The sequence below is a fragment of the Pseudomonas sp. 313 genome, assembly GCF_000316965.1.
Lineage (GTDB): Bacteria > Pseudomonadota > Gammaproteobacteria > Pseudomonadales > Pseudomonadaceae > Chryseomonas > Chryseomonas benzopyrenica.
In genome coordinates this window covers 1-56,742 of record NZ_ANBZ01000039.1, presented here as the reverse complement: position 1 = coordinate 56,742, position 56,742 = coordinate 1, and the positions used below count along the sequence as shown (strand labels likewise).

At 66.1% G+C, this 56,742-nt stretch carries 48 protein-coding genes and 1 tRNA gene (1 of these 49 only partly in view); 19 read left to right on the top strand and 30 right to left on the bottom strand.

The genetic code is table 11. The features are described 5' to 3' along the window. The 7 genes from C722_RS0108565 to glnE all read right to left on the bottom strand — a co-directional run. Window positions 1-524, bottom strand: partial view of a lipopolysaccharide kinase InaA family protein gene (locus tag C722_RS0108565; protein ID WP_017640108.1) — the 5' portion only. It extends 232 nt beyond the left edge of the window; 524 of the gene's 756 nt are visible here — the first part of the coding sequence; its start codon is at window positions 522-524; its stop codon lies beyond the left edge, outside the window. Then, on the bottom strand, window positions 521-1,252 hold the full coding sequence (locus tag C722_RS0108560; RefSeq protein ID WP_017640107.1) for a lipopolysaccharide kinase InaA family protein: 732 nt from the start codon (window positions 1,250-1,252) through the stop codon (window positions 521-523). The genes C722_RS0108565 and C722_RS0108560 overlap by 4 nt, the downstream gene beginning before the upstream one ends. Further along, window positions 1,252-2,058, bottom strand: a complete 807-nt coding sequence (gene rfaP, locus C722_RS0108555; protein ID WP_017640106.1) for a lipopolysaccharide core heptose(I) kinase RfaP — start codon at window positions 2,056-2,058, stop codon at window positions 1,252-1,254. The genes C722_RS0108560 and rfaP overlap by 1 nt, the downstream gene beginning before the upstream one ends. Continuing rightward, window positions 2,055-3,173 carry a glycosyltransferase family 4 protein gene (locus tag C722_RS0108550; protein WP_017640105.1) on the bottom strand — a complete coding sequence of 373 codons (1,119 nt, stop codon included), beginning with the start codon at window positions 3,171-3,173 and terminating at the stop codon, window positions 2,055-2,057. Before C722_RS0108550 ends, rfaP begins: the two co-directional genes overlap by 4 nt. Continuing rightward, window positions 3,170-4,177, bottom strand: a complete 1,008-nt coding sequence (waaC, locus tag C722_RS0108545) for a lipopolysaccharide heptosyltransferase I (protein ID WP_017640104.1) — start codon at window positions 4,175-4,177, stop codon at window positions 3,170-3,172. The genes C722_RS0108550 and waaC overlap by 4 nt, the downstream gene beginning before the upstream one ends. After that, on the bottom strand, window positions 4,178-5,212 hold the full coding sequence (gene waaF / locus C722_RS0108540; RefSeq protein WP_017640103.1) for a lipopolysaccharide heptosyltransferase II: 1,035 nt from the start codon (window positions 5,210-5,212) through the stop codon (window positions 4,178-4,180). A gap of 113 nt (window positions 5,213-5,325) precedes the next feature. After that, window positions 5,326-8,286, bottom strand: coding sequence for a bifunctional [glutamate--ammonia ligase]-adenylyl-L-tyrosine phosphorylase/[glutamate--ammonia-ligase] adenylyltransferase (glnE, locus tag C722_RS0108535; protein ID WP_017640102.1), 2,961 nt, complete (start codon window positions 8,284-8,286; stop codon window positions 5,326-5,328). 329 nt (window positions 8,287-8,615) lie between these two features. Here glnE and aceE point away from each other — a divergent pair, with 329 nt between their 5' ends. The 4 genes from aceE to msrA all read left to right on the top strand — a co-directional run bounded on the left by aceE (window position 8,616) and on the right by msrA (window position 16,902). Next, window positions 8,616-11,258, top strand: coding sequence for a pyruvate dehydrogenase (acetyl-transferring), homodimeric type (aceE, locus tag C722_RS0108530; protein WP_017640101.1), 2,643 nt, complete (start codon window positions 8,616-8,618; stop codon window positions 11,256-11,258). Between the two features lie 28 nt (window positions 11,259-11,286). After that, on the top strand, window positions 11,287-13,275 hold the full coding sequence (aceF, locus tag C722_RS0108525) for a dihydrolipoyllysine-residue acetyltransferase (protein ID WP_017640100.1): 1,989 nt from the start codon (window positions 11,287-11,289) through the stop codon (window positions 13,273-13,275). Between the two features lie 279 nt (window positions 13,276-13,554). Then, window positions 13,555-16,161 carry a bifunctional diguanylate cyclase/phosphodiesterase gene (locus C722_RS0108520; protein WP_017640099.1) on the top strand — a complete coding sequence of 869 codons (2,607 nt, stop codon included), beginning with the start codon at window positions 13,555-13,557 and terminating at the stop codon, window positions 16,159-16,161. A gap of 81 nt (window positions 16,162-16,242) precedes the next feature. Then, on the top strand, window positions 16,243-16,902 hold the full coding sequence (gene msrA / locus C722_RS0108515) for a peptide-methionine (S)-S-oxide reductase MsrA (RefSeq protein WP_017640098.1): 660 nt from the start codon (window positions 16,243-16,245) through the stop codon (window positions 16,900-16,902). Between the two features lie 123 nt (window positions 16,903-17,025). Here msrA and C722_RS0108510 read toward each other — a convergent pair whose 3' ends face one another. Beyond that, window positions 17,026-17,862, bottom strand: a complete 837-nt coding sequence (locus tag C722_RS0108510) for a 23S rRNA (adenine(2030)-N(6))-methyltransferase RlmJ (RefSeq protein WP_017640097.1) — start codon at window positions 17,860-17,862, stop codon at window positions 17,026-17,028. Between the two features lie 129 nt (window positions 17,863-17,991). On the opposite strand from C722_RS0108510, the gene C722_RS0108505 reads away from it, so the two are divergent. The 3 genes from C722_RS0108505 to selO all read left to right on the top strand — a co-directional run bounded on the left by C722_RS0108505 (window position 17,992) and on the right by selO (window position 24,666). Next, complete coding sequence (locus tag C722_RS0108505) at window positions 17,992-19,731, top strand: potassium/proton antiporter (RefSeq protein WP_017640096.1); 1,740 nt, start codon at window positions 17,992-17,994, stop codon at window positions 19,729-19,731. A 98-nt stretch (window positions 19,732-19,829) separates the two neighbouring features. Further along, entirely contained in the window at window positions 19,830-23,174 is a 3,345-nt protein-coding gene (gene mscK / locus C722_RS0108500; RefSeq protein ID WP_017640095.1) for a mechanosensitive channel MscK, read from the top strand. 31 nt (window positions 23,175-23,205) lie between these two features. Then, window positions 23,206-24,666, top strand: a complete 1,461-nt coding sequence (selO, locus tag C722_RS0108495) for a protein adenylyltransferase SelO (protein ID WP_017640094.1) — start codon at window positions 23,206-23,208, stop codon at window positions 24,664-24,666. Window positions 24,667-24,693: 27 nt separating this feature from the next. Here the strand turns inward: selO and pncB are convergent, their stop codons facing one another. The 10 genes from pncB to C722_RS0108445 form a co-directional block, all read right to left on the bottom strand. Further along, complete coding sequence (gene pncB, locus C722_RS0108490) at window positions 24,694-25,896, bottom strand: nicotinate phosphoribosyltransferase (RefSeq protein WP_017640093.1); 1,203 nt, start codon at window positions 25,894-25,896, stop codon at window positions 24,694-24,696. A gap of 81 nt (window positions 25,897-25,977) precedes the next feature. After that, the gene (locus tag C722_RS0108485) at window positions 25,978-26,196 is read right to left on the bottom strand and encodes a hypothetical protein (RefSeq protein ID WP_173150096.1); all 219 of its coding nucleotides are present in this window, start codon (window positions 26,194-26,196) and stop codon (window positions 25,978-25,980) included. Next, window positions 26,193-26,891 (bottom strand): lipopolysaccharide kinase InaA family protein, encoded by a 699-nt coding sequence (locus C722_RS0108480; RefSeq protein WP_017640091.1) that lies wholly within the window; start codon window positions 26,889-26,891, stop codon window positions 26,193-26,195. Before C722_RS0108480 ends, C722_RS0108485 begins: the two co-directional genes overlap by 4 nt. 27 nt (window positions 26,892-26,918) lie before the next feature. After that, window positions 26,919-27,605 carry a class I SAM-dependent methyltransferase gene (locus tag C722_RS0108475; RefSeq protein ID WP_017640090.1) on the bottom strand — a complete coding sequence of 229 codons (687 nt, stop codon included), beginning with the start codon at window positions 27,603-27,605 and terminating at the stop codon, window positions 26,919-26,921. A gap of 91 nt (window positions 27,606-27,696) precedes the next feature. Continuing rightward, window positions 27,697-28,986: a HAMP domain-containing sensor histidine kinase gene (locus C722_RS0108470; RefSeq protein ID WP_017640089.1), complete on the bottom strand. Its 1,290-nt coding sequence runs from the start codon at window positions 28,984-28,986 to the stop codon at window positions 27,697-27,699. 2 nt (window positions 28,987-28,988) lie between these two features. Next, window positions 28,989-29,663, bottom strand: a complete 675-nt coding sequence (locus tag C722_RS0108465) for a response regulator transcription factor (RefSeq protein WP_017640088.1) — start codon at window positions 29,661-29,663, stop codon at window positions 28,989-28,991. Window positions 29,664-29,839: 176 nt separating this feature from the next. Further along, the gene (gene groL / locus C722_RS0108460) at window positions 29,840-31,480 is read right to left on the bottom strand and encodes a chaperonin GroEL (RefSeq protein ID WP_017640087.1); all 1,641 of its coding nucleotides are present in this window, start codon (window positions 31,478-31,480) and stop codon (window positions 29,840-29,842) included. A gap of 39 nt (window positions 31,481-31,519) precedes the next feature. Beyond that, window positions 31,520-31,813: a co-chaperone GroES gene (locus tag C722_RS0108455; protein ID WP_007161933.1), complete on the bottom strand. Its 294-nt coding sequence runs from the start codon at window positions 31,811-31,813 to the stop codon at window positions 31,520-31,522. A 189-nt stretch (window positions 31,814-32,002) separates the two neighbouring features. Beyond that, window positions 32,003-32,461 carry an FxsA family protein gene (locus C722_RS0108450; protein ID WP_017640085.1) on the bottom strand — a complete coding sequence of 153 codons (459 nt, stop codon included), beginning with the start codon at window positions 32,459-32,461 and terminating at the stop codon, window positions 32,003-32,005. Between the two features lie 151 nt (window positions 32,462-32,612). Beyond that, entirely contained in the window at window positions 32,613-33,620 is a 1,008-nt protein-coding gene (locus tag C722_RS0108445; RefSeq protein ID WP_017640084.1) for a DUF481 domain-containing protein, read from the bottom strand. Between the two features lie 236 nt (window positions 33,621-33,856). Between C722_RS0108445 and C722_RS0108440 the strand changes: the two genes are divergently transcribed. Together C722_RS0108440 and C722_RS0108435 are read left to right on the top strand one after the other, a co-directional pair. Beyond that, window positions 33,857-34,195 (top strand): MGMT family protein, encoded by a 339-nt coding sequence (locus C722_RS0108440; RefSeq protein ID WP_026083734.1) that lies wholly within the window; start codon window positions 33,857-33,859, stop codon window positions 34,193-34,195. A 28-nt stretch (window positions 34,196-34,223) separates the two neighbouring features. Continuing rightward, window positions 34,224-35,945, top strand: a complete 1,722-nt coding sequence (locus tag C722_RS0108435; protein WP_017640082.1) for an AmpG family muropeptide MFS transporter — start codon at window positions 34,224-34,226, stop codon at window positions 35,943-35,945. 27 nt (window positions 35,946-35,972) lie between these two features. Here C722_RS0108435 and C722_RS0108430 read toward each other — a convergent pair whose 3' ends face one another. Next, window positions 35,973-36,845, bottom strand: coding sequence for a mechanosensitive ion channel family protein (locus C722_RS0108430; protein ID WP_017640081.1), 873 nt, complete (start codon window positions 36,843-36,845; stop codon window positions 35,973-35,975). A gap of 97 nt (window positions 36,846-36,942) precedes the next feature. Next, the gene (locus C722_RS0108425; protein WP_017640080.1) at window positions 36,943-37,422 is read right to left on the bottom strand and encodes a YajQ family cyclic di-GMP-binding protein; all 480 of its coding nucleotides are present in this window, start codon (window positions 37,420-37,422) and stop codon (window positions 36,943-36,945) included. Between the two features lie 123 nt (window positions 37,423-37,545). Between C722_RS0108425 and C722_RS0108420 the strand changes: the two genes are divergently transcribed. The 4 genes from C722_RS0108420 to C722_RS0108405 are packed head-to-tail and all read left to right on the top strand — an operon-like array spanning window position 37,546 to window position 42,168. After that, on the top strand, window positions 37,546-38,460 hold the full coding sequence (locus C722_RS0108420; RefSeq protein ID WP_017640079.1) for a putative 2-dehydropantoate 2-reductase: 915 nt from the start codon (window positions 37,546-37,548) through the stop codon (window positions 38,458-38,460). Between the two features lie 43 nt (window positions 38,461-38,503). After that, window positions 38,504-40,525 (top strand): HAMP domain-containing sensor histidine kinase, encoded by a 2,022-nt coding sequence (locus C722_RS0108415; RefSeq protein WP_017640078.1) that lies wholly within the window; start codon window positions 38,504-38,506, stop codon window positions 40,523-40,525. A 21-nt stretch (window positions 40,526-40,546) separates the two neighbouring features. Next, window positions 40,547-41,107 carry a cob(I)yrinic acid a,c-diamide adenosyltransferase gene (locus C722_RS0108410; RefSeq protein WP_017640077.1) on the top strand — a complete coding sequence of 187 codons (561 nt, stop codon included), beginning with the start codon at window positions 40,547-40,549 and terminating at the stop codon, window positions 41,105-41,107. Beyond that, a complete protein-coding gene (locus tag C722_RS0108405) occupies window positions 41,104-42,168 on the top strand; it encodes a hypothetical protein (protein WP_017640076.1) in 1,065 nt (354 codons plus the stop codon). The genes C722_RS0108410 and C722_RS0108405 overlap by 4 nt, the downstream gene beginning before the upstream one ends. Here C722_RS0108405 and C722_RS0108400 read toward each other — a convergent pair. Beyond that, window positions 42,149-42,994 (bottom strand): hypothetical protein, encoded by an 846-nt coding sequence (locus tag C722_RS0108400; protein WP_017640075.1) that lies wholly within the window; start codon window positions 42,992-42,994, stop codon window positions 42,149-42,151. The two genes, C722_RS0108405 and C722_RS0108400, sit on opposite strands and share 20 nt — an antisense overlap. 251 nt (window positions 42,995-43,245) lie before the next feature. Here C722_RS0108400 and C722_RS0108395 point away from each other — a divergent pair, with 251 nt between their 5' ends. Next, entirely contained in the window at window positions 43,246-43,542 is a 297-nt protein-coding gene (locus tag C722_RS0108395; RefSeq protein ID WP_017640074.1) for a hypothetical protein, read from the top strand. Here C722_RS0108395 and C722_RS0108390 read toward each other — a convergent pair. Together C722_RS0108390 and C722_RS0108385 are read right to left on the bottom strand one after the other, a co-directional pair. Further along, the gene (locus C722_RS0108390; protein WP_017640073.1) at window positions 43,518-44,462 is read right to left on the bottom strand and encodes an NAD(P)-dependent oxidoreductase; all 945 of its coding nucleotides are present in this window, start codon (window positions 44,460-44,462) and stop codon (window positions 43,518-43,520) included. The genes C722_RS0108395 and C722_RS0108390 overlap by 25 nt on opposite strands. Window positions 44,463-44,543: 81 nt before the next feature. Next, window positions 44,544-45,431: a LysR family transcriptional regulator ArgP gene (locus C722_RS0108385; protein WP_017640072.1), complete on the bottom strand. Its 888-nt coding sequence runs from the start codon at window positions 45,429-45,431 to the stop codon at window positions 44,544-44,546. Window positions 45,432-45,530: 99 nt separating this feature from the next. Between C722_RS0108385 and C722_RS0108380 the strand changes: the two genes are divergently transcribed. Then, window positions 45,531-46,130 (top strand): LysE/ArgO family amino acid transporter, encoded by a 600-nt coding sequence (locus C722_RS0108380; protein ID WP_017640071.1) that lies wholly within the window; start codon window positions 45,531-45,533, stop codon window positions 46,128-46,130. Window positions 46,131-46,192: 62 nt separating this feature from the next. Further along, a complete protein-coding gene (locus tag C722_RS0108375) occupies window positions 46,193-47,158 on the top strand; it encodes a hypothetical protein (RefSeq protein WP_017640070.1) in 966 nt (321 codons plus the stop codon). A 9-nt stretch (window positions 47,159-47,167) separates the two neighbouring features. Here the strand turns inward: C722_RS0108375 and C722_RS0108370 are convergent, their stop codons facing one another. After that, window positions 47,168-47,782, bottom strand: coding sequence for a pseudouridine synthase (locus C722_RS0108370; RefSeq protein WP_017640069.1), 615 nt, complete (start codon window positions 47,780-47,782; stop codon window positions 47,168-47,170). A 57-nt stretch (window positions 47,783-47,839) separates the two neighbouring features. On the opposite strand from C722_RS0108370, the gene C722_RS0108365 reads away from it, so the two are divergent. After that, on the top strand, window positions 47,840-48,871 hold the full coding sequence (locus tag C722_RS0108365; protein WP_017640068.1) for an MBL fold metallo-hydrolase: 1,032 nt from the start codon (window positions 47,840-47,842) through the stop codon (window positions 48,869-48,871). Between the two features lie 2 nt (window positions 48,872-48,873). On the opposite strand, the gene C722_RS0108360 is transcribed toward C722_RS0108365, so the two are convergent. The 4 genes from C722_RS0108360 to C722_RS0108345 form a co-directional block, all read right to left on the bottom strand. Beyond that, window positions 48,874-49,335 carry a hypothetical protein gene (locus C722_RS0108360; protein WP_017640067.1) on the bottom strand — a complete coding sequence of 154 codons (462 nt, stop codon included), beginning with the start codon at window positions 49,333-49,335 and terminating at the stop codon, window positions 48,874-48,876. Then, the gene (locus C722_RS0108355) at window positions 49,332-49,961 is read right to left on the bottom strand and encodes a SatD family protein (RefSeq protein ID WP_017640066.1); all 630 of its coding nucleotides are present in this window, start codon (window positions 49,959-49,961) and stop codon (window positions 49,332-49,334) included. The genes C722_RS0108360 and C722_RS0108355 overlap by 4 nt, the downstream gene beginning before the upstream one ends. Window positions 49,962-50,170: 209 nt before the next feature. After that, window positions 50,171-50,506: a protealysin inhibitor emfourin gene (locus C722_RS0108350; RefSeq protein WP_017640065.1), complete on the bottom strand. Its 336-nt coding sequence runs from the start codon at window positions 50,504-50,506 to the stop codon at window positions 50,171-50,173. 12 nt (window positions 50,507-50,518) lie between these two features. Continuing rightward, window positions 50,519-51,580 carry a M4 family metallopeptidase gene (locus C722_RS0108345; protein WP_017640064.1) on the bottom strand — a complete coding sequence of 354 codons (1,062 nt, stop codon included), beginning with the start codon at window positions 51,578-51,580 and terminating at the stop codon, window positions 50,519-50,521. A gap of 134 nt (window positions 51,581-51,714) precedes the next feature. Here C722_RS0108345 and C722_RS0108340 point away from each other — a divergent pair. Beyond that, window positions 51,715-51,788, top strand: a tRNA-Gly gene (locus C722_RS0108340). Between the two features lie 101 nt (window positions 51,789-51,889). Here the strand turns inward: C722_RS0108340 and C722_RS0108335 are convergent. Beyond that, window positions 51,890-53,959, bottom strand: coding sequence for an ATP-binding protein (locus C722_RS0108335; protein WP_371099778.1), 2,070 nt, complete (start codon window positions 53,957-53,959; stop codon window positions 51,890-51,892). A 358-nt stretch (window positions 53,960-54,317) separates the two neighbouring features. Between C722_RS0108335 and cycA the strand changes: the two genes are divergently transcribed. Beyond that, entirely contained in the window at window positions 54,318-55,697 is a 1,380-nt protein-coding gene (gene cycA / locus C722_RS0108330) for a D-serine/D-alanine/glycine transporter (protein ID WP_017640063.1), read from the top strand. Between the two features lie 15 nt (window positions 55,698-55,712). On the opposite strand, the gene C722_RS0108325 is transcribed toward cycA, so the two are convergent. After that, the coding region (locus tag C722_RS0108325) for a Y-family DNA polymerase (protein WP_017640062.1) at window positions 55,713-56,742 on the bottom strand (1,030 nt) is incomplete at its 5' end.

Here is a 56,742-nt window from a genome sequence, read left to right as displayed (position 1 = left end):
TCGCCCTGACGCTGCAGGAACAGATGCTTGGGATAGAAGCAGCCGTGCACCTGGCCGGCACCGTGCAGCTGGCGCGCCAGTTCGCCGACGGCGACCAGCACCGCCTGGCGCTCCTCGGGGGCCAGGTGCGTCCAGACACGCAGCCAGCTGTCGAGGTCGCGCCAGTCATCCAGCGCCCGGGTCAGCAAGATGGCGCGCCAGCCCTGGTCATCGCGGCGCTCGCCGTAATAGGCCAGCTCCAGCGCTGGGATGCCGCGCTCGGCGTAGCGGCGGATATTGCGACTCTCGCGGGCGAAGGTCGGCTCGCCCAGCGGGCGGGCCAGGGTGCGGGTCAGGTAGTCGCGCTGGCGCTTGAGGTAGTAGCCATGACCGTTAACGTCAAGGCGAAACACCTGACTGAAACCGCCGCGTCCCTGGTTGGGTTCGTCCACCGCGGTCAGCTCCAGCGCCCACAGCGCCGCGAAGCTGTCCAGGCCCTGGCCGGCCAGCACGGCCCGATCATCGGCCGTCCATACCTCGTTCATTCCCGCCCCTTGAAATAGTCCAGCACCTCGCGGATGCGCCCCTTGTCGTTGTCGCTGAGGCGCGCGCGACCGCGGTATTGCAGATAGAACCGGAGGCGCTGGGTGCGTGACAGCTGGTACTTGGCCACCTTGTCCAGGCAGGCTAGGTCCTTGACGATGCGCCAGCGCAACCAGTGGCCGACCCAGAAGGCGCCGGCCGGGCAGTCGATGAGATAGAGCACGCCCTGGCCATCCACCAGCAGGTTGCGCCACTTGAGATCGTTGTGGACGAAATGGTGATCGTGCAGGGTACGGGTCGCCGCGGCCAGCTGACGACTGACCTTGTCCACCCACACCCGGTCGCGCAGCCGCGGATCCTCGCGCCTGGCCAGTTCGGCGAGATCCAGGGTATCGGGAATCTCGCGGGTGATCATGGCGCCACGGGTGAACCCCCGGGGCGAGCGCTCCATCCCCCAGGCCACCACCGGCGCGGTAGCGATGCCCCACTTGGCGAAACGCTTGAGATTCTGCCATTCGGCCTTGACCCGCGGCCGCCCGACATAGCGCCGCAGTCCCTTGCCGGCGCCGTGGTAGCGCTTGACGTAGTAGCGGATGCCGTCGCGCTCGATGCGCACCACTTCCGACAGCGGATCGCTGGTCAGGCGTTCGCCGGTCAGGGCGAACACCGCGTCCAGGGTCGCGAATTCGGGCAGGTGGGCGACGCTGGAATCGATGCGCCAGTCAGCCATCAGAGCCGGTCCCCGTAGCGTTCCTTGCGCTCCAGCAAGGCGGCGGCCTTGCGTTCCAGCCGCGCCAGCAGCGGCGCCTCGTCGCGCAGGATCTCGCGCAGCGGCCGCTGGAAGTAGCCCTGCAGGAAGCGCAGGAAGTCACGTCGCGTCAGGCCGATGCCCAGGGCGGAGAAATACAGCCCGGCCAGGTCCTTGTCGCGCCAGCGCCGGGGCACCTGGGCGCGGCACTGGGCGCGGTGCAGGTCGATCAGCCAGAGCTGCAGATTGGCCACGGTGACCGGCTGGGCGGTGTCGAGCAGGAAATGGCAGATGTAGCAGTCGCGATGGTTGACACCGGCCCGGTGCATGGCCCCGGTCATGCGCGCCACCTCGGCGATCAGCGCCCGCTTGAGCAGGGGCTCGGGGGGCTGGCGGATCCACTCGAGACTGAAGTCTTCGAGGCTGACGGTGGGCGCCAGCTCCTCGGTAATGATGAAGGAATGCTGGGTCGCCGGATTGGCGCCGCGCTCGCCAAAGGCCACCGCGGTCATGGTCGGCACGCCGACCTGGTGCAGGCGCTCGATGGCCTGCCATTCCTGGCGCGCACCCAGCACCGGCTGCTTGGCCTGCAGCAGATTCTTGGCGATCTCGCCCCAGCCGATGCCGCGGTGGATCTTGACGAAATAACCCCGCCCGGCCACCTCGGTGCGCAGGGTACGGCGCCCGTCCAGTTCGCGATAGACCTGGCCCTGCAGGGCCTCCACGGCGACGAAGGGATCCTGGCCGGCCCAGAGGCTGGCGAAGGGCTCACGCAATTCCAGGGTCATGCCACCCCCAGGATGACATCGGCGGCGCGCTCGGGCAGCGAATAGAGATCGGCGCTGTCGGCGAAGGCCAGGCCGTTGCGGCCCTGCACCGCGCGGCGCTCGGGATCAGCCAGCAGCTCGGCCAGCATCCGGTCCAGGGTCTCCTGGGCGAATGGCGACGGCACCACCGCGCCGGCGCGGGCCTCGTCGATGTAGTGGGCATAGCCGCAGACGTCGGTGACCAGCACCGGCAGCCCGGCGACCAGCGCCTCCAGCAGCACGGTACCGGTGTTCTCGTTATAGGCCGGATGGATCAAGAGATCGGCGCCGAGCAGGAAGCGCGGGATGTCGCTGCGGCCCTTGAGGATCTGGACGCGATCGCTCACGCCCAGGGCCTTGGCCTGCAGCAGGAAGGGCTTGGGATCGTCCTGGCCGATGGCGAAGAGTCGAGTGCGGCGGCGCAGTTCCTTGGGCAAGGACGCCAAGGCCCGCAGGCTGCGATCCAGGCCCTTGGTCTTGAAGCCGGAGCCGATCTGCACCAGCAGCAGCTCGCCCTCCTCCAGCCCGAATTCGCGACGGAAGTCGGCGCGGATCTCGGCGGCATTGGCCGGCGCACGGCGATCGGCGGCGATGCCCGGCGGCAAGAGGTGGAAGCGCGGTGCAGGCGTCCCATAGTGCTTGACGAACAACGGCTGCTGCACCTCGGAGATCATCAGGATCTCGGTCGACGACTCGGGGGCGAACACCGCGCGTTCGTATTCGGCGAAATGGCGATAGCGGCCCCACTGGCGATAGAGCGGATTGCGCAGGGTCTGGGCCTTGTCCTCGAAGCAGGGATCGGCGGCGTAATAGACGTCCAGCCCCGGCATCTTGTTGAAGCCGATCACCCGGTCCACCGGATCGCGGGCGAGATCGGCCTGCAGCCAGGCGTGGAATTTCTCGTTGCGGCGGTGATTGAACAGGGCGCTGATCCTGGCCACCCGCACGTCGAAGCCCTCCGGCACCGGGCCTTCCCAGATCAGGGTGTAGACGCGAATGGCATGGCCGCGGCGCTGGCACTCCTGGGCGATGCGCAGGAAGTCCCGCTGCAGGCCGCCAAAGGGAAAGTACTTGTAGAGCACGAAAGCCAGGGTCATGCGGGGAGGTCTTCCAACAGCAGGGTTTCCAGTTCCAGTTCGACCCGCTCCGGGGTCAGGGCGGCCAGACTGGCCGCGGGCTGATCGCGCGGCTCGTCGGTGCCATCCAGGCCCACGGCACTCAGGTGCACCTGGGCGCGGCCATAGGCACCGACCTTCTTCGGACTGGTCGGGCCATAGAGCGAGACGGTGGGCACGTCCAGGGCGGCCGCCAGATGACCCAGCCCGGTATCCACCGCCACGCAGGCGCGGGCGCCGGCCAGCACCTTGGCCACCCCGGCGAGATTCAGGCGCGGCAGCACCTGGACGCCGTCGAGGCCGTCGGCGATGCGCTCGGCACGGGCATGTTCCGCCTCGTTGCCCCACAGCAGTCGCACCGGCCAGTCCAGTTGGCTCATGCGCTCGGCCAATTCGCGCCAGTGCGCTTCGGGCCAGTGCTTGCTGACCCAGGTGGTGCCGTGCAGGAACACCACATAGGGCGTCTCGTTGGGGCCGGCCAGACGTTGCCGATCCAGGCCGTAATCACCCACGCCCGCCGGCAGCGGATAGTCCAGGGCCTGGGCGAACAGCTGGCGGATCCGCTCCAGGGCGTGCTGCCCCTTGGCGACGTGATAGCGCTCGTCATAGAAGCGGCTGGCCAGGGGCTCGCGCGCGGAATTGCGGTCGAGACCGGCGACCGGCGCCTCGGCGTAACGGGTCAGCCAGGCGCTCTTGAGCAGGCCCTGGGCATCGATCACCCGGTCATAGCGCTGCTCGCGCACGCGACTCTTGAATTCGCCCCACTCGCCACTGGCCCAGGCGGAAAAGGGCTGCTTGCGCCAGCGGCGCAGGGCCACCGGAATCACCTGACTCACGGCCGGGTGCCAGGCGGGAATCTCGGCGAAGCCCTCCTCCACCACCCAGTCGAAGCAGATGCCGGGGATGGCCCGGGCCGCATCGGTCAGCGCCGGCAGGGTATGGATGACATCGCCGAGGGAGGAGGTCTTGATAAGCAGCACGCGCATCTAGCCCACCTCGATCGGATCGGCGACCAGGCGGCCGAGCGCCTCCTGCACCAGGCTCGGCTGCAAGAGGCGCAGGCAATCGTAATGGCCGAAGCGGCAGGTTCGGTCGAAGCAGGGACTGCACTCCAGCCCCAGGCGCACCACCTCGACCTGGCTGGCCAGCGGCGGCGTGAAGCCCGGCGAGGTGGAGCCATAGACCGCCACCAGCGGGCGATCCAGGGCAGCGGCCACATGCATCAGGCCGGAATCGTTGCTGATCACTGCACTGGCGCAGGAGAGCAGGTCGATGGCCTCGGCCAGGGAGGTACGCCCGGCGAGGTTGTAGACATCCTCTTCGAAGCCGGGGGTGACCCATTCGCGGATTTCCTCGCCACCCGGAGCATCCTTCTGCGAACCGAACAGCCAGACCTGCCAGCCCTGGCGCAGCCGGGCATCGGCCACGGCGGCATAGTGCTCGGCCGGCCAGCGCTTGGCCTCGCCGAACTCGGCGCCCGGGCAGAGCGCCAGCACCGGCCGGTCCAGACTCAGCCCGAAGCGCTCCAGGGCCGTGTCGCGGCTGGCCGGATCGATGACCAGGCGCGGTTCGGGATAGGGCTTGGGCAACTCGGCGCCTGGTGGGTAAGCCAGCGCCATGAAGCGCTCGATCATCAGCGGATAGCGGGCCTTGTCCAGGGTGCGGATGTCGTTGAGCAGGCCGAATCTCATCTCGCCGCGCCAGCCGGTACGCTTGGGGATGCCGGCGAAATAGGGCACCAGCGCCGACTTCAGCGAGTTGGGCAAGAGGATCGCCTGGTCATAGCGACCGCGCAGCTGCTGGCCGATGCGCCGGCGGGTGGCCAGTTCGAAGGCGCCGTGGCCGAGGGGAAAGCTCAGGGCTTCGCGCACCTCGGGCATGCGCTCGAGCAGCGGGCGACTCCACTCGGGGGCGAGGACGTCGATCTGGCAGTCGGGGTGCTGGCGCTTGAGACAGACGAAGAGGGTCTGCGCCATCACCATGTCGCCGACCCAACTGGGTCCAATGATCAGAATATTCATGCTGGAAGGCGATCGGCACCTAGCGGGTGGCCGACTCCCACTCCCTCAGGCCCGGCCTGATCGAAAGCTCGCGCACGGACATCGACATCTTGCCTCTCCTTACTGATGGCGGCCTAAAAGGTGGCCGGATTGCCGGACGGCGTGTCCAGCCCCAGGCCGTGCCAGATACGGCGCACTTCGTCGCGCTCGGCGAGAAAGCCGTCGGCCGGTACCTTGCCCGGCTGCTTCTGCAGGACCAGGCGGTGCAGCGCGGCGCGGTAGGCCTTATAGGCTTCGCGCAGGGCAATGGCGTCCGTGGCCGGTACCAGACCAGCCGCTTCGAGGGATTCCAGGATGCGGATGTTGTCGGGAAAACGCAGCAATTCGGGATGCTGCCACGACCAGGCCAGAACGGCATATTGGACCATAAATTCGATATCGACGATACCGCCGGCATCCTGCTTGAGGTCGAACAGCTGCTCCGGCCGGCGCGCGTTCGGCCCCAGTCCGCCGGCGGTCACCGCGGTGCCGAGGTTGTCGAGCATCTTGTCGCGCATGCCGGCCACGTCGGCCTGCAGGGTCGCCAGCTCCCGCTGCCGACCGAGGATGCGCGCCCGCACCTCGTCGAAGCGTTCTCCTAGACGTGGACAACCCGCCACCACCCGCGCCCGCACCAGCGCCTGGTGCTCCCAGGTCCAGGCCTCGCTCTGCTGGTAGCGCTCGAAGGCCTCCAGCGAACTCACCAGCAGCCCCGCCGCGCCGGACGGCCGCAGGCGCATGTCCACCTCGTAGAGGGTGCCCACCGGGGTGGTGGTGGTGAGCAGATGGATGATGCGCTGGCCGAGGCGATTGAAGAACTGGGCGCCATCCATGGGCTTGGCGCCATCGGTCTCGGCCAGGGGATCGGCGTCGTGGATGAACACCAGGTCGAGGTCCGAGCCGTGGCCCAGCTCGATGCCGCCGACCTTGCCGTAGCCGACAACGATGAAGTCCGGCTGGCAGGGCGAGCCGTCGCGCCGCTGCGGCGTGCCATGGCGCTGCACCAGCTGGCGCCAGGCCAGGCCGAAGACCTCTTCGAGGATCACCTCGGCCAGCCAGGTCAGGTAGTCGCTGACCTTCATCAGCGGCAGGCTGCCGGCGATCTCCGCCGCCGCCACCCGCAGGCTGTGGGCGCGCTTGAAGTGGCGCAGCACGTCCATCTGCTGCTCCAGGTCCTCTTCGGGCAGGCGCATCAGACGTTCGCGCAATTCGGCAGCCAACTCCGGCTTCTGCGGCGGATGGTAGAGCCGACCCTCGTTGAGCAATTCGTCGAGCAACGCTGGATAGCGGGCGATCTGCTCGGCCACCCAGGCACTGGCGCCGCAGAGTTCCAGCAGCCGTGCCAGGGCCGGCGGATTCTCGCTGAGCAGGACCAGGTAGGCGGAGCGTCGCGCCACCGCCTCCACCAGCGGCAGCACCCGCTCCAGCGCCCGATCGGGTTGCTCGTCGGCGCTGACCGCATCCAGCAGCCGCGGCATGAAGGCATCCAGGCGTTCGCGACCGGCGCGCTGCATGGCGCGCACCTGGCCACTGGCACGCAGGTTGGCCAGCAGTTCCAGCGCCTGCTCCGGCGCTTGGAAGCCCGCCTCGCGCAGTCGCGCCAGGGACTCCTCGGGGTCGAGCAGGTCTTCCCACAGCGGCAGCCAGCTGTCTTCCAGCTCGGCGCTCTGGGTCTCCTCCTCGGGATCGGCGATGGTCTGCTGGAAATGCCAGTCGATGCGGCTGCGCCAGCCGTCGAGCGCCGCGCTGAATTCATCCCAGTCGGCATAGCCCATGAGGAAGGCCACCCGCGCCCGCCCCTGGGGATCCACCGGCAGGGTCTGGGTCTGCTGGTCGGCGATGGCCTGCAACCCATGCTCGACATAGCGCAGGAAGCAGTAGCCCTCGCGGAGCTCCGCTTCGGCCGCGGCCGGCAGATAGTCGCGCTCGCGCAGACTGGTCAGTACCCTGAGCAGCGGTCGCTGTTGCAGCGCCGGATCACGCCCGCCGTGGATCAGCTGGTAGGCCTGGGCGATGAACTCCACCTCACGGATACCGCCCGCACCCAGCTTGACGTTGTCGGTCATGCCGCGGCGGCGCACCTCCTGGCGAATCAGCTGCTTCATGCTGCGCAGGGCTTCGATGGCGGAAAAATCCAGATAGCGCCGATAGACGAAGGGTCGCAGCAGGGTCAGCAGCTCGGCGCCGCTGACCTGGTCGCCGCCGACCACCCGTGCCTTGATCATGGCGTAGCGTTCCCAGTCGCGGCCCTGGTCCTGGTAATAGAGTTCCATGGCGGCAAAGCTCAGCACCAGGGCGCCGGCGCTGCCATAGGGCCGCAGGCGCATGTCGACGCGGAAGACGAAGCCCTCCACCGTGGTGGCATCCAGCGCCTTGATCAGGCGCTGCCCGAGGCGGGTGAAGAATTCCTGGTTGTCCTGCTCGCGCCGTGCGCCGCGGGTCTCCCCGGCCTCGCCATAGGCGAAGATCAGGTCGATATCGGAGGACAGATTGAGCTCCCCCGCACCCAGCTTGCCCATGCCCAGCACCACCAGTTGCTGTGGCTGGCCACTGTGGCGCCCGGTCGGCACGCCGAACTGGGCGCACTGCTGGGCGTAGAGCCAGGCGCAGGCCTGGTCGATGCAGGCATCGGCCAGCTCGCTGAGGTCGCGGCAGGTCTCCACCAGATCGGCCCGGCGAGTCAGGTCGCGCCAGACGATGCGCACCTGCTGCAACATGCGGAACCGCCGCAGCCGGCGCCCCAGTTCGGCCTCGTCCGGGCAATCGACGAGCGCCTCGCGCAACCGCTGCGCCATCTCGCCCGGTGCCAGTGACAGCTCCAGATCGCCACTGTCGACCAATGCCAGGCAGGGCTCGGGCAGGCGGCAGAACTGCTCGACGACGAAGTCACTGAGAGCTGCCACCCGCCGCCAGTCGGCACGCTGCGCCGCGGACCAGTCTGCCTGGCGGGCGGCAGCCGCGGGCAGCGTGGCCAGGGCGTCGGCCAGGCGCCGGTCGGCGAGCTCGGCACATGCGACGAGAGTCGGAGGCAGATCGGGACGAAGGAGGGGTATCATGGGCAGTCCTGCGCAGGGACGGTCGAACCCCACCACCCTGCCGCGAACCCCATGCCAGGGACATTCCGACGGACCACCTGGTCCGAGCGGGAACCGTTTTCACGTCCGCGGTTCGGAGTTCGCGAGCCCATGAGCAGCGCGTTCGACAAACGTCGAATTGTTTTTTATCGCATTACAGCTCGGAGCTGAAACGGATTTGAATTTGTAGTAAAACTACACGCCGATCGGAACCGTCCGGTCATAAATCCAAGAATTTTCGCTGCCCCCAAGAGGCCGGCGGCGACCCTGAGGCGACCGATTTTGGAAGCCTTTCCGCCCTGGAGCAAGCCATGCAAGATCTCGATCCCGTCGAAACCCAGGAATGGCTGGACGCCCTGGAGTCCGTCCTCGACCACGAAGGCGAGGAGCGCGTTCATTATCTGATGACCCGCATGGGTGAACTGGCTACCCGCAGTGGTACCCAGCTGCCCTACTCCATCAATACCCCCTATCGCAACACCATTCCAGTGACCAAGGAAGCCCATATGCCGGGCGACCTGTTCATGGAGCGGCGCATCCGCTCGCTGGTCCGCTGGAACGCCCTGGCGATGGTCATGCGCGCCAACCTCAAGGATCCGGATCTGGGTGGCCACATCTCCACCTTCGCCTCCAGCGCCACCCTCTATGACATCGGCTTCAACTATTTCTGGAAGGCGCCCAACGAAGAGCACGGCGGCGACCTGATCTACTACCAGGGCCATGCCTCGCCCGGCGTCTACGCCCGTGCCTTCCTGGAAGGCCGCCTCTCCGAAGACCAGATGAACAACTTCCGTCAGGAAGTGGACGGCAAGGGGCTGTCGAGCTACCCGCACCCGCACCTGATGCCCGACTTCTGGCAGTTCCCGACCGTCTCCATGGGTCTGGGTCCGATCACCGCCATCTACCAGGCCCGCTTCATGAAGTACCTGGAGAACCGCGGCTACATCCCCGCCGGCAAGCAGAAGGTCTGGTGCTTCATCGGCGACGGCGAGTGCGACGAGCCGGAAACCCTGGGTGCCATCTCCCTGGCCGGCCGCGAGAACCTCGACAACCTGATCTTCGTCATCAACTGCAACCTGCAGCGCCTCGACGGCCCGGTCCGCGGCAACGGCAAGATCGTCCAGGAACTGGAAGGCATCTTCCGCGGCGCCGACTGGAACGTCACCAAGGTCCTCTGGGGCCGCATGTGGGATCCGCTGTTCGCCCGCGACACCGAAGGCCGCATGCAGCAGCGCATGGACGCCGTGGTCGATGGTGAATACCAGAACTACAAGGCGAAAGACGGTGCCTATGTGCGCAAGCACTTCTTCGGCGCCAACCCCGAGCTGCTCAAGATGGTCGAGGACCTGTCCGACGACGAGATCTGGAAACTCAACCGTGGCGGTCACGACCCCTACAAGGTCTATGCGGCCTACCACCAGGCGGTCAACCACAAGGGCCAGCCCACCGTCATCCTGGCCAAGACCATCAAGGGCTACGGCACCGGTGCGGGCGAAGCCAAGAACACCGCGCACAACACCAAGAAGGTCGATGTGGAGTCGCTGAAGAAATTCCGCGATCGCTTCGACATCCCGCTAAACGACTCCCAGCTCAGCGAGCTGCCCTTCTATCGTCCGGCAGACGACAGCGCCGAGATGAAGTACCTGATGGGCCGCCGCGAGTCCCTGGGTGGTCACCTGCCCCAGCGTCGCGCCCGCAGCATCAGCATCCCCACCCCGCCGCTGGACACCCTGAAGGCGGTGCTGGACGGCTCCGGTGATCGCGAGATCTCCACCACCATGGCCTTCGGCCGCATCCTGTCGCAACTGGTCAAGGACAAGGACCTGGGCAAGCGCATCGTGCCCATCCTCGCCGACGAGGCCCGTACCTTCGGCATGGAAGGCATGTTCCGCCAGTTGGGTATCTACTCGCCCCACGGCCAGCTCTATGAGCCGGTCGATCGCGACCAGGTGATGTACTACCGCGAAGAGAAGGACGGCCAGATTCTCCAGGAAGGCCTCAACGAGGCGGGCGCCATGTCCTCCTTCATCGCCGCCGGTACCGCCTACAGCAACTACAACCAGCCCATGCTGCCGGTCTACATCTTCTATTCGATGTTCGGCTTCCAGCGCATCGGCGACCTGGCCTGGGCGGCGGGCGATGCCCAGACCCGCGGCTTCCTGCTGGGCGGCACCTCCGGCCGTACCACCCTCAACGGCGAAGGACTGCAGCACGAGGACGGTCACAGCCACATCCTGGCCGGTACCATCCCCAACTGCCGCAGCTACGATCCCACCTATGCCTACGAGCTGGCGGTGATCATGCGCGAAGGCATCCATCAGATGATGGAACTGCAGCAGAGCGTCTTCTATTACATCACCGTGATGAACGAGAACTACCAGCAGCCGGCCATGCCCGAGGGTGTCGAGGAAGGCATCATCAAGGGTATGTACCTGCTGGAAGAAGAAAAGGGCGACTTCAAGCACCGCGTCCAGTTGCTGGGCTCGGGCACCATCCTCAACGAGGTCCGCGCTGCCGCGAGCCTGCTACGCGAGATGGGCGTCGGCGCCGATATCTGGAGCGTCACCAGCTTCAACGAACTGCGCCGCGAAGGCCTGGCCGTGGATCGCTGGAACCGCCTGCACCCGCTGGAAGAGCGCCGCCTGACCTACGTCGAGCAGTGCCTGGGCGAGCGCCAGGGTCCGGTCATCGCCTCCACCGACTACATGAAGCTGTTCGCCGATCAGATCCGCCAGTGGGTCCCCACCGAATTCCAGGTGCTGGGTACCGACGGCTTCGGTCGCAGCGACAGCCGCAAGAAGCTGCGTGATCACTTCGAGGTCGATCGTCGCTGGGTCGCCGTCGCCGCTCTGCAGGCGCTGGCCAACCAAGGCAAGCTGGAACGCAAGGTCGTGGCCGATGCCATCACCAAGTTCGGCATCGACACCGAGAAGCGCAATCCCCTGGATTGCTGATGCGGCACACGGATAAGAGGAAACAATTGTGAGCGAGACCATCCGCGTACCCGACATCGGCAGTGGCGACGGCGAAGTCATCGAGCTGCTGGTGAAGGTCGGCGATACCGTCGAGGCCGAACAGAGCCTGGTGGTGCTGGAGTCCGACAAGGCCAGCATGGAGATTCCGGCCCCCAAGGCCGGCAAGATCGCCGCCCTGCACATCAAGGTCGGCGACACCCTCAAGACCGGTGATCTGCTGATCGACCTGGAAGGCGAGGACGCCGCCACCGGCAGCGAACCCGCCGCCGAACCCAAGGCCGAGTCCAAGCAGACCCAGGTCGAGGAAAGCGAAACCCCGACGCCAGCCGGCGACGAGGACGCTTCGGCGTCCGCCGGCGAAGGCGAGTCCCAGGAAATTCACGTTCCGGACATCGGCTCCAGCGGCAAGGCCAGCATCATCGAGGTGGCGGTCATGCCCGGCGACACCATCGCCGCCGAGCAGACGCTGATCACCCTGGAATCCGACAAGGCCAGCATGGAAATCCCCTCCCCCGCCGCGGGCGTGGTGGAGAGCGTTTCCGTCAAGGTCGGCGACGAAGTGGGCACCGGCGATCTGATCCTGGTGCTCAAGGGCGCCGCCAATGCCAAGCCGAGCAAGAGCGTCGAATCCAAGGCCGGCGACAAGCCCGCCAAGGAAGCCGCCGAGCCCGAGCTGCACGAGGAAGCTGCCGCCGAGCCGGCCGGTGAGTCGGTCGAGGAGATCAAGGTCCCCGACATCGGCTCCACTGGTAGTGCCAACGTCATCGAGGTGCTGGTCAAGGCCGGTGAGCAGGTCAAGGCCGAGCAGTCGCTGATCGTGCTGGAGTCCGACAAGGCCAGCATGGAAATCCCGGCGCCCAAGGCGGGCGTGGTGGAAAGCGTCGCCATCAAGGTCAATGACCAGGCCAAGACCGGTGATCTGATCCTGACCCTGAAGGTGGCCGGTGCCGCGCCCAAGCAGGCGGCCAAGCCGGCTGCCGGCAGCACCGCCGCCAGCGCGCCGGCTGCCGAGAAGAAAGCCGAGGCTCCGGCCAAGGCTGCCGCCCCGGCCAGCGCACCCGCCGCCGGCAAGGGCAAGAAGGTCCATGCCGGCCCGGCCGTGCGCATGGTCGCCCGCGAGTTCGGCGTCGATCTGGGCGAGGTCACCCCGACCGGTCCCAAGGGCCGCATCCTCAAGGAAGACGTCCAGGCCTACGTCAAGGATCAGCTGCAGAAGAGCAAGGCGGCTCCGGCCGCGGCTGCAGGGGCCACCGGTGGCGCCGGCATTCCGCCGATCCCCACCGTGGACTTCAGCAAGTTCGGTGAGATCGAAGAGGTGCCGATGACGCGCCTCATGCAGGTCGGCGCCAACAACCTGCATCGCAGCTGGCTGAACGTGCCCCACGTGACCCAGTTCGACCAGTCCGACGTGACCGATCTGGAAGCCTTCCGGGTCGGCCAGAAAGCCGTCGCGGAAAAGGCCGGCGTCAAGTTGACCATCCTGCCGTTCCTGCTCAAGGCCTGTGCCCATGTGCTCAAGGAACTGCCGGACTTCAACGCCTCCCTGGCCCCCAGCGGCAAGGCGGTGATCCGCAAGAAGTACGTGCATATCGGCTTCGCCGTGGACACCCCGGACGGCCTGCTGGTCCCGGTCATCCGCAACGTCGACCAGAAGAGCCTCCTGCAACTCGCCGCCGAAGCCGCCCAGCTGGCGGAAAAGGCGCGGACCAAGAAGCTCAGCGGTGACGACATGCAGGGCGCCTGCTTCACCATTTCCAGCCTGGGTCACATCGGCGGTACCGGCTTCACGCCGATCGTCAATGCCCCGGAAGTGGCGATCCTCGGCGTGTCCAAGGCCAGCATGCAGCCGGTCTGGGACGGCAAGGCCTTCCAGCCGCGCCTGATGCTGCCGCTGTCGCTGTCCTACGATCACCGCGTGATCAACGGGGCAGCTGCCGCGCGCTTCACCAAGCGCCTGGGCGATCTGCTGACGGAAATCCGCAGCCTGCTGCTGTAAACGCCACAGGACGGTAATGGCTTCCCGCTACCGTCTTCTGGTGTAGCAAGAACCCCGCTCATGCGGGGTTTTTGCTGCCAGATCAACCGAAAGATCCAGGAAAAAGGTAGGATGAGCGCCCTGAGCGTCGCCCCTTGCATGCCCTGGGCCCTATCGGGCAACCTTGACAGCTATCCCAGAGCGCTGGCGAGACGGAGAGGAAGAAGGATTAATGATTTGTCTGTCCTTTCCGATAACCCTAGGACATTTTTCCGTCTTCACAAGGACGCGGACCCTCGCATGAGTATTCACTCCGATGCTGCCGATGCCGCGGTAGCCGATCAGGCGGGCGCGCTCAGCGCTCCTGCCCGATTGGGCTTGCTGCGCTTCGAGCGTCTGAATGAAGCCTCCTGGGCGATGCTCTATCTCGACTCCCGCTGTGAGGCCAGCCTCGGCCTGCCCGCCCAGGCGCTGTGTTCGCTCATCGATGCCCCCTATGCCAGCCTGATGGAGCCCAGCGTCCGTCATCGCCTGCACGAGGACATCCAGCTGCAACTCGCCGAGCATGGCAGCTATCAGGTGCGTTACCTGTTCCATTCCACCACGGCCCCCTGCCAGGTCGTCGAGGTGGGCGAGAGCCTGCAGCGTCATGGTCGCCCCCTGCTACGCGGCTATCTGCTGCGGGTGATGAACGACGATGCCCTGGCCGGCGAATGGGAAGCCCACAACCTGGCCCTGCGGTCGACCCTGGCGCTCCTGCAGGAAAGCCAGGACCACAGCCAGCAACGGCTGGGGATGGCCCAGGCGCGGCAGACCCTGCTGCTCGAATTGTCCCGGCTGGCCCTGAGACAAACGCCGGTCGACGACGAACTGGTGCAGCTGCTGCGTGCCCAGGGCCCGGCCGCCTTTGCCGTGGATGAGCTCAGCCTGTGGCGCTACGAAGGCAATGGCCTCGTCACCCTGTGCAAGGAAGAGCGCCTGCCCACGCTGTGCAGCGACCACCGCCGCCGGTTGCGTGAGCAGGGCGTGATCGAAGACGCCAGCCAGGTGCTGCACCCTTCCCATACCGGGGGCGGAACGGCCCTGGACGTGGCGCTGCTGCACGAGAATCAGCTGATCGGCCTGCTCTGCCTGAGACGGGACCGGCCAGCTACCTGGGAGGCCGAGGACGTCGTCTTCGCCCGCAGCCTGGCAGAATGTCTGGCTGCCCTGCTCCAGCAGCCGGAGCGCTTGCCGAAGGTCGCCCACCCCCTCACCCGGGTGATGGAAGCCAGCAACGATGCCTTCCTACTGCTGGATGCCGGCGGTCGCCTGGAGCACGCCACCGACAGCTTCGCCCGCATCACCGGCTATCCCATCGCCAAGCTGCAGGGCCTGCACGTCGAATCCCTGCCGGCCCTGGAGAACTGGAGCGAGCTGCTCTACGAAGCCTGGCAGCACCTGGCGCACCAGGACAGCTGGCAGGGCGAATTGCGGTGCTATCGCCGCGACGGCGAGACCTACTGGGGCCAGCTGTCACTGTCCAAGATCCAGCAGCCCAACGGCGACCTGCAGGGCTATTTGGGTATCTTCCAGGACACCAGCAAAACCCGCTTCGCCCAGCAGCACAACGACGAGATGGTGTTTCGCGACAGCCTTACCGGGCTGGCCAACCGCAGCCACTTCATCGCCCGCCTGGAAGAACGCCTGGAGCAGTCCAATCCGAGCAGCGAGCACTCGCTGCTGCTGGTGGACGTCGACAACTTCAAGAGGGTCAACGACAGCCTGGGTCATCGCATCGGCGACCAGCTGCTGGTGGGCCTGGCCCGGCGCCTGCGCAGCGCCCTGGGCAAGGGCGCGCTGATCGCGCGCATCGCCAGCAACGAATTCGCCGTGCTGCTCGACGGCATGGATGCGGTGTCCGCCACCAGCCTGGCTCGCGACACCCTGGTAGCCCTGGATCCGCCGCTCTACGTGGAAGGCCACCCGACCCTGATCAGCTGCTCCATCGGTCTGACCACCGCCAGGCCGCACGAGACCGATCCGCAGACCCTGATCAAGCACGCCGGCCTCGCCCTGCACAGGGCCAAGGCCACCGGCGGCCATCAGGTCCAGGTGTTCACCGAGGCGCTGATCGCCGAGGCCAGCAACAAGCTGTTCGTGCAGAACAACCTGCGCCGCGCCCTGGAGCAGAACGAATTGCTGGTGCATTACCAGCCCAAGGTCTGCCTGAAGCGCGCCAAGCTGCTTGGCCTGGAAGCCCTGATCCGCTGGCAGCATCCGGAAAAGGGCATGATCCGCCCGGACCAGTTCATCAGCATCGCCGAGGAAACCGGGCTCATCGTGCCCATCGGCAAGTGGATCATCCGCGAGGTCTGTCGCCAGCTGCACCGTCTCGACGCCGCCGGCTTCGACGACCTGCAGATCGCCATCAACCTGTCGCCCAAGCAGTTCACCGATCCCGACTTGGTGCAGTCCTTCGTCACCATCCTCGACGAGGAAGGCATCGCGCCCAAAAGGCTGGAGCTGGAACTGACCGAAAGCCTGCTGCTGGATGCCACCGACGCTACCCGCAACACCCTCGAAGCCCTCAAGCGGCTGGGCATGAGCCTGGCGATGGACGACTTCGGCACCGGTTATTCGTCGCTCAGCTACTTGAAAAAATTCCCCATCGACATCATCAAGATCGACAGGAGTTTCATCAAGGACATCCCGGACAACCAGGACGACATGGAAATCACCTCCGCGGTGATCGCCATGGCCCACAACCTGCGGCTGCAGGTGGTTGCCGAGGGCATCGAGACGACCGAACAGCTGGCTTTCCTGCGCCATCATCGTTGCGATATCGGCCAGGGCTATCTGTTCGACAAGCCCATCCCGGCCGACCAGCTCGACGCCGCCCTGGCGCGTTACCTGCCGACGCGCTGACCCGCCGAGCGGACTCGACCCCGCTGCAGCGATTTTGCGTACACTGAGCTTTTCGCCTGGCCCTTTCCCACGAGGTATCCCATGGTCCTGCGTTCCGAAATCCTGACCAAGAAGACCCACCTGCCCGCCGCCGAGCAGGCGCTGCCCGGCCGCGAGACGGCCATGGCCGTACCCGCCGCCCACTACGTCAACGGTAATCCGTTGCAAGGCCCCTTCCCCACCGGGCTGCAGAGTCTGGTGCTGGGCATGGGCTGCTTCTGGGGCGTCGAGCGGCGTTTCTGGCAACAACCGGGTGTCTGGACCACCGCCGCCGGTTACGCGGGCGGCCATACCCCCAACCCGACCTACGAAGAGGTGTGCTCCGGCCTGACCGGTCATACCGAGGTGGTGCTGGTGGTGTTCGATCCGGCCCAGACCTCACTGGAGGCGCTGCTGAAGATCTTCTGGGAAGCCCACGACCCGACCCAGGGCATGCGCCAGGGCAATGATGTCGGTACCCAGTATCGCTCGGCGTTGTATTACAGCGACGACAGCCAGCGCGAGGCCTTCGAAGCCAGCCAGGCCGCCTTCCAGGCTCAATTGGCCGAGGCTGGTTATGGCGAGATCACCACCGAGATCGCTCCTTTGCCGCCCTTCTACTACGCCGAGGCCTATCACCAGCAGTACCTGGCGAAGAATCCCAACGGCTATTGCGGTCTGGCCGGCACCGGCGTGTGCTTGCCGCCCAGTCTGGCGGTCTGATCGCACTTCGCTCGGCTTACCTGGGGATCGTTGGGCTTCGGCGATAGAGCTGCCTCAGCCCAACCTACGCCAAGCTGTTCGTAGGTTGGGTTGAGCGCAGCGAAGCCCAACGTTGCCCCTCCCTTATTCCGCGATCAGCCAGTCCAGCCGCCAGCTGCCTTCGCCCTGGGCCAGATGCTCGGCCAGCCAGGGCAGCAATTCGCGTAGTTCTTCCTCCAATCCCCACGGCGGATTGACGATGGCCAGTCCCGAGCCATTGAGCCGGGTGGGGTCGTCCGCCGCGCGGATCAGCAATTCGACGTTGAGCAGCTTGGGCGCGCTGCTGGCCTGCAGACCCGCATGGAAACGCCTGAGCTGGCGGCGATCCTTGATCGGATACCAGAGGGCGATCACCGTCTGGCGCATCCGGCCGATGGCCTCGGTGACCGCTTTGACGCAACGCTCCAGCTCATCGGCCTTCTCAAAGGGCGGATCGATCAGCAGCAGTGCTCGGCGCTCAGGCACCGGCAGCAGCGCCCGCGGCAGCAGCCAGCCGTCCTTCTGGTGCACCGCTACCCGGCGATCACCGGCCATATTTTCCTTGAGCAGGCGACCATCCTCGGGGTGCAATTCGTTCAGCAGCAGCCGATCCTGGGGCCTCAAGGCCTGGCGCATCAATTCGGGCGAGCCGGGATAGTAGCGCAGCGCGCCATCGGGATTGAGCGCCGCCACCGCTTCGCGATAGCCGACGAAGGCAGCCGGTGCGGCGTCCAGCGCCCACAGCCGACCGATCCCTTCGCGCCATTCGTCGGTACGACTGGCCTGGTCGCCGGCCAGGTCATAGCGACCCACCCCGGAATGGCTGTCCAGATAGGCGAAGGGTGCCTCCTTGCGCGCCAGCAGCGCGGCCAGGCGCAACAGGGTGGCGTGCTTGAAGACATCGGCGTGATTGCCGGCATGGAAGGCGTGTCGGTAATTCATGGGATACTCCAGCGTCAGCCCTACAGTGTACCGCCTTCCTCGAGCGCCAGCGGCGTCGCGCTTTGACACCCTGGCCGTGCAGCGGGTTAAATCCCCAGGTTCTTCATTTCTTTGCCCCAGGAGTCACGCTTGGACGCCGTCACCATCAACAGCTTGTTCTTGATCGGTGCGGTGCTGATCGGCCTGTCGATTCTGGTCAGTTCGATTTCCTCGCGGGTCGGCATCCCGATCCTGGTGATCTTCCTGGTGGTCGGCATGTTCGCCGGCGTCGACGGCCCCGGTCACATCGCCTTCGACAACTATCCGATGGCCTACCTGGTGGGCAACCTGGCGCTGGCGGTGATCCTGCTCGACGGCGGCATGCGCACCCGGGTGTCGAGTTTCCGCGTGGCGCTCTGGCCGGCGCTGTCCCTGGCCACCGTGGGGGTGATGATCACCACCGGCCTGACCGGCTTGGCTGCGGCCTGGCTGTTCGATCTCAGCCTGCTGCAGGGCCTGCTGATCGGTGCCATCGTCGGCTCCACCGATGCCGCGGCGGTGTTTTCCCTGCTCGGAGGGCGTGGCCTCAACGAACGGGTCACCGCCAGCCTGGAGATCGAATCCGGCAGCAACGACCCCATGGCGGTGTTTCTCACCGTGACCCTGATCGAGATGCTCGCCAGCGGCGAGAGCGGCTTCAGCTGGAGCCTACTCGGTCATTTCGTCAGCGAATTCGCCATCGGTGGGGTGATCGGCCTGGGCGGTGGCTGGCTGCTGCTGCAGCTGATCAACCGCATCCACCTCGCCGACGGCCTCTATCCGCTGCTGGCCATCAGCGGTGGTCTGCTGATCTTCGCCCTGACCAACGCCGCCCATGGCAGTGGCATCCTCGCGGTCTACCTCGCCGGTCTGCTGATGGGCAATCTGCCGATCCGCAGCCGCCATGGCATGCTGCACATGCTCGACGGCATGGCCTGGCTGGCGCAGATCGGCATGTTCCTGGTGCTGGGCCTGCTGGTGGAGCCGCACAACCTGCTGCCCATCGCCCTGCCCGCCCTGGGCCTGGCGCTGTGGATGATCCTGGTCGCCCGCCCGCTGTCGGTGGCCATCGGCCTCTTGCCCTTCCGCGCCTTCCATGACCGGGAAAAGGCCTTTATCGCCTGGGTCGGGCTGCGTGGCGCGGTCCCCATCATCCTCGCGGTGTTCCCGATGATGGCCGGACTGCCCCAGGCCCAGCTGTTCTTCAACGTGGCCTTCTTCATCGTGCTGGTGTCGCTGCTGGTGCAGGGCTCCAGCCTGCCGCTGGCTGCCAAGCTGCTCAAGGTGACGGTGCCACCGGAGCCGGCGCCCTTCTCCCGCGCCGGCCTGCAGGTCCATCCGACCAGCGAGTGGGAGTTGTTCATCTATCGCCTGGGCGCCGAGAAATGGTGCATCGGCGCCGCCCTGCGCGAACTGAAGATGCCCGAGGGCACCCGCATCGCCGCGCTGTTCCGCGGCGAGACCCTGCTGCACCCCTCCGGCAGTACCACCCTGGAAGCCGGTGACATCCTCTGCGTGGTCGGCCACGAGCACGATCTGCCCGCCCTGGGCCGCCTGTTCAGCCAGGCGCCGCAGCAGACCCAGAGATTCTTCGGCGACTTCGTTCTGGAAGCCGATGCCGAACTCAGCGCGGTGGCCGCGCTCTACGGCCTGCAACTGGGCGAAGTGGACGGTAACCAGCGTCTCGGCAGCTTCATCACTCACCAGATCGGCGGCGAACCCATCGTGGGCGACCTGGTGGAGTGGAACGGCCTGGTCTGGATCGTCGCGGCCATCGAGAACAAGCGCGTGCGCAAGGTCGGCGTGAAGTTTCCCGAAGGCAGCAGCAGCGGACCTGCGCTCTTTCTTTAACGGTGGATGAACGGGGTTCGCGGCTTGAGGGCCGCCGCCTTGCACCCCAGGCAGCCTGGCTTTAACCTCGCGCCTTTCCACTGCCCGACGCCTGCCGCATGCACCGCCTGTCCGCTCTGCTTCGCGCCGCCGCCCTCTGCGGCTGCCTGTTCACCCTTCCCGCCGTGGCTCAGGATTCCGGGCCGCCGGATGCCCAGCAGGTCCAGCAGAATCTGAGCGCCCTGGCCGATCGCAAGCTGCCCGCCGCCGAGCAGAGCGCCGCCCAGGAGAGCCTGCAGCAGACCCTCAAGCTGCTCGACCAGCGCGACCAGTACGTCAAGCAGCTGGCCGATCTGCGCCAGCAGCTGGCCCAGGCACCGCAGCAGACCAAGGACGCCCAGCGACAACTGGCCCGCCTGCGCGCCGAGCCGATCAAGCCGGCCGAACAGCGCTATGCCGGCGCGACTCCTCAGGCCCTGGAGCAGCGGCTGAGCGAGACCAGTCTGGCGCTGAACAGCGTGCAGGACGATCTGAACGCCGCCAACAGCCTGGTGATCAATGCCCAGACCCGCCCCGAGCGCGCCCAGGTGGACATCGCCAATTTGCAGACGCGCCTGCAGCAGATCGCCGATCTGCTCAAGAGTGGACGCGAGAACGCCAAGGCGTTGACCGCCGAGCGGCGCGGTCAACTGCTGGCGGAGCAGGCGGCGGCGGGCGCGCAGATCCAGCTGCTGCGCCAGGAGCTGGCGGGCAACAGCGTACTGCAGGATCTCGGCGCCATTCGCCGGGAGCTGTTCACCGAGCAGGTGAAGCGTTACGAGCAGGAGACCCTGGACCTGCAGACGCTGATCAGCGGCAAGCGACGCCAGCAGTCGGAAGAGACCCTGGCCGAAGCCTCGCGGGAGTCGGAGAAGACCGCTGGGGACGATGTGCTGTCCCAGGAGACCGGGCTCAATCTGCAATTGTCCGACTACCTTCTGCGCGCCACCGATCGACTCAACGATCTCAATCGCCGCAATCTGGAGTCCCGCCAGCAGCTGGATCAGCTCAAGCAGACCAGCGAGAACATGGAACAGCAGATCGGCGTGCTCAAGGGCAGCGTGCTGCTGTCCAAGCTGCTCTACCAGCAGCGTGCCGCGCTACCTTCGGTCAAGGTCAACAAGGATCTCACCGACGACATCGCCGATCTGCGCCTCTATCAGTTCGAGCTCAACCAGCAGCGCGCCCAGATCGCCAATCCGGATGCCTACGTCAGCAATCTGCTGGCCCAGCAGCCGCCGGAAAAGACCACGCCGCAGCTACGCCAGCAGTTGCTCGACCTGCTCAAGACCCGCAGCGAATTGCAGGAGCGTCTCAACACCGAGCTCAATGCCCTGCTCAGCGAGTCCATCGACCTGCAACTCAACCAGCGTCAGTTGCAGACCACCATCAGCAGCCTGCGCGGCACCCTCGACGAGCAGATGTTCTGGATTCCCAGCAACAAGCCGCTGGACTGGAACTGGGTCAAGACCGCACCCCGCAAGCTGATGCAGCAACTGCGCGACGTGCCCTGGGGCTCCAGCCTGCATGAACTCTATGTCGGCCTGGCCGAGCGCCCGCTGCTGCTACTGCCGCTGGTCCTGGCCTTCGCCACCCTGATCTGGCAGCGACCCCGCATCCATGCCCAGGTCAGCAAGCTCAACCAGGATATCGGTCACTACCAGCGCGACAGTCAACTGCACACGCCGCAGGCCGTACTGCTCACCATTCTCCTCGGCCTGCCGGCGAGTCTGGTGCTCTGGCTGGGCGGCGTGGCCCTCGAAGGGGACGAACGCGGCGTCAACGCCGCCATTGGTGCGGCGCTGCTGGAAATGGCCGCCGGCTGGCTGGTGTTCTACACGGTGTATCGCCTGCTGGCCTCCGGTGGCGTCGCCGAGACCCACTTCCGCTGGGCCCGGCCCCAGGCGCAGTCCCTGCGCCGGCTGGTCAGACGCGTGGGCCTGCTGGCCCTGGCACTGATGGCGGTGGTGGCCATCGCCGAACGTCAGCTGGCCGGTCTGGCCGACGATGTCCTGGGCATTCTCATCGTCCTGATCGCCTATGCCAGCCTGGCCTGGATGCTGGGTCGCTCCCTGCTCAATGCCACCGCCCGCGAGCGCCTGCCGTTCTTCCGCCTGTTGCTCGGCCTGATGATCACCGCCATTCCAGCCGTGCTGTTCTTCGCCGTGCTCTTTGGCTATTACTACACCGCGCTCAAGCTCACCGATCGCCTGGTGGACACCCTCTATGTGCTGATGGCCTGGATCATCCTCGAAGCCACCCTGGCCCGTGGCCTGAGCGTGGCCGCACGGCGCCTGGCCTACCAGCGCGCCATCCAGAAGCGCCAGGCGCAGCAGGAAGACGCCGAGGGCGTGGAGGTGGTGCAGGAGCCGACCCTGGACATGGAGCAGGTCAATCAGCAGTCCTCGCGACTGTTGCGCCTGACCCTGCTGCTGGCCTTCCTCGGTGTGCTCTATCTGGTCTGGGCCGACGTGGTAGCGGTGTTCTCCTACCTGGACAACGTCACCCTCTACCAATACACCAGCGGCACCGGCGCCGCCGCCACCCAGGTGCCCCTGACGCTGCGGGTGTTCATCATCGCCCTGGTGATCGCCGGTCTCACCGTCGCCCTGGCGCGCAACCTGCCCGGCCTGCTGGAAGTCCTGGTGCTGTCGCGCCTGAATCTGGCCCAGGGCAGCGCCTACGCCACCACCACCCTGCTCTCCTACGTCATCGTCGGCTTCGGCACCGTGACCACCCTGGCGACCCTCGGGGTGAGCTGGGACAAGCTGCAGTGGCTGGCCACCGCCCTCTCGGTCGGTCTGGGTTTCGGCTTGCAGGAGATCTTCGGTAACTTCATCTCCGGCCTGATCATCCTCTTCGAGCGCCCGGTGCGCGTCGGCGACCTGATCACCATCGGCAACGTGACCGGCACGGTGAACAAGATCCGCATCCGCGCCACCCACATCACCGATGCCGACCGCAAGTCGGTGGTGGTGCCGAACAAGACCTTCGTCACCAGCCAGCTGATCAACTGGACGCTGACCGACACCGTCACCCGTATCGTGCTGACCTTCGGCATCAATCGCGGCAGCGATCTGGCCGAGGCCCAGCGGTTGATGATGCAGGCGGTCAAGGAGAATCCGCGGGTGCTGCATGACCCCGAGCCGTCGCTGCACATCACCCACTATGGCGCCAGCACCCTGGACCACGAATTGCGCATCTATGTGCGCGAACTGGGCGATCGCAGCGCCGCCACCGATGAGCTGATCCGCCGGGTCGACCAGTTGCTGCGCGATGCCGGTATCAACCTGCTGTCCACGCCGCAGATGGAGATCACCTTGAAGAATCGCCACGGTGCGGAGAAACAACTGGGCAAAAAGCCTCTCCTACCTGAAGGGGATGCCCAGCAGGAAGCCGAGGATCCCAAGCCATCCAAGGCCTGACGGCCCCCTGCGCGGATATCTCGGGACACCCATGAAACAGCTGCTCGATCTGACGTTCGACAACAGATTCGCCCGCCTGGGCGACGACTTCTCCACCCGCATCGACCCCCGGCCGCTGGACGATCCACGGCTGGTGGTCGCCTCGCCCGCCGCCCTGGCGCTGTTGGACCTGGATCCGGCGGTGGCCGAGACCCCCGAATTCACCCAGGTGTTCGCCGGGGCCCAGCTCTGGGATAGCGCCGAGCCCAGGGCCATGATCTATTCCGGCCACCAGTTCGGCTCCTACAACCCGCGCCTGGGCGATGGCCGCGGCCTGCTGTTGGGCGAGGTGGTCAACGACCGCGGTGAGCACTGGGATCTGCACCTCAAGGGCGCCGGTCTCACGCCCTTCTCGCGCATGGGCGACGGCCGCGCCGTGCTGCGCTCCTCCATCCGTGAATTCCTCGCCTCCGAGGCCTTGCACGCCCTGGGTATCCCGACCACCCGGGCGCTGTGCGTGATCGGCTCCGCCACCCAGGTGGTGCGCGAGCGGTTGGAAACCGGCGCCACCCTGCTGCGCATGGCCCCCAGCCATGTGCGCTTCGGCCACTTCGAGTACTTCTACTACACCCGCCAGCATCAGTTGCTGGAGCAACTGGGCGAGCATGTGCTGGCCGCGCACTTCCCCGAACTGCTAGCCACCCCCGAGCCCTGGGCGGCGCTGTTCCGCGAGGTAGTGGAACGCAACGCCCGGCTGATCGCCCATTGGCAGGCCTATGGCTTCTGCCACGGGGTAATGAACACCGACAACTTCTCGATCCTGGGCCTCACCTTCGACTTCGGCCCCTTCGCCTTCCTCGACGACTTCGACGCCCAGTTCATCTGCAACCATTCCGATCACACCGGGCGCTACTCCTACAGCAACCAGGTGCCCATCGCCCACTGGAACCTGGCGGCCCTGGCCCAGGCCCTGACGCCCAAGGTGGCGGTGGAGACGCTGCAGGAGAGCATCGCCCTCTTCCTGCCGCTGTATCAGGCGCACTACCTCGACCTGATGCGCCGGCGCCTAGGCCTGCAGGAGGCGCGAGACGAAGACCAGGAGTTGGTCGAGCGCCTGCTGGCCCTGATGCAGCAGGGCGGTGTGGACTATCATCTGTTCTTCCGCCACCTGGGCGAAGACCAGCCTGCCGCCGCCCTCGCCCGGGTGCGCGAAGACTTCATCGACCTGCGTGGCTTCGACGACTGGAGCCAGGCCTATCGCGCCCGCCTGGACGCCGAAGGCGGTGCGGCAGCCGACCGTACCGCGCGCATGAACGCGGTCAATCCGCTGTATGTGCTGCGCAATTACCTGGCCCAGCAGGCCATCGAACAGGCCGAAGCAGGCGACTACAGCGAGGTGCGATTGCTGCACGAGGTGCTGTCACGCCCCTTCGAGGCCCAACCGGGGCGCGAACGCTTCGCCCAGCGGCCACCGGACTGGGGCAAGCATCTGGAGATCAGCTGCTCGTCTTGAAGTCCGGCCCCAACCAGGCGCCGGACTTCAGGCGCCGTTGACCTGGAAGACGTGTCTTAGATAGTGCAGGAAGTCCGGTTCGCCGCCCTGGGCCTTGCCCGGGGCGTCGGAGATCTTGGCCACCGGCTGGCCATTGCAGCGACTCATCTTGAGCACCATGTTCATCGGCTGCACGCCCGGGATGTCACAGGTGAAATGGGTGCCGATGCCAAAGCTCACATTGATCCGCTCGCGCAGGGCACGAAACAGCGCGAGCGCCTTTTCCAGATTGAGCGAATCGGAAAACACCAGGGTCTTGGTCAGGGGGTCGATGCCCAGCTGCTGGTAGTGGGCGATGGCCTTCTCCGCCCACTGCAGGGGATCGCCGCTGTCATGGCGCAGGCCGTCGAACAGCTTAGCGAAGTAGAGATCGAAATCGCGCAGAAAGGCATCCATGGTGATGGTATCGGTCAGGGCGATGCCGAGCTGACCGCGATACTCACGCACCCAGCAGTCGAGGGCGGCGATCTGACTGTCGATCAATCGTGGCCCCAGTTGCTGGTGCGCCATCAACCACTCGTGGGCCATGGTGCCCAGGGGCGCGACACCCAGCTTCCACGCCAGGTGGACATTGCTGGTACCGACGAAGCGACCGGGAAAGTCGTCCCTCAGGCTGCGCACCACCATCTCCTGCACACCATAGGAAAAACGCCGCCGGGTACCGAAGTCGGCCATCTTGAATTCGGCCAACTCGTCGGTGCCCGCTTCCCGCGCCAGCCAGTCGAACTTGCGATAGAGCTGATCGCGTGCCAGCTGCAGGGGTAGGTCGGCATGGCGCTGGCGATTGCGCACCTCGCTGATCAGCGCCAGGATCGGTACCTCGAACAGGATCAGGTGCAGCCAGGGCCCCTTCAGGGTCAGGGTGAAGCGCCCCTCCTCCTCGCCGAGGAACACATAGGAGGGATTGAAACGAAACAGCCGCAGAAAGCGGATAAAGTCGGGGGTGATGAAGGGAATGCGTTCGAGAAAGTCCAGCTGGCGATCACTGATGGCGACATCGGCCAGGTCATCGATCTCGGCCTGGATGGCCGCGTGATAGGGCCGCAGGTCTTCGTCGTTGCGGCAGCGAAAGGCCCACTCGACTTCCGCATTGGGATAGTTGTGCAGGACGGCCTGCATCATGGTGAGCTTGTAGAAGTCGGTGTCCAGCAGGCTTTGCACGGCCTGCTCGGAAAAACTATCGGCCATCATCGGCGGGGCTCGGCAGCTAGAAGTCAGACGACAGGATGCCGAACTTGCCGGGGAAGCGAAAGGCGCTTGACCGTCCGGGGCCTAACGATTGTGGGTCTGGGTCATGCCGAAGAGGAATAGCAGCAGGTCCTGGCTACCCGTGCTGGAGGTGTTCAGAGTGCGCGCCACGGGGGTCTGGCAGTAGTCCAGGCCTTCGCTACCGACGACCACGGCCGCCGGTCTTAGCCAGCTCGCATAGGCCAGCGTGGTGACCCCGCAAAAAGCCGCGATCAGCAAACCTCGAGTAATTTGTGAAGTCATGGCTCCAACCCTCTGATCTTCCGTCCCAACGCCTGTTGGTAAACGTAGAGCAGAGTTCGCCATTGCGCAGCGTTCCACGACGAATGGCGGCGTAATTGCAGCATATCCCGACGGGCGGCCGTGTCTATAGCCATTCGTTGGCGACATTTCTCCAGATCGAGCAAGGCGATGGAGAATTGCTTGCCCTCCGGCCCCATGCGCTCGGCGACGAAGATATGTTTGGGATAGAGGCAGCCATGCTGCCAGCGGTGACGGTGCATGCGCGCCAGCACCTCGCCCAGAGTGGTCAGGAAGCGCTCGTGCTCGGCTTCGCTGAGCGCCTGGCCACCGCCTTCGGCGTACCAGTGATCGAGATCCTGATAGCCTTCCAGGGCGGCGCTCACCAACAACGCGCGCCAACCACCCTGGGCTTGCTGGGCATCGCAGAAGAGCAACTCGGGAACCTGGATACCCAGGTCGCGAAAGGCGATCAGCGCATCCCGCTCACGCAAGGCGGTGGGCCGCCCCAGGGGATGACGCAAACTACGATAGAGATGACCGACCTGACGCTTGACGTAGGCCAGGGTCCCGTCGGGAAGCTGCAGGCGCTGGACACCGCTCTCGCCGCCTCGGCGGACATTGGGCGCTTCCACCCAGTCGCCTGCGGTGTTCCACCAGCGATCGAAACGCTCTTCGCCCTGCGTCACGGCTCCCATCGGCTGCCTCTCTTATTCTGAATAGCTTCAATTGGCCTTGCGCAGGACATAGACCCGCCACATGGCATAGCCCGGCAAAAAATCCAGGGCTCGGTCGACCACGAAGCCGGCCTGGGCGACTTCCGCCTCGAACTGGCCGCGCTCGACGATGAATCGGTTCTGGTAACCGCCGCGGTCGCGGCCTTCGGCCTGGCGCCGACGTTCCAGTGCCTGGCGACGCCAGGCCTTGAAGTTGCCATCCACCCACAGCGACAGGATGACGCTGTCACGGGTCACCCGATGGAACTCCTGCAGCAGCGCCAGACGGTCCGCCGCTTCGCCCACGTGGTGAAACAAACGCATACAGAAAATACAATCTACAGAATTGTCGGACAAGTCGATAGCGAAAGCCGACGTCTGCAGCGTTTTGACCCGGGCCACGACCTCGGCGGGCTGCTGCGCACGGGCGGTGGCCAGCATGTTTTCCGAGTAATCGGCACCGATGATCAGACGATTGCGCTTCTCCGCCAGCAGCGGCCAGAAACGACCGGCACCACTGGGCAGATCCAGCACCAGATTGGGCTGGCCGGCGATACTCAGGGCCTGCCGCGCCAGTTGCTGGTCGCGCCAGTTGGACAGGCGCCGGGCCAGACCGTCCTGGTGCTTCAGGTAATACTGGCGGGCGTGGTCGGCGTCGTACTTTTGCGAAAAGGGCAGGTCGATGGGCGCTTTCACGGAGGCGGCTCCTGAGGGAGTGGAGAAGTGCCGCTACCCTATCCAGGCCGCTGTCAAACCCCGGTCAAGTCGTTGTGAAAATTCTGTAACGCTAGTCGGCTACCCTCTCGCTGCCAAGAGCGATATCGAAGCGGCACCCCCCTGCCGCGCTGTCGCCCAGGGTCACGCTCCAGCCCTGCAGCTGACAGATCCGCCGGACCAGCGACAGGCCCAGCCCCAGTCCCTCGCCACGGCCCTCGGCGCCACGGACAAAGGGCTGGAACATCGCCTCACGCTGCTCTTCAGGAATGCCAACGCCACTGTCTTCCACCACGAAACCCGCAGCGCCGACCTGCAGGCTGATGTAGCCGCGTTCGGTGTAGTGCAGGGCATTGCGCAACAGATTGCTCATCACCGACCGCAAAAAGGGCTCGTGCCAGAGCAAGCGCTCGGCCTCCGGCGCCACGCTCAGGCACCATTGCAGCCCCTTGGCCTCCACCGCCGCCTGCCATTCCTGCGTCTGGCGCCGCGCCACCTCGGCCAGGGTGGCACGGGGTGCCTGGGTATCGCTGTCGCCCTGGTTGCGCGCCAGGGCTAGAAAGGTCTGCACCAGTTCCTGCATCTCCCGCGCCGCGCGCGTCATGCGCTCCAATGGACCCTTCGCCCGAGGTGGCAGATCCGGCGTGGCCTCCAGCAATTCGCAGGACGAATTGATCACCATCAGTGGCGTGCGCAATTCATGACTGACGTCGCTGGTGAACAGCCGCTCGCGCGCCAGGGCGGCACGCAGGCGATTCAGGGCATCGTCGAAGGCGCCGGCCAGTTCGCCGACCTCGTCCTTGGCATAGTCCGGCGCCAGGGGCGGGGTCACATCGAGGATCTGGTCACGCCGCCGTACCTGGCGCGCCAGCCGCACCACCGGCGCGATCACCCGCCGTGCCAGGGCCCATCCCAGCAGCCAAGCCAGGGCCACGCTGATCAGGAACCCGATCAGCACCACCTTGTAGAGCAACCGCTCGCGCGCCTCGAAATCGCTCTGGTTCTGCAACAGGACGAAATGGTTGCCCTCCAGCTCGGCGACGTAGGCATAGAAGTACTGCTGGTCCTCCTCCACCTCGCTGAAGCCCGCCGGCAGATCGCGCAGGTGCGCGGGCAACTGCGCCACCTCGGCGAGGGGCACGAAATACAGACGCATGTCGGGATCCAGCACCGGCTGGCCGCCGCGTCTCATGTCGCGCTGGACCATGCGCTCCAGTTCGTTGTGCAGATCGGTGGAGATCAAGCGCTCCTCGACGGTGTGCACCACCGCGACGATACCCAGGGAAAAGACGCCACCCACCAGAAAGGTCATCAGCACGAAGGCGATGACGATCCGCCGCGACAGGCTCAGGTGATATTCCATGGCTAATCCTGCTCGACCAACTTGTAGCCCACCCCATGGATGGTGCGCAGCAGCGGCTGCGCGAAGGGCTTGTCGATCACCTGGCGCAACTGGTGGACGTGGCTGCGCAGGCTGTCGCTGTCGGGGTAGTCCTCGCCCCACACCGCCTCCTCCAGTACCTCGCGACGCACCACATGGGGCGACTTCTGCATCAGCAGGGCAAGGATCTTGAGACCGATGGGATTGAGCTTGAGCGACTTGCCGGCACGACTCACCTCCAGGGTGTCCAGGTCGTAGCTGAGATCGGCGACCTGCAGCTGGCGACGCCCGCCCCCCTTGGTCCGGCGCATCACCGCCTCAACGCGCGCGGCCAATTCCGACAGGGCGAAGGGTTTGACCAGGTAGTCGTCGGCGCCGGAGCGGAAGCCTTCCAGACGGTCATCGAGCTGATCGCGGGCGGTGAGCATGATCACCGGGGTGTCGCGGCGGGCATCCTGGCGCAGCCGCTGGCAGAGGGTGTAGCCGTCGATGCCGGGCAGCATGATGTCGAGGATGAGCAGATCGTAGTGCTCGGTCGCGGCGAGGTGCAGCCCCGACAGGCCATCCTGGGCGCAATCCACGCTGTAGCCCTTGAGACTGAGGTAGTCCAGCAGGTTGCTGAGGATGTCTTTGTTGTCTTCCACCACCAGGATACGCATGTCGCTGACCTCGTTGGCGAGCCACCCGGGGCCCGCACGCTTGCTGTTCGGCACAGAGCCTAACCGCGTCCGCCGGGCGCGACCAGCACCAGGCGGGCCGGAGACCGGCCATAAAAAAACCCCGGTGTCCGCGAGGAGCACCGGGGTTGGGCTCGGCCCGGGGGCCGGAGCGGTTCTTACATCATGCCGCCCATGCCACCCATGCCGCCCATGTCGGGCATGGCCGGGGCTGCGTCGTCTTTCGGCAGCTCAGCCACGATGGCTTCGGTGGTGATCAGCAGACCGGCGATGGAGGAAGCGGCCTGCAGCGCGCTGCGGGTCACCTTGGCCGGGTCGATGATGCCGAATTCCAGCATGTCGCCGTATTCGCCAGTGGCGGCGTTGTAGCCGTAGTTGCCGCTGCCCTGCTTGACCTTGTCCAGCACGACGGAGGCTTCGTCACCGGCGTTGGTCACGATCTGGCGCAGGGGAGCTTCAACAGCGCGACGCAGAATGTTGATACCGGCGTTCTGCTCTTCGTTGATGCCTTTCAGATCCTTCAGCGCGTCCAGGGCACGGACCAGAGCGACACCGCCGCCAGGCACCACGCCTTCTTCCACGGCAGCGCGGGTGGCGTGCAGGGCGTCTTCAACGCGAGCTTTCTTCTCTTTCATCTCGACTTCGGTGGCAGCGCCAACCTTGATCACGGCAACACCGCCGGCCAGCTTGGCCAGACGCTCTTGCAGCTTCTCTTTGTCGTAGTCGGAAGAGGTTTCTTCGACCTGGGCACGGATCTGCTTGATACGGGCCTGGATGTCGACCTCGACGCCAGCGCCGTCGATGACGGTGGTGTTTTCCTTGTTCAGGACCACACGCTTGGCTTGACCCAGGTGCTCCAGGGTGGTGCTTTCCAGGCTCAGGCCGACTTCTTCGGAGATGACGGTACCGCCGGTCAGGATGGCGATGTCCTGCAGCATGGCCTTGCGACGATCACCGAAGCCCGGCGCCTTGACGGCTGCGACCTTGACGATGCCGCGCATGTTGTTGACCACCAGGGTGGCCAGGGCTTCGCCTTCGACGTCTTCGGCGACGATCAGCAGCGGACGACCGGCCTTGGCAACGGATTCCAGCACCGGCAGCAGTTCGCGGATGTTGGAGATCTTCTTATCGACCAGCAGCAGCAGCGGGCTGTCCAGCTCGGCCGACATGGTGTCGGGCTTGTTGATGAAGTAGGGCGACAGGTAGCCACGGTCGAACTGCATGCCTTCGACGACGGACAGTTCGTTTTCCAGGCCCGAGCCTTCTTCGACGGTGATGACGCCTTCTTTACCAACCTTCTCCATGGCTTCGGCGATGATGTTGCCGATGCTGTCGTCGGAGTTGGCGGAGATGGTGCCTACCTGGGCGATGGCCTTGCTGTCGGCGCAGGGCTTGGACAGGTTCTTCAGCTCGGCGACGACGGCGGCGGTGGCCTTGTCGATGCCGCGCTTCAGGTCCATCGGGTTCAGGCCGGCGGCCACGGACTTGAGGCCTTCGGTAACGATGGCCTGGGCCAGCACGGTGGCGGTGGTGGTGCCGTCACCGGCCGCGTCGTTGGCCTTGGAGGCCACGTCTTTCACCAGCTGGGCGCCGATGTTCTCGATGCGATCCTTGAGCTCGATCTCCTTGGCGACGGACACGCCGTCCTTGGTGATCAGGGGAGCACCGAAGCTGCGCTCCAGCACCACGTTACGGCCTTTCGGGCCCAGGGTGGCCTTGACGGCGTCGGCCAGGGTGTTGACACCGGTCAGCAGCTTCTTGCGCGCGGAGTCACCGAATTTGACGTCTTTTGCAGCCATGTTCTGTTTCCTCTAAGAAATTCGAAAAGTGAGCGGAGATCAGCCTTCGATGACGGCCAGGATTTCGGACTCAGCCATCACCAGCAGTTCTTCGCCATCGACCTTGATGGCGTTGCTGCCGGAATAGGGACCGAAAACCACCTTGTCACCCACTTTCACCGCCGGAGCACGGACATCGCCGTTGTCCAGTACGCGTCCAGTGCCTACGGCAACCACTTCACCGCGGTTCGGCTTTTCGGCAGCCGAGCCCGGCAGCACGATGCCGCCAGCGGATTTGGTCTCTTCTTCGCTGCGACGAATCACAACGCGATCATGCAGAGGACGAAGCGCCATTGTCGTATCTCCCAAAGTTCTAAGTGTTTCCAGCGCCGATGACTGCATCGGCAGTTTGTTTTTACCGGCTGCGCCGGGTGCGCCCCGTGCATGACAGGACGCGAAACCTGCTCGCCTTGCGGCGACAACCTTGCGGTGTCCGCTACATGAGGTTGTCGCCAGGCATTTCAAGGGCGACGGGCAAAATTTTTAGCGCTTTTGCTCGTCGCGGTGCACCACTTCACCCTCAATCACCTCGGGACGATGAGGTGCGCCCTGCCCAGGGCCCGGTTGGTAGCCCTGGGCACCGGGATTGCGCCGGGTCACCCGACCGATCACCGCGCCCAGCAGGGCCTTGCGGGTCACCGGCAAGAGGCAGATGAGCGCCAGGCCGTCACTGATGAAGCCCGGAAAGATCAGCAGGGCGCCGGCGATCGCCAGGGTCAGCCCCTGGATGACTTCCTGCTCGGGCATCTGCCCCTGAGCCAGGCGCATGCGGATGCGCCAGAGGGTGGTGAAGCCGGCGACGCGCAGCAGGGCGACGCCGACCAGAAAGCTCAGCAGCAGCAGGGCGAAGGTGGCGAGCACGCCGATTTCGCTGCCGATCTTGATGAGCACGGCCAGTTCCACAAAGGGGAACAGCAAGAAGAGTAAGGCGGTCACGCGCATCTCAGGTCCTTCACGGTGGAAACCGATTGAAAGACAGGAGATGGAGGCGGCCGAGCCGATTTCAAGGTGGCTGCCCGGCACCGGCTGGAAACGCGAAGGCCGCGAAAATCGCGGCCTTGACGGGTTGGCGGGCGCCTAGGGAAACATCGGGTTACCAGGAAACGCCGACACCGGCGGTGTACTCGGTCTGGTTGACGTTGCCCTCGGCTCCGCTGGTCAGCTCCTTGGACGCCTTGAGGTTCAGCGACGCCCAGTTGGTCACCTTGTATCTCAGGCCGACATCGCCATCGAAGGTGAGATTGGCGGTGTTGTCCAGCGGCCGGCCCAGTTCACCCGTGGTGAAGAACTGGATGGTCTGTCCATACAGATAGCGGTTGTAGTCCCACTTCATGCTCGCCGAGAGGAACTGGTCGGAGCCACCGTCCGCGTACTGGTAGCGGTTGTGGTTGAGCAGGCCGGTAAGGGAGAAAGAGCCCAGCTCGTTGTCCCAGAACTGGTAACCGGGACCGGTACCCAGGGTGCGCTGCTTGGCCAGGTCCTGGATCCAGTCGCGCTTGTATTCGGCGCGGCCCTGCCAGAAGAATTTCTCGTCGAAGAAGCGATCCAGGGCGTACTGCAGGCCGTACTTGCTGGTCGAGACCACGTCGTCGGTCTTGTAGCGGTCGTAGCTGCCATTGGCGTTGTGCCGCCACATGCCGTGCCGGGCCTGGGTCTTGAAATCGATATCGTATTTTTCGCTGTCCTGGGACGAGCTGATGTAGTCCAGGCCGGCATCGATGTTGCCTTTCCAGGCGAAGTCGCGCAGGAAGGGCCGCGGCGGCACGATCTGGGTGATGCTCGCCAGGGGCACGGTCTGCTGGCCGTCGGTGGTGCTGACCACTACCTGGCCATCCTCGGCCGGCTTGAGGCTTTCCACCGGAAAATCGGGTTCGTACTTGCCGCGCTGGACGATCACGGGCTTGTCACGCTGCAAGGTCTTGATCTTGTCCCACGACAGGGGAATGTTGCCGCCGTATTCGGTCTGCAGGAGCAGCTTCTTGCTGTCGAGCAACTTGATGGTTCCGGTCAGACGATCGCCGTTCTTGAGCCAGACGGTGTCGGCATGGGCGAAGGAGGCGAGTGACAACAGCGCGAGCGAGGAGAGGAATCGAAAACGCATGGGCACCAGGACACCTTTGGGTGGACTTGGGTGGAAAGGTAACGAAACGAGAGGGCGCGATTATCCGGGTGCCAGAGGCCCGCGCAACCATTCCTGGGTAAAACTTAGGCAAGTTTCCGGAAATACTGCCCAAAGGTCGGACATCTTGGGAGAATGTGACAGCTCGACACGTTTCAGCACCACCGTAACCAAACTTTTCGGCACACTGGCACTCTCTCCCCGAGCAGCAGGGCGTCATGAGCGCATCCCCTCTCCCCGAACCCCGTCGCCAGGCCGTGTTTCTGGCGCTGGCCGCCATTCCCGCGGGGCGGGTGGTCAGCTATGGCCAGTTGGCGGAACTCGCCGGCCTGGGCCGCGGGGCGCGCTGGGTGGGCTGGGTACTGGGGCGCTTGCCGGAGGGCAGCGCCCTGCCCTGGCATCGGGTGATCGCCGCGGATGGTCGGCCGAGCCTACCCCCTGACAGCCCCTCTGGCCGGGAGCAACGCGAACGATTGCGGGCCGAGGGTGTGCCGCTGCACGAGGACCGGGTGGACATGCGTCGGTACCGGTGGAATCCAGCTGAGAGTGTCGAGTAGAGTGCGCGTTTTTTCCGAGCCCAAGGGCATGTTTGCACGTTTCTGGCGAGAAGCCGTCACCACCTACAAATCCAAGGCCTGCCTGGCCCTGCTGCTGCTGGGTTTCGCCGCGGGGCTGCCGGCCATGCTGGTGTTTTCCACCCTGTCGGTGTGGCTGCGCGAAGCGGGCGTGAGTCGCGAGACCATTGGCTACGCCAGCTGGATCGGCCTGGCCTATGCCTTCAAGTGGGTCTGGTCGCCCATGCTGGACCTCTGGAAGCTGCCCCTGATCGGCAAGCTCGGCCGCCGACGCTCCTGGCTGGTGCTGTCGCAGATCCTGGTGGGCCTGGGCCTGATCGGCATGGCGCTGTGCAATCCACAGCAGCACCTGGAGCAGTTGATCGCCCTGGCGGTGCTGGTGGCCTTCGCCTCGGCCACCCAGGACATCGCCGTGGACGCCTATCGCCTGGAGATCGCCGACGATGATCGCCAGGCCGCCCTCGCCGCCTGCTACATGACCGGCTATCGCATCGCCGCCCTGCTGGCCAGCGCTGGCGCGCTGTTTCTCGCCGAGGAGCTGGGCTCGTCCAAGCTCGACTACAGCCAGAGCGCCTGGGCCACCACCTACATGCTGTTCGCTCTGCTGGTGCTGCCCGGCCTGGTCACCAGCGTGCTGATCCGCGAACCCGAGCCGGTGGCGCCCATGGCCATGGCGGAATCGCGCTTCGGCTTCAATCACCAGCTGGTGGCGGTCGCCCTGCTGCTGGTGATGCTGATCTCCATCCCCGCCGCCATCAATGCGGCCATCGCCCAGGCCTGGCCGCGCGCCTTGCTTTACAGCCTGTTCATCGTCGGTTGCCTGTCGCCCTGGGGTCGCTATTGCTCCAAGCCGCTGAGCGACCTCATGCGGCGCATGCGCGAACCTCTGCGACTGCGCGACGCGGCCAATGCCGAGGAGCTGCCGCGCTTCGATTTCGTCCACCAGATGGTCTCGGTGATCCTGCTGATCGTGCTGATCGTGGCCGCCACCGGCGGCCTGTCGGCCCTGGCCGGCGGCTACTGGCCGCGCGGCCTGATGTACGGCCTGATCGTCTGGCTGTGCCTGACCGCGCCCGGGCGTCGGCTGATGGCACCGGTGCTCACGCCCATCACCGAATTCATCCAGCGCTACCAGTGGCAGGCGCTGCTGCTGCTCGGTCTGATCTCCACCTATCGGCTGTCCGACACGGTCATGGGGGTGATGGCCAGCGTCTTCTATATCGACGTGGGCTACAGCAAGGAAACCATCGCCGGGGTCAGCAAGATCTTCGGGGTGTTCATGACCCTGTTCGGCGCGGGCCTGGGCGGCGTGCTGATCACCCGGGTGGGGATCCTGCCGATCCTCTTCCTCGGCGGCGCCGCCTCGGCGCTGACCAACCTGCTGTTCGTGGTGATCGCCTCCACCGGCGCCAACGTGCCGCTGCTGATCGCCACCATCTGCGCCGACAACGTCAGTGGCGGCATGGCCACCTCGGCCTTTGTCGCCTATCTGTCGAGCCTGACCAACCTCAGATTCTCGGCCACCCAGTACGCCATGCTCAGCTCGCTGATGCTACTGTTGCCACGCCTGCTGGGTGGCTATTCGGGGGCCATGGTGGAGCACGTCGGCTACAGCTCGTTCTTCTCGCTGACCGCGCTGATGGGGGTGCCGACGCTGCTGCTGATCGCCGTGCTCTGGCTGCGCCAGCGGCGGACCGCGGTGCCGAGCGGTTCCTCCAGCGGCGGTCACTGAGGCGGCCGGCGGCCGCCCCATCCCGCTTCAGGCTTCGCCGCGCGCCGCGGCCGCAGCGCGTTCGTCACCCTTGTCGTCGAGCACCTTGACCACCCGGCTGGGCAGCGCGATGTCGATGCCCTCGGCACGCAGCCGATCGCGGATCTGCTCGTTGAAGGTGAACTGGGTGCCCCAGAAGTCACTGTTGGCGGTCCAGCAGCGTAGCGACACGGTGATGAAGGTGTCGCCCAGCCCGGCCACCACGATGGCGGGCGGCGGCGTTTCCAGCACCCGCGGATCCTTGGCCATATCGGCCAGCACCTGCTTGGCCTTCTGCAGATCGGCGTCGTAGCCGACCTTGACGTCGAAGACGATCTGTCGGGTCGGCTGGCGCGACTGGTTGGTGATGATGCCGTTGGACAGGTTGCCGTTGGGCACGGTGATGGTGCGGTTGTCGCCGGTACGCAGCACGGTGTGAAAGATCTGGATCGAATCCACGGTGCCCTGCACGCCCTGGGCCTCGATGTAGTCGCCAATCTTGAACGGCCGGAACAGCAGGATCAGCACCCCGCCGGCGAAGTTGGCCAGGCTGCCCTGCAGCGACAGGCCGATGGCCAGGCTGGCCGCGCCGAGAGCGGCGACGAAGGAGGTGGTGGCGATGCCGATCATGGAGGCGACGCTGATCACCAGCATGACCTTCAGACCGATGTTGACCAGGGTCACCACGAAGGTTTCCAGGGCCTGGTCCATGTGCCGCGCGGTGAACAGCGCGGCCAGGCGCCCGGTCAGGCGATTGATGACCCACCAGCCGATCCACAGGGTGATCAGGGCCAGCACCACGTTGCCGCAATACTGCAGAATGACCGGTAGCCAGGCCATGAAGGCCGTCAGCAGGTGATCGGTCTGGGCACTCAAATCCATCGTCTACCTCTCCACGCACAAGAAAAAGTCGGGCGCGACCTGAATGGCGGCGCCCTATGTGCGACGGACGGTAGACCGAGAGGTTCCGAAGACGGGCTCAGTCGCGGAAGTTGTCGAACTGCAGCGGCATGCCCAGGGATTGGCCGCGCAGCAGGGCGATGACCTCCTGCAATTCGTCGCGCTTCTTGCCGGTGACGCGCACCTGCTCGCCCTGGATGGCGGCCTGGACCTTGATCTTGCTGTCCTTGATCAGGGCGACGATCTTCTTCGCCAGCTCCTTGTCGATGCCCTCGCGCAGGGTGGTTTCCTGTTTCACGGTCTTGCCGGAGGCGTAGGCATCCTTGACCTCCAGGCACTGGACGTCGATCTTGCGCTTGGCCAGGTTGACCTTGAGGATCTCCAGCATCTGTTCGAGCTGGAAATCGGCATCGGCGGTCAGGGTGACGGTAAGGTCCTTGGCCTCGAAGCTGCCCTTGCCGCGCAGGTCGTACCGGCGCTCGAGCTCCTTCATGGCGTTGTCCACGGCGTTGGTGACTTCGTGCTTGTCCAGCTCCGATACGACGTCGAAGGAAGGCATGGATTTTCTCCTCGGTTGCGATGGGGCAGCCTTGACGCTGCAGCCTGACCGACCATTATAACGACTGGCCCTCTTCCTCAGGAATCCGACCATGCGCAAGGAATCGACACTGGAGTCACAGCTGTGAGCTGGCACGTACTAGGCGCCGGCAGTCTCGGCGGACTCTGGGCGGCGCGGTTGTTTCGCGGGGGCGAGCCGGTCCGGCTGATCCTGCGCGATCGCACGCGCCTGGCGCAGTACCGCGCGGGCGGCGGACTGCGCCTCAGCGAAGGCGACACCACCAGCCTCTATCCGCTGCCAGCCGAGACGCCCGAAGCCGGCAATCCGATCCGCCGGCTGATCCTGGCCTGCAAGAGCTACGACGCCGAAGAGGCCATCGCCAGCGTCGCCGCGCGCCTGGAGCCGGAAGCCGAGATCCTGCTGCTGCAGAACGGCCTGGGCAGCCAGGACGCGGTGGCCGCCCGGGTACCGCGAGCGCGCTGCCTGAGAGCCAGCACCACCGAAGGTGCCTATCGCGAGACCGACTTCCATGTGGTGGCGGCCGGCGCCGGCCAGATCTGGATCGGCGACCAGCTCGGCAGCCATAACCCGCCGGCTTGGCTGAATACCCTCACCGAGCTGGGCTTTCCGGTGCGCTGGACCGACGACATCGACGCCCGGCTATGGCGCAAGCTGGCGATCAACTGCGCCATCAATCCATTGACCGTGCTGCATGGCTGCCGCAACGGCGAACTGCGCCAGCATCTGCCGGAGGTGGCGGCGCTCTGCGCCGAACTCACCGCCCTGCTGGAAGCCATGGGACTCGCCCCGGCGGCCCAGGGACTGCAGCAGGAGGTCGAGGCGGTGATCGCCGCCACCGCCCACAACCGCTCCTCGATGCTGCAGGACGTGGAGCGCGGCCAGCGTACCGAGGTGAGTTACCTGCTCGGCCATGCCCTGCCGATCGCCGGACGGCTGCACCTGGCGGTGCCGCACCTGACCGAGCTGCAGCAGCGCCTGCAGACCCGGCTCGCGGAGCGCGGATTGCCCGAGGACTAGCTGCGGGCTACCCTGCCCGCTTCCCTGTTGCCACGGCTGCGCCATGATCCTCGCCAAACGCCTGAAGAATCTCCCGGTCGGCCGCAAGTTGCTGGCCGCCCTGCTGGTGATGATGGTCGCGGTGCTGGTGGTGGCCAATGTGACCTTTATCAGCGCCGCCTACTGGATCTCCCAGGAAAGCGTGGCGCCCCAGGCGCTGCAGACCCTGGGCCGGCTGTTCGCCAGTCCGGTGCTCAGCCGTGAGGTGCTGGCCTCGCCAGCGGCGGCCGAGGTGCAGTTGCGGCAACTGGACGGCTATGCGCCGCTGCGCCTGGCGGCGGTCTACGACAGCCAGGGTCAGCGCCTGGCCGAGTTGCACAACGGCGATCGGCTGCAGGTGCCGGCGCGCTTCGAAGAGCTGCAGACCTGGCGCCTGCGGGAATTCCGCACCAACCTGCTGGTGGAGCTGCCGCGCCCCGAGGGCGCGCCCGGACACCTGCTGCTGGTGGCCAGCAGCGAACTGCCAGGGGCCTTCTATCGCGGTACCCTGACCGCCAGCCTGGCGATCCTGACCTTCAGCATCCTGCTCTGGCTGGTGGTGGCCCGGCAGATCAAGCGACTCATCACCCTGCCGATCCGCGAATTGGAAGAACTCTCGCGCCAGGTGACCCGCGAGGAAAACTATTCGCTACGCGCCAGCAAGGGTAGCGAGGACGAGCTGGGCCGTCTGGCGGAGTCTCTCAACACCATGCTCGGCCGCATCCAGGGTCGCGAGCAACAGCTCAAGCGCGCTCGCGACGATGCCCAGTACGCGGTGCTGCAGGCCCAGAGTCTGGCCGAGGAAACCCGCCGCTCCAACCGCAAGCTGGAACTGGAAGTGCAGGTCCGCGGCAAGATCGAGAAGAAGCTCACCGGCTTCCAGAACTACCTCAACAGCATCATCGACTCCATGCCCTCGGCGCTGATCGCGGTGGACGAGCAGTTCTACGTCACCCAGTGGAACCAGGAAGCCACCCACCTCTCCGGCACCCAGCTGGACGAAGCCCTGAACCAGCCGGTGTTTCTCGCCTTTCCCTCGCTCAAGCCCTTCCTGCCGCAACTGAGTCGCACCGCCGAATTGCTGCGGGTGGAAAAGGTGGAGCGGGTGACCTGGGCGCTGACCGACACCCCGCGTCACTACACCCTGACCTTCTACCCGCTGATGGGTGGCGCCGGGCGCGGCGTGGTGATCCGTATCGACGACATCACCCAGCGCCTGAACATGGAAGAGATGATGGTGCAGTCGGAAAAGATGCTCTCAGTGGGTGGCCTGGCGGCCGGCATGGCCCACGAGATCAACAATCCCCTGGGCGCCATCCTGCACAATGTGCAGAACATCCGCCGGCGCCTGTCGCCGGAGTTGCCGAAGAATCTCGAGCAGGCGGCCGAATCCGGCGTCGAGCTCAATGCGGTGAATTGCTACCTGGAAAGCCGGCAGATCCCGCGCCTGCTGGACGGCATCCACCAGGCCGGCAGTCGCGCGGCCAAGATCGTCAGCCACATGCTCGCCTTCAGCCGCCGCAGCAATCGCAAGATGGAAGCCAGCGAGCTGCCGCCGCTGATCGACCAGGCCATCGAGATCGCCGGCAACGACTTCGACCTGGCCGAGGGCTTCGACTTCCGCACCCTGTCGATCCTCCGCGAATTCGACCCGGCCCTGGGACCGGTGCCGGTGATCGCCAACGAGCTGGAACAGGTGCTGCTCAATCTGCTGAAGAACGCCGCCCAGGCCATCCATCTGCGCGACGACGAGGAAGAAGGCGAATACGGTCGCATCACCTTGCGCACCAAGCTACGCGGCGGCTGGGCGGAGATCCAGGTGGAAGACAATGGCATCGGCATCCCCGAAGACATCTGCAAACGCATCTTCGAGCCCTTCTTCACCACCAAGGAGGTGGGCCAGGGCACCGGCCTGGGCCTGTCGGTGTCGTACTTCATCATCACCAATAACCACAAGGGGCAGATGGAGGTGCACTCCACGCCCGGCGTAGGGACCTGCTTCACCCTGCGCCTGCCCCTCGTCCAGGCCGACTTCGAATCCGCCTAGGACCCAGCCAGGAGCCACGCCATGGGTTTTCGCCTCACCGAGATCTACACCCGCCAGGGCGACGCCGGCGATACCGGGCTCGCCGACGGCAGCCGGGTGCCCAAGGACCATCCGCGCATCGAGGCCATCGGTGCGGTGGACGAACTCAACAGCGCCCTGGGCCTGTTGCTCGCCGAGCTGGCGGAGGACCCTCGCCTGGTCGAGGTGAGCGAGGCTCTGGCGCCCTGCCAGCACCGGTTGTTCGACCTTGGCGGCGAACTGGCCATGCCCAGCTATCGCGCCCTGCAGCCGGTGGAGATCCAACGCCTGGAAAGCGCCATCGATCGCTGGAACGCCGAGCTGGGGCCGCTGGAGAATTTCATCCTGCCCGGCGGTTCCCGCGCCGTGGCCCAGGCCCATGTCTGCCGCACCCTGGCCCGTAGCGCCGAGCGGCGCTGCCGCAGCCTGCATGCGGTGGAATCCCTGGAAGGCCAGGGCCTGCCCTATCTCAATCGCCTGTCCGACCTGCTGTTCGTCGCCGCGCGCATCGTCGCCCGGCGCCAGGGGGTGAGCGAGGTGCTCTGGCAGGCCGCGCGGCCATGAGCGCGCCGGCCACGCCCGCCGCGCCACCCGCGCGTCGCCACGAGGGGCTGCTGGCCCTCTGGGACGGCCTCATCCTGATCCTGGTCTGCGTGAACCTGGCGCTGATCCTGTTCGACAGCCTCTATGCCCTGGGGCCGCTCAACCAGGCCCTGGCCGCCGTGCTGCCCGGCTTCCACGCCTTCTACGGCGAACGCATCCACGCCCACTTCACCCGCATCGACCTGGTGTTCGTCGCCTTCTTCATCGCCGACGTACTGCTGGGCTGGCTGGTGGCGGTGGTCGAGCGCCGCCATGCGCGCTGGTACCACTATCCCTTCATCCACTGGTACGACGTGCTCGGCTGCATTCCCCTGGGCGGCTTCCGGCTGCTGCGGGCGCTGCGCATCGTCTCGCTGCTCCTGCGCCTGCAACGCCTGGGACTGATCGACATGCGCGGCTGGCGGCCCTATCGGCTGTTCAACCACTACTACCAGCTGCTCATGGAGGACCTGTCGGATCGGGTGATGATCAAGATCTGCGGTGAACTGCAGGACGAGCTGAATACCCGCGACGACTTCTCCCAGAGCGTGATCGACCGGGTCATCCGCCCGCGCAAGCAGCGGCTGATCGACGGCATGGCGCTGCGCATCCAGGCGATGGTGGAACAGGGCTACAGCCAGAATCGCGCCACCCTGGAACGGCTGGTAGGCGACGTGGTGCAACGTGCCCTGGACGAGAACCCCGACCTGGCCCGCCTCAAGCGGCTGCCCATGGGCGAGCGCCTGGCCGACACCCTGGACGGGGTGCTCACCGATATCGTCAACGGCCTGGTACGGGAGGCGGCGGCCAGTCTGCGCACCCGCGACTTCCGCGCCCTGGCCAGTCGCCTGGCCGATCACGGCTTCGATCAGAGTCTGCCCAGCGGCGCCCAGGACAATGCCCTGGACGAGGTGCTGGTGGAGATCCTCGAAGTGTTCAAGCAGAAGGTCCTGCAGCGCCGGCTCGATCAGCTCGACGGCGAGCTCTGGCCGCAGGAATGGCAGCGTAGCGAGATCGATCCGATCAACGCGCCCCGGCGCTGATCTGCTGCTGCAGATTCTGCACCTGGGTCTGCAGGGTGGTGATGTTGCGGGTGGTCTGCAGGCGGAAGGCGTCGAATTCCTTGCTGTCCGGTCCGACCGGGCGGGCGTCCAGCTCGCTGCGCAGCACCAGCAGGTCCTGCTGCATCTCGCCCAGGGCCTGACTCTGGGCACTGGGTTTCTTCAAGGCGGCGATGTCCGCCTGCAGCGCCTTGTTCTGCGCGGTCAGGCTGGCGACCTGCTCGGCCAGGCTGCCGGTCTGCGCCAGGCCATTCTTCAGCGCCGCCTGTTCCTCGGCCAGGGCCTTCAGCCGGGTGTCCACCTCGCCACTGCCGGTCTGCAGCGCGCTGGAAAGATTCTGCAGGCGATTGTCCTGGGCCTGCTGGTTGTCGCTCACCCCCTGCTGCTGACGCGTGAGTTCGGCGACCTTGGTCTGCAGCGTCTTGACCTGCAGCAGCAAGGCCTCGCGGCTGGTGGTGCCGGAGGATTCGCTTTCCACCAGCTTGCCGGAGATGTCACGCAGCCGGCCTTGGGCATCCTCGCTGATGCGCGCGAAGTTCTCCTGGGTGGCCACTACCTGCTCCTGCATCAGCACCAGTTGCTGGTGACTCCACCAGGCGACGCCGGCCAGGGCCAGGGTCAGAGCGGCGATCAGCACCCACAGCGGCGCCGTGGAGGGGCCGCGCCGGACCGGGCGGGCATGAACGGCGGCAGGCTCGTGATAGACCTCGTCGGCCTCGACCGGCCGGCGACCAACGGGGCGACGGTCATCGCGCTCCGGTGTCAGGCTCGGGACGTTGTCCATTTCATCGAGAAGATCGTTGCGCATGGCAGACCTGTGAGCAGAGGCGAAAAGACGGAATGGCGGCCAGTATAACGGTCGTCACGGCCGACGCGGGGCAGTCGGCCGAGGCTTTCGTTGCGGGATCGTGCACCGAAACGCAGTCTGCGTCGACATCACTGCGCCATCACGATGCAGAATCAGCCGCGGTAGCCCTACCAAGCCCGCTGTTCCTGGCGCTAGCGCTCCTGGTACGTGATTTGCGTCACGACCAACCTCAAGCCAAACGGGAGGTGAGCATGGAATACAACAAGGCGTTCTTCGATTGCCTCGGCGCACTGCGTCGTCGACTGCGGCAGGAGCAAGGCATGGTGATTCGCTTCGACGAAGCCGAGGCGGTTCCGCGAATGCTGGCGGCCAGCCAGGCCTCGGACGATCCTGAGACCCGTGAACTCGGCGAGCGCCTGGCGAGTCTGAGCGGCTTGATGCCGGTGGTGACCCCTCTGCCGTCCATGGCGGAGATGGCAGGCTCGACCTATGTCAGCCAGGAATTTCTCGCGGCCACTCGCCGCTACACCGGCCCGCTGCGCGGCTGACGCCGAGCTGGACGATATTCCTCCAATGCTGTCCAGGAGGCGGCCTGCGGACGAAAGCCGAAGGCCTCCTGGGCGGCGCGGATGTCGAGGGTGAAGGGACTGTCGAGCAAGTCGGGCCAGCGAGCTTCCTGGCGCAGGGTACGCAGCCGCGCATAGAGCGCGCGTGGACTCAGGGTCTTCGCCTCGGCCACCGCCGGCAGCTCGAAGCGCCGCAGCAGGAAGTTGACCGCATCCCAGCACACCAGCGGCTGGCCGTCGCTGAGGTTGAACACCTTGCCGCTAGCCGCCGCCGGCTGCTCCAGCAGCAGCGTCACCAGCGCCTGGCGCAGATTGCCGGCACTGGTGAAGTCCCAGCGATTGAGGCCGTTACCGCGGCGCCCCAGTTGCTTGGCCTTGGCCTGCTCCAGCAGCCCGCGCGCCCAGTCGCGATCGGCCAGGCCGAGCACCTGGGCCGGCCGCAACACCGTGACCTGAGGGCCGAATTCACCGGCGGCCAGGGCCAGGCGCTCCAGTTGCAGACGGCGCTGGGCCTCACGGCCCTTGGGCTTGGCCGGCACCTGGTCTTCCTTGAGCGCCTCGCCACCCCGTTCATAGACACGGGCGGACGACACATAGACGAATTGCGCGACCTGCTGCTGCAGGGCGGCTTCGATCAGCACCTGGCCGTGGTCCAGATCGGCCGCGCTCGGCACGCCGGCCACGTCGGTACAGTGGGCGATGGCGTCGATGTCGTCGCACAGCGCCAGCACCTGCGCGGGCTGGTCGAGCAAGGCGGGATGATAATCGGCGCCACGCTCGACCAGGGCATCCAGGGTCGCACCGGGACGGCCGTGCACCCGCACCAGTTGGCCGCGGTCGAGCAGATCGCAGGCCAGGCCCGCACCGAGCGCCTCGCTGGCGCCCGTGATCAAGATACGCATGTCGCTGGGATTCCCGAAGCTATCCACGGTCGCCCGCGGCGACCCATCGGCCAGTGTAACCAAAGCTTTCGACAGCCGCCGCTAGTCGCGCACCAGCCACTGACCGGCAACCTGTTCAAGGTGCCGGGTCAGGGCCTGCAAGGCGGCGCCACCGTTGCGCCAGCGGTGCCAGAACAGGGGGACGTCCACCCATTGGCCGGGCGCCAGATCCACCAGCTCGCCGCGCGCCTGGGCGGCCGCGCTCTGGATATCTGGCAGGAGCCCCCAGCCGATACCGCCCAGGGTCATCTGCAGGAAGCCCTCGGCGGAAGGACAGAGGTGGTAGTCGAAGGGCTGGGTGACGCCGAGCTGCTCCAGATAGCGATGCTGTAAGCGGTCATCCGGGCCGAAGACGATGGCGGGCGCCCGCGCCAGGGCCTGGGGATCCGGCAACCCGGCCAGTTGCCGCGTGCGGAATTCCGGGCTGGCCAGGGCCCGGTAGCGCATGGCACCCAGGGCACTGACCCGCGCCCCGGCCAATGGCTGGCCGTTGGCGCAGAGACAGGCGGCCACTTCGCCGGCGCGCATGCGCCTGAGCACCACGTCCTGATCCTCCACCACCAGATCCAGCAGTACGCCCTGCGCCCTGACCCAGGGACCGACCGCCAGCGGCCACCAGTTGGCCAGGCTGTCGGCATTAAGGGCGATGCGCAGTCGCTGTGGCGCCTCCTCGGCCAACCCCGGCACCGCGCTGCCCAGATCGGCCTCCAGCAGCCGCACCTGCTGGATATGGCGCAGCAGGCGCAGACCCGGCGCCGTCGGCTGGGGCGGCGTTTCCCGCACCAGCACCGCCTGGCCGACCCGGGCTTCGAGCAGCTTGATGCGCTGGGACACCGCCGATTGCGACAGGCCCAGCCGGCGCGCCGCCCGCTCGAAGCCGCCCTCTTCCACCACCACCGCCAGGGCTTCCAGCAACTTGTAGTCGATCATCGATTCAGCTAATGCTGCATTAGGAATATTGGTTTTTCTTATACACCCGGACCCGGCAAGGTGGCAGCCATTCCCGGACAACAAGGCGACACCCTTGCAATGAACAGCTACTTCACCGGCCTCTTGACCATGGCCAGTCTCATCATGGCGCTGGGCGCGCAAAACACCTATCTGCTGGCCCAGGGGCTGCGCCGCGAGCACCATCTGGCCATTGCCGCCTTCTGCCTGACCTGCGATGTCATCCTGGTGGCCGCTGGCGTGCTGGGGCTGGCCGCGCTGATCCAGCACAGCCCGCTATTGGTGGTCATCCTGCGCTGGGGCGGTGCGGCCTTTCTCATCTGGTATGGCGCCCAGGCGCTACGGCGGGCCTGGAAGCCGGCGGCAATGGGCAGTCTGGAGACCACGAGTCCGCGCAGCCGGCGCCAGGCGCTGCTCGCCGCGGCCGGCGTCTCCCTGCTCAACCCCCATGTCTATCTGGACACGGTGCTGCTGGTGGGCTCCCTCGGCAGCCAGCAGGCCGCGCCTCTGGCCTATGTCTTCGGCGCGGCCACGGCCTCCATGCTGTGGTTCTTCGGTCTCGCCCTGGGCGCTGCCTGGGCCGCGCCCTATCTGGCCCGCCCGGGGGTGTGGCGGCTGATCGATCTGCTGGTGGCGCTGGTGATGTTCGCCGTCGCGGCGCAGTTGCTGGTCTCGACCTGAGGCTGGTCTTCGCCGGGCGAGCGCCCTAAGCTGCGGCTCTGCGTTTTCTGTCGAGAGTCCCTATGCCCTTCGCCCGCTCGCTCCGTAGTCAGAGCCTGCTCCTGTTTGGCGGCAGTCTGCTGCTGATGCTGCTGATCGCCCTGGCCGGCTTCGGCCTGCTCTCCCGCGAGCTGCACCGCTACCAGCACCTGATCGAAGGGCCGCTGGAGCGGCTGGTGGAGATCGACGACACCCACCTGACCTTCAAGATCCAGGTGCAGGAGTGGAAGAACTTTCTCCTGCGCGGTGGCGATGCCGCGACCGCAGAGCGCTATTGGCAGGCCTTTCTGACCCGCGAGGCGGAGGTCGACCAGCGCCTGCAACAGCTGGCCACCCGCGTCGACCCCGAATTGCAACCGCGGCTCCAGGCGCTGCGCGCCCAGCACGGGCGTCTGGGCGAGCGCTATCGCGCCGGCCATGCCGCCTATCTGGCCCATGACCGCGATCCGCGCCGCGGCGATGCCGAGGTTCGGGGTATCGACCGGGAGACCGCCGAGGGCTTCGCCGCCCTGGTAGACGACCTGCATGGCCGCACCGCCGCGCAGATCGCCGCCATCCGCGCCGAGGCCCAGCGCGACATCCTGCTCGCCGGCCTGGCCCTGCTGCTCTGTGGCGGCGGCCTGCTGTTCCTCGGGGTACGGCTGGTGGAGCGTCGACTGGTGGATCCACTGGTGGCCTGCGCCCGGCAACTGGGTCTGCTGGCCCGCGGACGTTTCGGCGAACGGCTGCCCAGCGGGCGCGATGACGAACTGGGCCGCCTGACCCTCAGCACCAATCTCCTGCGCGAGGCCGCCGTGCAGCACACCCACGACCTGCGCCACCAAGCCAACGAAGTCGGCGCCCTCAGCGCCCTGCTGGCCAGTCAGTTGCTGACCGAACCAGGTCAGCCAGCGCGCGAAATCGATCCGCAGGTACTCAAGGACGTCAGCCGCCGCCTCGCCGACATCGCCGGTGATCTGCAGGAGACCGCCAGCCAGCGGCAGGACTGAGGTGCGGCGCTAGAGCTGCGCCGGTACCTCGCGCCATTGCCCCGGTGCCAGGTCGTCCAGCGCCCAGGGACCGATGCGTACCCGCACCAGGCGCAGGGTCGGCAGACCCACTGCGGCGGTCATGCGCCGCACCTGGCGATTGCGGCCTTCGCGGATGGTCAGCTCGATCCAGGCGGTTGGCACGCTCTTGCGAAAGCGCACCGGCGGATCGCGCTCCCAGAGCACCGGTGGCTCGGCTAACAGGCGGGCTTCGGCCGGCAGCGTGAGGCCGTCATTGAGTTCGACGCCCTGGCGCAGGCGCTGCAGCTGCTCTTCTCCAGGTGTGCCCTCCACCTGGGCCCAGTAGGTCTTGGGCAGCTTGTGCCGGGGATCGGCGATGCGCGCCTGCAACTGGCCATCGTTGGTCAGCAGGAGCAGGCCTTCGCTGTCGCGATCCAGACGACCGGCGGGATAGACCCCTGGCACCGCGACGAAGGCCTTCAGGGTCGCGCGGCCGTCAGCGTCGGCGAATTGGGTGAGCACATCGAAGGGCTTGTTGAGCAGCAGCAGCCGCGGCGTGACCGGCGGCGCCTTGGCCTGGCGACGGGGACGCTGACCGGGGGTGGAACGGGTATTTCGCGACATGGGGATCGACGGCGGTTAGGGTAATCTGAATGGCCCAGTCTATTCGTCCGAGGTCCCATGCGCATCTTTCGTCCGCTGTGGCTGATCCACCTGCTCACCCTGGCCGGCTGCGCTTCGTCCGCCTACGAGGGTCCGCGCTCCGATCACTTCGACGGCGCGCGCTTCCACAACCTGGCGCCACGCGAGGACAAGAGTCTCTGGACGCTGCTGAAATGGCAGTTCACCCGCACCCGTCCCGAGTGGACCTGGCAGGACGGCCCAGCCGTGCCGACACGGCCGGCGACGCGGGTCGAGGGCGGTGAGTTGCGGGTGACCTTCGTCAACCACGCCACCCTGTTGATCCAGCACCAGGGCCTCAACATCCTCGCCGATCCGGTGTGGTCGGCGCGGGTCAGTCCCTTCAGCTTCATCGGGCCCCGGCGCCATCACGCGCCCGGCGTGGCCCTGGACGACCTGCCGCCGCTGGATCTGATCTTTGTCAGCCACAGTCACTACGATCATATGGATCTGGCGACCCTGAGGCGCCTGGCCGAGCGCGCGCCCCTGACACCGGTGGTGACGCCCCTGGGCAATGCCGAGCTGATCCGCCGCGAGACCGGCTTCGTCACGGTCAGCGAACTGGACTGGTGGCAGAGTCTGCCGCTCAAGGACGGCATACGCCTGCACCTGGTGCCGGGCCAGCACTGGTCGGCGCGCAGTCGCTTCGACACCAATCGCCGGCTGTGGGGTGGCTTCGTGCTGGAAGCGCCGAGCGGGCCGGTCTATTTCGCTGGCGATACCGGCTGGGGCCCGCACTTCGCGCAGATCCGCGAACGCCTCGGCGCACCGCGTTTCGCCGCGCTGCCCATTGGCGCCTATGAACCCCGCTGGTTCATGCAGGACAGCCACCTGAACCCCGACGATGCCGTACGCGCCCATCAGGCGCTGGGCGCTGCCAGCAGTCTGGGCATCCACTTCGGCACCTTTCCCCTGAGCGACGAAGGGCAGTTCGCCCCGCCCCGCGATCTGGCCCATGCCCGGACACTGCATGGGCTGGCGGACGAGGCATTCAGGACGCTGGCGCCGGGCGAGGTCTGGTCGGTGCCCTGAGGTCAGCCGCCGACCTTTGCTGTTTCGATCAAAGGCGGTAGAGAGGAAACGCTGAGCCAATCCATCAGGGTGGCTCTCATACCGACTCCCCAATGCTGGTCATAGAGCATCCAGGCCCCGGTGACCACGATGGCCCAGAGAATGCTGAACAGCGAACCGACCAGAAAGTATTCGGCAAAGTCCCGCTGATCCAGCTCCTTGAAGCGAGCGACAGTCTTGAGCGCTATCACCGCCGCGAGGATTTCCCAGCTGTTGCTCAGCAGTCCCGCAGCCAACACCAGGCGCTCGAGCCAACCGATGAGGCGTCCCGCGGAAAAGGCGCCATCGGCGCATGAGTCTGGCACCCCTGGTCGTCGCATGCGGATGAGCATCCTGCGACACAATACATTGCCGAGCTCGGTCAACAGGACCAAGGCCAAGAGCGTATAGGCCAGTGCATGCAAATCTTGCAGCAACCCGTTCACTGTTCAGCCTGCCTTCGATCCAGATCTGTCAGTACCTCCAGCACGGCGTTCCACTGTTGGCTATAGGCGTCGAAGTGACCGGAGGTACGTACCTTGTAGATGCTATGGACCGATACCTGACGCTGTTCTGCCAGCTCCGCGGGCGACTGTCCGCTCAAGAGTGCCGCGATATCGCTCAACTGACGTTGCGTCCAACCCTTCTCAATAACCGTCAAGCCAACCCCTAGCGCATCGAGGGCGATCTCCAGCAGTGGCTCCTGTGGCAGCGAGAAACCATAGCGGCAGAGCGCACGCTTGTCATTGAGCTTGTGCCGACTGCGGCTAAGGCCCGGCCCCATCATGTTCCAGGCCTGTTGCGGATTCACCGCCGTTTCTATCCGGGCCAGCCCCAGGACGAAGCGGCAGTCGATATCGCGCTGCAGGAGATCCAGCCTGATGTCACGCAACAGCCGAGCGCCGGCATTTAAGGAGGTCACCAGACCCTGAAATTCGTCTCCAAGGGTGATGGTCAGCGGTGACGCCAAGACGTCGGCATAACGCCTGTTGTGCTGCACTACCGCTTCATTGAAGGCCTTGTGTAACTGCGCAATATCGGCGGCGTGCTCGCTATGCACCAAGTCGCCCATTACCACTGCTAGCGTTCTGGCGGTTTTTACCTGCTTTGGGGTCATTTTCGTGATGTAACTAAAAAAGGGTCAACAAGCGCTTTTTACCCAAAAATGGTATGACTCGCCTAGTGCTAGCTATCACCAGTAACCAGCAGGCAAGAGACAAAGGCAGCCAGAGCTTTTGAGGACACCCTCAACGCCTCGCCGCTTCCGCCCGTTGATTCTGGTTACTCCACCAGCCCCTTGTCCCAAAGCCGCACCAGTTCGCTGGGCGCCCGGTCCTCGGGGATCAGCAGGGTCAGTTCGTCTTCCTGCTCGGCGGGTTGCGGGCGAAAGCGCAACTCCACCTTGAAATAGCGCTGATCGCCACGCCCGACCTGGGTCGGTTCGCCGGATTCCGGCAGACAGCGTTCCAACACCGAGCAGATGCGCCCGCGCTGGGCGCTGTCGTATTGGCCGAACTCGATCTCCCGCGGCTTGCTCAACGCATGCAGGGGCGCGAAGCCGCCCTGACGTGAGAGCCGTACCACGGTGTCCTTGCCCAGCGGGGGAAGTTCGCGCATTGCCCTGTTCCTCTAGCTAAGGGTGACGCCTACGCCGGCCCAGGCTTCCTCGACGGCGCGGACCTCGGCCGACTCGGCACCGAAGCGGCGACCGGCGTTGGAGACGGTCAAGCGGGCGAAGGCGGCGAAATCCGCATCATTGGCCAGGCGGCTGTCGCAGAGGGTGTCGTACCAGATCGGTCCGGCCTTTTCCCAGGCATGACCACCCAGGGCCAGCGCCGCCAGGTAGAAGGCCCGATTGGGAATGCCCGAGTTGAGGTGGACGCCGCCGTTGTCTTCGCGGGTCTCGATGTAGTCGCGCATATGCCCGGGCTGGGGGTCCTTGCCCAGGGTCGGATCGTCGTAGGCGGTGCCCGGCTCGGCCATGGACCTCAGGCCCTTGCCGTTGATCTTTTGGGTGAGCAGCCCGGCGCCGATGATCCAGTCCGCCTCGGCGGCGGTCTGCTTGAGTTCATACTGCTTGACCAGGATGCCGAAGACATCGGAAACCGACTCGTTGAGCGCACCGGACTGGTTGAAGTACACCAGCCCCGCCTCGCTCTCGGTGACGCCATGCACCAATTCATGAGCGATGACGTCCAGGGCGATGGTGAAACGGTTGAAGATCTCGCCGTCACCGTCGCCGAATACCATCTGCTCACCGTTCCAGAAGGCGTTCTGGTACTCCTGGCCATAGTGGACGGTGCCGGCGAGCGGCAGGCCCTGGCCATCGATGGAGTTGCGGCCGAAGACCTCGTTGAAGAATTTGAAGGTGGCGCCCAGGTAATCATAGGCCTCGTCCACCGCTACGTCGCTCAGCGGCGGCTGCCCCTCCTGGCGCACCAGCTGCCCGGGCAGCTGCATGGCATTGCCGGCATCGAAGATGCTGCGCTGCGGACTGGCATCATCGGTGCGCGGCAGAGCCCCAACCGGGGCCTGGCGCACTCCGGGCCGACCCGGATTGTGCAGCAGACTCTGGACATGACTCAGGGTGGTCAGGGCGCAGGAACGCTGGTGTTCGTCGCCATGATCGATGATGCGGCCAAGAATGTAGGGGGGAATCACCCCCTGGATGGTGCCCGGGTTACGAGACATGCGCGCCCTCCTCCTCTGGGGGACAAAGGTCCCCGATCACCGCAGCGTGCGGTCCTGCTGATTGGACCACGAAACGACCAGACGACTCCCGCCTCTTCACCCGGAGGCAGGCTTCTGGTACAAAGGCACCCCACGCGGGCGTCGTATAATGGCATTACCTGAGCTTCCCAAGCTCATGACGAGGGTTCGATTCCCTTCGCCCGCTCCAGATCCAGACGGCCTCCAATCAGTCCTTGCGGACCAGCTGATTGGGGGCCGTTGCGTTTCCGGCCCTCATTTCCGTGCGGTTCAGCCTGGACGACATGGGGCTTACCCTACCTCCACCAACCCCTTCACCCGCTGCGCCAGAGCCTCCACCGCGAAGGGCTTGGTCAGGATCGCCATGCCCGGTTCCAGGTGGCCGTCGCTGAGCAGCGAGGTTTCGGCGAAGCCGGTGATGAACAGGACCTTGAGCGCCGGGCGGTGGACGCGGGCGGCGTCGGCCAGTTGGCGGCCGTTCATGCCGCCGGGCAGGCCGACGTCGGTCACCAGCAGGTCGATACGGGCATCGGAGTGCAGCACTTCCAGGCCGCCGGCGCCGTCGGCGGCCTCGATGATGACGTAGCCCAGCTCGCGCAGCAGATCGGTCACCAGCATGCGCACCGTGGGTTCGTCGTCGACCACCAGCACCGTGGCATTGGCGCCTTCCAGCGGACAGGGTCGACCATCGGCCAGGGGCGTCTCGCCTGGCTGCTCTACCGGCCGCAGTGGCAGGTAAAGGCAGACGGTGGTGCCCTCCCCCGGCGTCGAGCGCAGCCGCAGCTGACCGCCGGACTGGCGGGCGAAGCCGTAGATCATCGACAGCCCCAGGCCCGTGCCCTGGCCCATGGGCTTGGTGGTGAAGAAGGGCTCGAAGGCCTTGGCGGCGACCTCCGCTGTCATGCCGCTGCCGGTATCGGTCACGCTCAGATGCAGATAGCGTCCAGGCGGCAGCTCGAAATCGCGGGTATCTCCGTCACCGAGAATGCGATAGCTGGCGGCGATGAGGATGCGCCCACCGTTGGGCATGGCATCGCGGGCGTTGATGCACAGATTGAGCAGGGCGTTCTCCAGCTGGGACTGATCCACCAACAGCGGCTGGTCGTCCGGCAGACTGGTGAAGTGCACCTGGATGGCGGGCCCCACGGTGCGCTGCACCAGATCGAGCATGCCGCCCACCAGCTGGTTGACCACCGTGGCCTCCGGGGCCAGGGTCTGGCGGCGGGCGAAGGCCAGCAGGCGATGGGTCAGGGCGGCGGCGCGCTTGGCGCTGCCCTGGGCGGCCAGCAGGTATTTTTCCAGCTCGGTGAAGCGCCCCTGGCCGATGCGCAGGTCCATGAGGTCGAGGCTGCCGGAGATTCCGGCGAGCAGGTTGTTGAAGTCGTGGGCCAGGCCGCCGGTGAGCTGGCCGACCGCTTCCATCTTTTGCGACTGGCGCAGGGCTTCTTCCGAGCGGCGGAGGTCTGCGGTGCGCTCTTCGACGCGCTGCTCCAGGGTGGCGGTCAGGTCGCGCAGCTCCGCCAGGGCACGGTCACGCTCGTCGGCCAGGGCACGGCGGGCGTCCACGTCCAGCAGCACGCCGGGAAAGCGCAGCGGGGTGCCGTCCGCCGCCAGCTCGACATGGCCGTTGGCCTCCAGCCAGTAGTAGCGACCGTCCCTGCGGCGCACCCGGTACTGGTGGGCATAGCGCCCGCCGCGTCCGAGCACGTCGGCGATGGCCGCGGCCAGGCCCGCCTGGTCGTCCGGATGCACGTTGGCGACCACCTGCGCCAGGCTCAGCCCATCACGGCCCAGCGCCGGGTCCAGGCCGAAGTGGCTGGCGAAGGCTTCGTCGACGGTGAATCTGTCGGTGGGTAGATCCCAGTACCAGGTGCCGATGATGGCACCGGCGGCCAGGGCCAGCTGCACCCGTTCGGCCGCCGCCAGCACGCTGCTCTTCGCGGCGCGGGCGCTGTCGCGTTCGTCGATGCGCGCCGAGAGCTCCTGTTCGAGGGTCAGGTTGTGTCGGCGCAGCGCGGCTTCGGCGATGTCGCGCTGGCGATGGGCCTGGACGCTGGCGGTGGTCTCGGTGGTGATGTTGAGCATGCCGACGATGCGCTCGCCGTCACGCAGCGGACTATAGGAAAAGCTCCAGTAGGTGTCCTCGGGATAGCCGTTGCGGGTCATCACGAAGTGCTTGTCGACGAAGTGCAGCGCCTCGCCGGCGCGTGCCCGGTCGATCAGCGGGGCGATCTCGTCCCACAGCTCCACCCAGACCTCATGGATCGGCTGCCCCAGTGCCGCGGGATGCCGCGCACCGAGAAAGGGGGCGTAGGCGTGGTTGTAGATCAGCGTCTGCTCGGCGCCCCAGGTGGCGCACATGGCGAAGGGTGAGGCCATCAGCAGATCGTAGGTGGTCCGTAGCGCGACGGGCCAGCCAGCACGGCCACCCAGCGGCGTGGATTCCCAGGCGAAGGTTTCTAGGTAGGACAAGGAACGACTCACTGGCAGAGGCACTGAGGGATCTCGTGGCCGTCCGGACCCTCTGCAAGGCGCCCGGATGCCCATGATAGGCAGGTACGGGAGTCCCTGCCAGAGTTCCAGGTGACCGACGGCGCAGCCCTGCCCATCGATGGTCGGACCGGCCCTGCGGCATGCTGTCCCGGTGAAACGACTGGCACCGGCGACGTGCATCTCTTACCGTGTGGCCCCCGCTGTCGCTGTCAGGTATCCGCTCGTCATGTCCGCGTCTTCCACCCCGCCCGAGGGGCTGCAACGCAGCCTGTCCAATCGCCATCTGCAACTGATCGCCATCGGCGGCGCCATCGGCACCGGCCTGTTCATGGGCTCGGGCAAGACCATCGCCCTGGCCGGTCCCTCGATCCTGCTGGTCTATCTGATCATCGGCAGCGCGCTGTTCTTTGTCATGCGCGCCCTGGGCGAACTGTTGCTGTCGGATCTGGAGTACAAGTCCTTCATCGACTTCTGCACCGACCTGCTCGGGCCCTGGGCCGGCTTCTTCTGCGGTTGGACCTACTGGTTCTGCTGGATAGTCACCGCCATCGCCGATGTCATCGCCATTGCCGCCTATGCCCAGTTCTGGTTTCCCAGCCTCGCGCCCTGGATCCCGGCGCTGCTATGCGTGCTGCTCCTGCTAGGCCTCAACCTGGTCACGGTGCGACTCTTCGGCGAACTGGAGTTCTGGTTCGCGCTGATCAAGATCGTCGCCATCTGCGCCCTGATCGTCACCGGCTTCGGCCTGGTGCTCTGGGGTTTCCAGTCGCCCTCCGGCAACGTCGCCAGCCTGAGCAATCTGTGGAACGACGGCGGCTTCTTCCCCATGGGCCTGGGCGGTTTCTTCGCCGGTTTCCAGATCGCCGTGTTCGCCTTTGTCGGCATCGAGCTGGTAGGCACCACCGCCGCCGAGACCGCCGATCCCCGGCGCAACCTGCCCCGCGCCATCAACTCCATTCCGGTGCGCATCCTGGTCTTCTATGTGTTGGCGCTGGTGGTGATCATGGCGGTGACGCCCTGGCGCCAGGTTGTGCCGGACAAGAGTCCCTTCGTCGAACTCTTCGTGCTGGCCGGCGTGCCCATGGCCGCCAGCCTGATCAACTTCGTGGTGCTGACCTCGGCCACCTCCTCGGCCAATAGCGGCATCTTCTCCACCAGCCGCATGCTCTATGGCCTGGCCCGCGAAGGCCATGCGCCCCGCGGCCTCACCCAACTCTCGCGGGCGGCGGTACCGGCGCGCGGACTGGTGCTGTCCTGTCTATGCCTGCTGCTGGGCACGGTGCTGATCTACCTGATCCCCAACCTGGTTACCGCCTTCACCCTCGTCACCACCCTGGCGGCGGTGCTGTTCATGTTCGTCTGGTCGCTGATCCTGCTGGCCTGGCTGGCCTATAGACGCAACCGCCCGGAACGCCATGCCGCCTCGGCCTTTCGCCTGCCCGGCGGGCGCTGGGTGTGCTACGGGGTGCTGGCCTTCTTCGCCGCGGTGCTGCTCTTGCTGACCCTGCAGGACGACACCCGCCAGGCGCTGCTGGCCAGTCCGCTGTGGTTCCTGCTGCTGGGGGTGGGCTACTGGTGGCGCGGGCGGACGCTACGCGGCGGCTAGATCGGCGCTGCCCGCTCAACCCACCGACCAGAGTTCATCGAGACGGGTGGTGTAGCGCGGGCTGAGCAGGTCGCGACGCATCTGCCAGGCGGGATCGCGCGGAATCCGGGCTGGACGCAGGGTTTCGCGACCGAACTTGCCGTTGATGGCGTCCAGCGTTGCCATCAGCCGGGTAGCGGCCGGATCCGGCGCACCAGCGAAGAGATCCGCGGCCACCTCGTCACGGTGGCAGAGATCGAGTAGCAACACCTCGGCCTTGGCATAGCCGAAACCGTCGCGAAAGATCTCGCGCAGGCCGGCTTGGGCATAGTCGTTGAGTACCCGGGTGTCGGCGCTGGGGGCCGGCAGGTTGAGCAGGCTGGCGTTGGCATAGCGGCCCTCGTCCGCGCCATGCATCCCGGTCTGGATGCTGACCCTCAGGGTGCGACAGAGCGACCCCTGGGCGCGCAGCTTTTCCGCGGCGCGGGCGGTGTAGCTGGCCACCGCCTCGGCCAGGGCGCCGAACTGGTACTGGCGGCGACCGAACATGCGGCTGCTGCAAATGGTCTGCCGCGGCGCCTCCAGTTCTTCGAGACTCAGGCAGGCCAGCCCGCGCAATTCCCGGGCGGTCTTTTCCAGCACCACGCTGTAGCGCTGGCGCAGTGACCAGGCATCCTGCGCGGCCAGCTCCCAGGCAGTGGTGACGCCCTCGCCCCGCAGGCGCGCGGCCAGGCGCCGGCCGACACCCCAGACGTCTTCGATCGGCGAGTGTTTCAGCACCCAGTCATGCACCACCGGATCGCGCAGATCCAGCACGCCACCGGTGCGCTCTGGCCAGCGCTTGGCGGCGACATTGGCCAGCTTGGCCAGGGTCTTGGTACCGGCGATGCCGACGCTGACCGGGATGCCCGTCCACTTCTGCACCCTGGCCTGCAGGCGATGACCGAGGGCGTCCAGGGGTTCGGGCAGGCCAGCCAGATCGGCGAATACCTCGTCGATGCTGTAACGCTCCAGGCGCGGCACCAGAGTCCCCAGGGTGCGCATCACCCGGTCGCTGAGGTCGCCA

Bases quoted from the DNA above. Each gene is read 5' to 3' on its own strand.
- C722_RS0108560 (WP_017640107.1), bottom strand. From the start codon at position 1,252: ATGGCTGACTGGCGCATCGATTCCAGCGTCGCCCACCTGCCCGAATTC.
- rfaP (WP_017640106.1), bottom strand. From the start codon at position 2,058: ATGACCCTGGAATTGCGTGAGCCCTTCGCCAGCCTCTGGGCCGGCCAG.
- C722_RS0108550 (WP_017640105.1), bottom strand. From the start codon at position 3,173: ATGACCCTGGCTTTCGTGCTCTACAAGTACTTTCCCTTTGGCGGCCTG.
- waaC (WP_017640104.1), bottom strand. From the start codon at position 4,177: ATGCGCGTGCTGCTTATCAAGACCTCCTCCCTCGGCGATGTCATCCAT.
- waaF (WP_017640103.1), bottom strand. From the start codon at position 5,212: ATGAATATTCTGATCATTGGACCCAGTTGGGTCGGCGACATGGTGATG.
- glnE (WP_017640102.1), bottom strand. From the start codon at position 8,286: ATGATACCCCTCCTTCGTCCCGATCTGCCTCCGACTCTCGTCGCATGT.
- aceE (WP_017640101.1), top strand. From the start codon at position 8,616: ATGCAAGATCTCGATCCCGTCGAAACCCAGGAATGGCTGGACGCCCTG.
- C722_RS0108520 (WP_017640099.1), top strand. From the start codon at position 13,555: ATGAGTATTCACTCCGATGCTGCCGATGCCGCGGTAGCCGATCAGGCG.
- msrA (WP_017640098.1), top strand. From the start codon at position 16,243: ATGGTCCTGCGTTCCGAAATCCTGACCAAGAAGACCCACCTGCCCGCC.
- C722_RS0108510 (WP_017640097.1), bottom strand. From the start codon at position 17,862: ATGAATTACCGACACGCCTTCCATGCCGGCAATCACGCCGATGTCTTC.
- mscK (WP_017640095.1), top strand. From the start codon at position 19,830: ATGCACCGCCTGTCCGCTCTGCTTCGCGCCGCCGCCCTCTGCGGCTGC.
- selO (WP_017640094.1), top strand. From the start codon at position 23,206: ATGAAACAGCTGCTCGATCTGACGTTCGACAACAGATTCGCCCGCCTG.
- pncB (WP_017640093.1), bottom strand. From the start codon at position 25,896: ATGATGGCCGATAGTTTTTCCGAGCAGGCCGTGCAAAGCCTGCTGGAC.
- C722_RS0108485 (WP_173150096.1), bottom strand. From the start codon at position 26,196: ATGACTTCACAAATTACTCGAGGTTTGCTGATCGCGGCTTTTTGCGGG.
- C722_RS0108480 (WP_017640091.1), bottom strand. From the start codon at position 26,891: ATGGGAGCCGTGACGCAGGGCGAAGAGCGTTTCGATCGCTGGTGGAAC.
- C722_RS0108470 (WP_017640089.1), bottom strand. From the start codon at position 28,986: ATGGAATATCACCTGAGCCTGTCGCGGCGGATCGTCATCGCCTTCGTG.
- C722_RS0108465 (WP_017640088.1), bottom strand. From the start codon at position 29,663: ATGCGTATCCTGGTGGTGGAAGACAACAAAGACATCCTCAGCAACCTG.
- groL (WP_017640087.1), bottom strand. From the start codon at position 31,480: ATGGCTGCAAAAGACGTCAAATTCGGTGACTCCGCGCGCAAGAAGCTG.
- C722_RS0108455 (WP_007161933.1), bottom strand. From the start codon at position 31,813: ATGGCGCTTCGTCCTCTGCATGATCGCGTTGTGATTCGTCGCAGCGAA.
- C722_RS0108450 (WP_017640085.1), bottom strand. From the start codon at position 32,461: ATGCGCGTGACCGCCTTACTCTTCTTGCTGTTCCCCTTTGTGGAACTG.
- C722_RS0108445 (WP_017640084.1), bottom strand. From the start codon at position 33,620: ATGCGTTTTCGATTCCTCTCCTCGCTCGCGCTGTTGTCACTCGCCTCC.
- C722_RS0108440 (WP_026083734.1), top strand. From the start codon at position 33,857: ATGAGCGCATCCCCTCTCCCCGAACCCCGTCGCCAGGCCGTGTTTCTG.
- C722_RS0108435 (WP_017640082.1), top strand. From the start codon at position 34,224: ATGTTTGCACGTTTCTGGCGAGAAGCCGTCACCACCTACAAATCCAAG.
- C722_RS0108430 (WP_017640081.1), bottom strand. From the start codon at position 36,845: ATGGATTTGAGTGCCCAGACCGATCACCTGCTGACGGCCTTCATGGCC.
- C722_RS0108425 (WP_017640080.1), bottom strand. From the start codon at position 37,422: ATGCCTTCCTTCGACGTCGTATCGGAGCTGGACAAGCACGAAGTCACC.
- C722_RS0108415 (WP_017640078.1), top strand. From the start codon at position 38,504: ATGATCCTCGCCAAACGCCTGAAGAATCTCCCGGTCGGCCGCAAGTTG.
- C722_RS0108410 (WP_017640077.1), top strand. From the start codon at position 40,547: ATGGGTTTTCGCCTCACCGAGATCTACACCCGCCAGGGCGACGCCGGC.
- C722_RS0108405 (WP_017640076.1), top strand. From the start codon at position 41,104: ATGAGCGCGCCGGCCACGCCCGCCGCGCCACCCGCGCGTCGCCACGAG.
- C722_RS0108400 (WP_017640075.1), bottom strand. From the start codon at position 42,994: ATGCGCAACGATCTTCTCGATGAAATGGACAACGTCCCGAGCCTGACA.
- C722_RS0108395 (WP_017640074.1), top strand. From the start codon at position 43,246: ATGGAATACAACAAGGCGTTCTTCGATTGCCTCGGCGCACTGCGTCGT.
- C722_RS0108390 (WP_017640073.1), bottom strand. From the start codon at position 44,462: ATGCGTATCTTGATCACGGGCGCCAGCGAGGCGCTCGGTGCGGGCCTG.
- C722_RS0108385 (WP_017640072.1), bottom strand. From the start codon at position 45,431: ATGATCGACTACAAGTTGCTGGAAGCCCTGGCGGTGGTGGTGGAAGAG.
- C722_RS0108380 (WP_017640071.1), top strand. From the start codon at position 45,531: ATGAACAGCTACTTCACCGGCCTCTTGACCATGGCCAGTCTCATCATG.
- C722_RS0108375 (WP_017640070.1), top strand. From the start codon at position 46,193: ATGCCCTTCGCCCGCTCGCTCCGTAGTCAGAGCCTGCTCCTGTTTGGC.
- C722_RS0108370 (WP_017640069.1), bottom strand. From the start codon at position 47,782: ATGTCGCGAAATACCCGTTCCACCCCCGGTCAGCGTCCCCGTCGCCAG.
- C722_RS0108365 (WP_017640068.1), top strand. From the start codon at position 47,840: ATGCGCATCTTTCGTCCGCTGTGGCTGATCCACCTGCTCACCCTGGCC.
- C722_RS0108355 (WP_017640066.1), bottom strand. From the start codon at position 49,961: ATGGGCGACTTGGTGCATAGCGAGCACGCCGCCGATATTGCGCAGTTA.
- C722_RS0108350 (WP_017640065.1), bottom strand. From the start codon at position 50,506: ATGCGCGAACTTCCCCCGCTGGGCAAGGACACCGTGGTACGGCTCTCA.
- C722_RS0108345 (WP_017640064.1), bottom strand. From the start codon at position 51,580: ATGTCTCGTAACCCGGGCACCATCCAGGGGGTGATTCCCCCCTACATT.
- C722_RS0108335 (WP_371099778.1), bottom strand. From the start codon at position 53,959: ATGTGCGCCACCTGGGGCGCCGAGCAGACGCTGATCTACAACCACGCC.
- cycA (WP_017640063.1), top strand. From the start codon at position 54,318: ATGTCCGCGTCTTCCACCCCGCCCGAGGGGCTGCAACGCAGCCTGTCC.